Here is a 53,171-nt window from a genome sequence, read left to right as displayed (position 1 = left end):
GTGCAAAATACAAGACCTGACCCCGCTATTTTTTCCGTGCAAAATACAAGACTTGACCCCGGCCTCACTTTGCGCCTTCACCGGAAGCTGGATCAAACGCCCAGCGTGGATCATGCGCACGGTAAACCATTCCTTGGTAATGCGAAAACTTAGGCATAGCCGCCAAGTGCAATGGCTTCTATGTAGTCACGAACAGACTGGGCTTGCCCCATTTTTACCGCACTTTCAGCAGTTATATTGCCAAGCGCCGGAATGGGTTCACTGCGGTACCACGCATAGGCCTGTAATTCGCTCCCTGACCATGGCGTAACGAGCGCAATGATCTCAAGTGCATTTTTGAGTTTAACTTGCGTTTTAACGCTTTTAAACCGGTCTGAGCGCTTCAAGGATGCTTTGGGGATACCCGTCATCCCCGCCACTTCTTCGACGGTGATATGGAACACATTCGCCATCGCAGTAGGCGATATGAGCTTATTACTATCGTACACTTGCTGCATCAACGCTGACATGAAAACACTCCAACTGTCCCTGAATTTGACCTAAATATATGTCATTAAAGCTGTCAAATCAATAAGATTCCCGTTTTTTAAATCAAGAGGGCAGATCAGAATGGTACTTACTTAATCTTTTTGGGGAAGAATAGCAAGATAGGGACTTGTGTTTTTCTCTCCCGTCTAAACTAGATATGAATAAAACAACCATAGTTTAAAAAGGGAGATATGCAAAATTCAAGACCCCAGCCTGTTGACCCCGTCCTGTTTTTATGAGGCGATAAAAAACTTTATCGCCTCATAATTACACTGTATATTGAGGCAATTAAGTCCTTATTCGCCTCAATCCATTATGAAATACAACTGGCAACACCCTAATTGGCCTAATTTTGTTTACCAACCTCAAGCTGGGCAGGCTGCACACTCACAATTTACCCTTAATGCAGGCAAGCTCACGGGCAAAGTTAGCATGTTAGAAAAATCGGACCAATATGATGCGTATCTTGAATTGATGGTATCTGAGGCAATCAGTACATCTGCCATCGAAGGTGAAATACTTGATCGCGCAAGCGTTCGCTCATCATTAAAAAACCACCTTGGCATGACCCTACCACCAGAAAGAATAATTGATCCTAAAGTGCTTGGCATATCAGCACTAATGATGGATGTCAGAAAGAATATAAATCAATCACTTTCAAAAGCGACACTATGCCAGTGGCACAAAATGGTGTTACCTGAGGGTGGTGTATTACATCAACCATTAATAGGCGAATACCGCCAGTCATTAGAGCCAATGCAAATAGTATCAGGCCCAATTGGTTATCAACAGGTTCATTTTGAGGCACCACCAGCAACAGAACTTGATAGTCAAATGGCTATATTTCTTGAATGGTATAACAATACGGCACCGATTATAGGAGAGCCTGAAAAAATGCCCTGTACGCAAAGGGCTGCACTCGCACATTTGTGGTTTGAATCGATTCACCCATTTGATGATGGAAACGGTAGAATTGGAAGGGCAATCGCTGAACATGCAATAGGACAAGGACTAGGCCAACCACCATTACTAAGTATATCGTCTGCAGTTGAATTAGATCGATCTACTTATTATGAGCAACTTCATCAAGCAAGTCTTGCAGATACAAATTTAGACGTAACGCGATGGGTAGAATATTTCAGTACTGTAATATCGCTTGCCCAAGTAAATGCGGGTGAGAACATTGCTTTTGTATTAGGTAAAGCGCAATTTTGGGATACTCACCGCAATACACCTATGAACGACCGACAAAAGAAGCTAATAAAAAAAATGCTTGATGCAGGTAAGGATGGATACGTCACGGGCATTAACGCTAAAAAATACCAGAACATGACACGATGCTCAAGAGCAACCGCTACTAGAGATTTAACCGATTTGTATAAGAAGCGTGTATTAGCAAAGTTGCCAGGTAGCGGCAGGAATACACGATACGGAGTTTTATTACCTAATCCAACTCAAGAGCCGGTTTATGGACAAACACAAAATGACAATGAATTTGATATCTAACTTAAAAGCACTGCACAACGGACTGGGTCAGGTCTTGTATTTTGCAAAAACAACTCAAAATCATCATCCTGAAAATAGATTCGGTTCTTGTCATTACCCCGTGAGGTAATATGATAAAGCGCCCCGGTAAACTCTAATCGTAATGGCCGACTCATATTTTATCCCGTCTAAACTAGATATGAATAAAACAACCATAGTTTAAAAAGGGAGACATGCAAAATTCAAGACCTGACCCCGGCATCCCGCACGGACCGGGGCCAAGTCTTGTATTTTGCAAAAAAACTCAAAATCATAAGTCTGAAAATAAATTAAGTTTCTACCATCACCTTGTGAAGTCATATGCTAGAGAGTACCTACCCTGCAACTTCTAATCGTAATGACCGACTCATATCTTCTCTCGTCTAAACTAGATATGAATAAAATAACCATAGTTTAAAAAAGAAGATATGCAAAATACAAGACCTGACCCCGCTATTCCCCCGGCCATCAATATCGGTCAAAGCGACAAGTATAGAAAAGTGATTACCTAAATTTGAAAAGTCGATCGGGGCATCACCATGTTCAAAGTGGCGATCATGATGCCACTTCACTTCGCCACTGCCATCCGTTTTCTTAAAACTATTGGTTCGCCATAACAGCAGCTCCTTACCAAAACTTTGCTCTACTTGGCTTTTAAGTTCCGGGGCACTTAATAAACGAAGACATGTTGCGCTATTAAGGTGGAAATTTTTGAATTGGTCCTTGGATACGTCCAATTGTCGAATTACTCGGTTTACCATTTCATCTTGATTAAGTTCAAATGGTCCAACATAACCTTCAGTTTGCAATTTACTTTGCATATCAACTCCTTTACTAAGCATTCACATTCGCAATGAATATTTGCTAATCTATGCCACTCGTCGATTTAACATTGCCACTCTTAGTGGCGCTATTAGATGATTGTGTTGTATGAAAATTCACGCTAGGGTGATTCTTAATATCATATTTTTTGCCGTATTGCGGCTGAGTGTCCGCCAACATGGGACCGGGGTCAGCAGGGACCGGGGTCACAGGGACCGGGGTCAGGTCTTGTATTTTGCAAAAAAACTCAAAATCATCATCCTGAAGATAGATCAAATTTATACCATTACCCAGAGAAGTAATATGATAAAGCGCCCCGGTAAACTCTAATCGTAATGGCCGACTCATATTTTATCCCGTCTAAACTAGATATGAATAAAATAACCATAGTTTAAAAAGGGAGACATGCAAAATACAAGACCTGACCCCGGCATTCTTGCTGCTAGATATGAATAAAATAACCATAGTTTAAAAAGGGAGATATGCAAAATACAAGACCTGACCCCGGCCTTTCGGACCGGGGTCAAGTCTTGCACGGACCGGGGTCAGGTCTTGCACGGACCGAGGTCAGGTCTTGCACGGACCGGGGCCAAGTCTTGTATTTTGCAAAAAAACTCAAAATCATAAGTCTGAAAATAAATTAAGTTTCTACCATCACCTTGTGAAGTCATATGCTAGAGAGTACCTACCCTGCAACTTCTAATCGTAATGACCGACTCATATCTTCTCTCGTCTAAACTAGATATGAATAAAATAACCATAGTTTAAAAAAGAAGATATGCAAAATACAAGACCTGACCCCACGATCCTTCAAGACCTGACCCCACGATCCTTTTTAGGAGCATATAAATAATCAGCTGCAAAGGATGGAACAAGCACAACGATTTACTTAGTTGAAATAAAACATAAGGGATGACGCATACCTGCTTGACCGGAGAGGGCTAATGAGTGACCCCACGATCCTTTAACGATCCTTTAATAAAATAACCATAGTTTAAAAAAGAAGATATGCAAAATACAAGACCTGACCCCACGATCCTTCTGACGGGTATATACTCCGAATGCTATTTTACCTATACTCCTCATTTTAGAATAATAAGCAGCACGGATTCTTGCAGTTGCATTTTTTGGTGCGACTGAATAAATGTGCGACACTAGGTGAGAGCGCTTTCAACTTTTAGTGAGAGCGCTTTCAACTTTTATCCTTAAGTAAATTCCATCTCAGGAAGAAAAATGACGAAAAAAGTAATACTGTTCGCACACATCCCTAAGACCGCAGGTAGTAGCTTGCGCGATATTGGAATGAAGAACTGCGAGCGAAGCCTAACCTTGCATGTCGCACATGACAGGAGTGGAAAGGGCATTTCCGAACAGATAAAGCAATTCAATCAGCTATCAGCCGAATCGCCGATTGATGGTCAGACAATTGTGTTGGGGCACTTTGGCTTTTCCATGCATGAGTATCTTGGGCAATCCGATTTTCAATATATAACAATGTTACGAGATCCTGTTGACCGAGTTGTAAGCCACTTCTATCACCTTAAAAGCACAGCCCATCCTGGTGTTTCAGGTTTATCTCTCATAGAATTCGCTCGCTCAAATAGATTTGAGGTAATACTCGACAATATGCAAACCAGATTTCTGTCGAATTACGGCTGGCATTGTTATAACCCCTATTACATGCCTTTGTTCGAATTCAGTGCTAGCAACCAAACAAAAATTACAGCCTGTGATGACGATATGTTCCTATGCGCAAAAAACAACCTCCTCAATAACACGTTGTTCGGTCTACAAGAGGAGATGGCTGATAGCTTGAGCTTATTTTCGAGCTGTTTGGGATGGGAAGCCAACGAAGTAAAACTTAATCAGAGAAAGGTTAACCCTGATGAAGAACCAGAGCTCATGTCGGATGCGATCAACATCATACGCGCAAGAAATAAGTATGATCTGGGTCTGTATGAACTAGCCCAGAAGACATTTCGAAACCAGATCTGAGTTACCCATGGGATATAACTCAGATAGAAAATCCATCATCTAATGTTCAAAAGTGGCAACATCAATCTGCCATTGGGAAGCGGATGGGAGCGCTATCTGTGATGGAGCTGCCGCTGTGAGGAGTCAGTGCAATAGAGGCCTTCACCCTTGACGGCCGAATATCTTCCAATCCTCGAATTTGGCACTTTAAACCGATAAACTATAGCGCAGATATTGATGGTCTAAGGGCTTTGCCTGTTCTCGCAGTAATTCAACCATCTTCCTGGAAAAATTTTCCTAGACGTTTCCTGGGTGTAGACGTTTTCTTTGTCATTTCTGGTTTCGTTGTGACTGACCCCGCTGTCTGTGCTACACGTCTACCATATTTATGATTTAGCCCGTTAACTTTAAAGTGCCGATTGAATAGTTAAATTTATAAAATTATCAAATTCTCAATTCTCTGCTATTTTTTATTGCAAAAAATGCCATCATTTTCGCGCAAAAAGTCGAATAACTTCTGATCTTCTTCAAGTAAATCTGTCAGAAGAGGCCTGAATTTTTCGTATTCTTTTAAGTAGGACTTATTTGGGTTTACGTTTTCATTTGTCGCAATATTAGATTGTTCATTTGTCACGACATCAGATTGTTCGTTCGTGTCTGGTTTGAGCTTGATATTAGAGTTGTCTTTAAACAGTTGTCTAATCGTAGTACCAAGAGAACTCAATTTATTTAGTTCTATGACTAGGAAATTTTTGTTCATTAAAACATCTAAGGATTCGTTAAAACTGCGTTTCCCAGAAATATAACAATTCTGTTCCCAGGTACAATTTGTAAAAAAACGATGCTTGGATTCTAGCGCTTCCTCAAACCCTCCATCAAATTTATAAGGATGCTCATTTTTACGTTGACAAAACTCCCAATAAGAAATCAGTCTCTCAAAAGGATCTCTTATCACTGCTACGTGAAGTGAAAAGTCTTCTTGCTCCAAACCTTTTAACAAATCGACATAATTAGGATAGGTAAAATGACCACCAATGAATTCTTTTTTTGAAATTTCATTTTTAAGCTGCTCTCGCACCTTAGCAGCATCATTCTGAGCCAAGCTTTTCAGATTACTAAGGTTCACTAACGAAACAAAATCGAAAACTTCGATTTCTAACTTAATAGGAGTAGAGTAATGCCAATACGATTGTTTTAACTCAAATAACTCTTCAAAGAAAATCCGCCTCAACGAACTGCCAGCTGTCTTAGGAATGTGATGAAAAACCATTTTATTATACATTAGCTGCCTCGATAATCTCTTGTGCTAGTTGGTATTCGTTTGATAGTTTAACTCCTGCGATTCTTTCCTTAAATCCCTGTGATTGATAATAATTGCAGTAGAAATCATATTTTTTAATAGTATCTTCAATAAAAAATTCATTAGCACTATCAAATAAAAACGGATATACAGTTAATTTGGGGTGTTTAAACTCTTCAACCGTATCATCCCTAAAAACAGCTCCAGGTATTCCGGCCAGTTCCAAAATAGCAGTAGCAAGCTTATCCATTAAAGCATTAGAAGGATGATTAAAAGAACTGAAATTATTTGGTGAAAAGTCTGCTGAATCAAATAAAACTGTCGCTTTGACATCACAAGCGCGATCCCTTTTCTTCAATTCATTGTAACTTTTGTCGAAAAGTTTTTCGATAAGGTTAGCTGGTAAGTTACTATTGACCAAATTTATGAACTCACTGGAGTTAAACCCTTTATTCGCACATATCACCATTAAATAATCGTGATAATCAGAAAACGGTGGTTTTTGTCCCTCCCACAATTTGTCACGGGCTAGGATTCTACTGTTATTTTTATCACTTAGGTAACCAAATGTAGGGAATAAACCGTCAAAATATAAGTTAGGTATGACTATAGATTGTGCATCATTTCGCAAGATGTTTTTTAAGAAATTGGTACCTAACCCAACAGATCCTCGATAATTGTCGCCAATTGGTTGAATTACTAAACAATCACACTCTGTAACTTTTTCATGCAATTCAATAATATCTTCGTCACTGATAAGATGAATGGGCTTGGGAATATAAATTTCTGAATTTTGTTGGAGTCCTTGCCTCAATCTTTCACCTATATATGTTATTTGGCAATTACCCACTATTACTAATTTCAATTTATACTCCCCTTTTTGTAAATAATTAAATAAACCAGCAGAACGATGCCGCTCAAAAACAGCTTTCCAGTGTTTGGTTTTTTATTGAATAACCATAATTACCTCATGTTAATTTACTGTAATAATTATGCTGAAGCTCGCTTAATATTGGTATGTAGAGGTAATTACACGCTTATACTTATAAGTGTGCGTTTTCAACATGGATGCCCTCATAAATATGCTCAACACGTTGTGTATTAAATGAAGAAGCACGACGTTTAATGCCATGCACCTCATATTATTTTTCTAATAATAATTAGGCTAAATAAGAACCATATTGACCGGTCATCCCAGTAATTAACGCTTTTTTTCAGAATATTCACACTTCATATAAATCAACATTTAAATAGGCCAAATTTGTTTTTATAACATAGCTACGATGTAGGTAGATTGCCATACCCAAATCTAGCTAGTCTCACTTGGTGGTCTGCGATAAAGTTGGATATAGTCGCTTTAGAAAAATAATTCACATAATAGAACGATGCCATTTTATTATAAAAAATACCCGTATCACCTTCAGCTTTTTTACTAAGCCCAATATTCCTCTCATTGATGCTATTAACCGAATTAATAATGGTTTGAGCATCAATCTGAAAAATATCTTTTAATTGTATAAATGTATTTGAATCTTCCAACATATCTTCATACTTCAAAACGATATTAGGTATCTGATCTCTGACATTGTAGTAAGACTCGGAGTGCTCAAACCATGTACCACTCATATTATCGACATTTGGTATTTTACCGTTTCCTAAACTAAATTTCTCAAGTGCATGATCTAAATTAAACTGGGGGATATCTTCAAGTTTAGTATCTACCCATTCTTCATATGGTATGATTTGCTCAAATCCCATAAAATCAATAAAGAATCTTGTTGCGCAGGCTTCTCTGTTTCCCCACAATCTATAGTCGATGCGTGAAAAGTTAATGTACGAAAGCAAAACATCCAATGGATTTCTTATCACATGAATAAAAGCAACCGTATTAAGATTGAGTTTTTTGTGCATAGAATCAGCATACGGTGCATGTGTTTTTAGGACTATAGTTGGTTCTTTCGAAATTTCTTTATTTATAATTGGGCAAATTGATGGCAACTTATCGGATCTCATTACATTATATACATCCATTTCTCCTTGAGGGTATCCAGAGTCCTTAGCTGTTTGCAACACATGATTTACCCATGTATTTCCTGATTTAGGGTAAGAGCTAATCCATACAACATTCATAATAAAATCCTATAAGCTAATATTTCTTCATGCCTTGCGGCCAATTTAATCACAAAAATAAATCTGCCACATTTAAATTACACAGTCATTTTTTTAATTATTTCTTTCAGTAAAATTTAATTTCTAGTACGTATTGATAGTGAACTATTCACTCATTAAACGCACAACGTCAGCCATTTTTGTTTTTGCGTTCCAGTTCAATAACTGCTGTGCTTTCGCTGGATTTCCACCACTATATAAAATGTCTGTAGGGCGATAGAACTCTTGGGAAATTTCTACATACTTTTCCCAATTCAAGCCATTAATAGCGAACGCTTCTGCAACAAACTCCTCGAGACTATGGGTTTGTCCAGTGGCTATAACCAGATCTTCAGGCGTTTCTAACTGCAACATACGCCACATAGCATCTATATATTCTGGTGCCCATCCCCAATCACGTTGAATATCAAGTCGACCTAACACTAATTTATCCATTTCACCACTGGCAATTTTCTTTGCGCTATCAATAATTTTTTGCGTAACAAAGCGTTTCGGCCGCAGCGGTGACTCATGATTAAATAAAACCCCCGTACTTGCATGTAATGAATATGACTCTCGATAATTTGCAACCAACCAATGCGCTGATGCCTTCGCGACGGCATATGGACTACGTGGTTTAAAAGGGGTTGATTCGTCCGCTGGTAATCCGTCAGTATCCCCAAAACATTCACTGGAGCCTGCATGATAAAGCCGAGTATCACGATGTCTTAAGCGCAACACTTCAAGTACGTTTAAAGTACCCGACACAATACTTTCTAATGTTTCAGCAGGCTGTTCAAAAGATAAACCAACTGAACTCTGACCTGAAAGGTAATAAACTTCATCTGGTTCGCTCTTATCCATAGCGGTAAAAACACTTCTAAAGTCTCCGGGGGCCATCGATACCAATTTGACTGAGTCTTTTATACCTAAACGTTCAAGGTTATTTAAACTACTGGCTTGAACATCACGGGATGTACCCCAGACTTCATAACCTTTTTTTAGTAAGAATTTCGCTAAATAACTACCATCTTGTCCATTGACACCGCAAATTAGTGCTTTCATTTTATTAACCTCTTATTTTAGCTCATCTACTTCTGCTTGCATCAACCGCAACTGTTTCCAGCCTTGTAAAAAATTATTTGTATCGCCGCCTGAAGATTGCTGAAAAAGAGCCTTAGTTTCCGCAATAAACACTTCCGCCATATGCTCCCAATTAAATATTTCAATATGCTCGAGACCTACTTTTCGCAAATGTCGTTGCGTTGCTGGATCTCGTATATGTTTTAAAGCATCAACCATTTCTTGAACACACGTACCTTTTAACGTTAATGCAGCATTTCCTGCTGCTTCAGCTAATGAGCCGTGACTTGTTGTAATAACAGGGCAACCTGATGCCATAGCTTCAATAACTGGCATACCAAAACCTTCATATAAAGATGGATATACTAATGCTATAGCGCCAGCATAAGCAGTGGATAACTCTTCATCGGTCAACCTTAATTGAATGTAATTTACGCCTTTTGGGAGCTTCGATACTACTGATTCACTAACTTGTTGCTCCCCACCTACAAAAACCACATCAAAGTCTGGAGACAAATATTCCAACGCGTCAAAAAACAAATGACTATTTTTATAATTACCGGCCTCTCCTCTTGAACCTACGAACACATAATAATCTTTTGAAATTCTGTTTTCTTTTTTAAAGCGTTCGATTTCTTTACTATTTCTAGGGTAAAAGGACTGCCTATCAACACCACAATAGGCCATAGCTACATTAGCTTCCGGAATTTCTGGGTATAATGCTAATAAATCATACCTTGTGTTTTCAGAAATACATAAGTAACGCAATGCATAATTAATAGTAACTTCCTTTTCCATCCATGGCCTTGGAGTTAAATCATGATTCAGTAATTCCGGTATCATATCGTATACCATCATTAACATCGGCGTTGAAAGAGGTGTCGTATAATAGCTTGAAGTAAAAATATCTATCTCATATGAGTCACAAATCTTTTGGATCTCTATTGAATCGGTAGCGCATTGTAATTCTGTATATTTAATAAAAGAAATATATGTAATTCCTGAAATTTCAGGGGCGTTCCCTCTATCTAAAAAATAAACTTTAATTTCATCTGAGCTGGCGATCGTAGTAAGAATAGTCGCCCATACTCTGGCAATACCAGTATTATTAAGTTGAAAAAAAACTCCATCTACAAGTAGTTTTATCATTTAGTTCACCTCAGATATATTATTAGAATATTTATTATTTAGTGCATGATTCCGTAGCGCTTTTTGTAACATACTATATGGTGTGAGTATGGTGTGTACTTTTTCTAGAGCAAGTTGATTGGATGTAACTATATATGTGCGCGCTTCCTCACTATTATTCACAGCACTAAAGAAATTTATCGGATTTATAATGTGTTCAGACAAGGTCCCCTTCCAATTACTTATTTCTTCATGCGTTGCTTTTCTACCTAATAGATATATGTATGATTCTTGAATAAGGAGTACATATTTATCATTAAAATCATTTTCGTAGTCAAAAGCCAAATCTAAATAATTTCGCTGAAGTTTTTTAAGGTATCCGCGAATATTAATCGCAACTCGCATGTAAGGGACAGAATCAATAACATATTTTTGATTCATAATTATTTCACTTAGCCTGTGAATATATGTATATAAGGCGCCGGCAGCAACGCTAGTATTTTTTAGAAAGTCTATAGCAATCGCATCGCTTTTAGAAAATCTCGAATTGAAAAGCAGCTCTATATAACTACCTATGGCCGTAATATCGTGCAGGGTTAAATACTTTGAAGATTTACTTAAAAGCGAACCAAAATAGTTAAGGTCAGCATACTTTTTAACACCGTCTATATTTGAAAGCAAAGAATGACTCGTTGCGCCTGTAACACATAGCCCAATATTGTTGTGCTGTATGTTTGTTTGTGGCTGCTCTGCTAGACTCGAACCTACGACAGGCTGACTGTAGGTATCGTACGCTCTTTTAATCTCTAATATGTGTGGCGCATCTTCTGCAGGGCTTTGGCTACTAGCACCGTCGAAATTATATGTAGATACAATAGTCGGCAGATACTGTGATCTTGCCCCTTCCTTCAGCAAAACTCTCATAAACCATTCATAATCACCCGCATACTGGTATGACAAATCGTACAGTCCAAATTTATCAAACAGAGCCTTTTTAATAAATGTTGCTTGATGAGGCAAGCTACTCCCAGCAAAGAAATTTTGGTCATGAGATTGGGTGCCTGTTTTCCATGCGGGGTATGGCATTAACCCTGTTTCCTGAGTTATCACCTCACCATATATTATGTCTTCAAAAAAAGGATTATTAAAAATATTATGCTTACCAAAGGGCACTGAACATGAAAAAATATTTTTAAGAGTATCTGGTTGATATAAGCAGTCACCACCATTTAGAAACAGTAAATACTTGCCGGAACTTTTTTTAATTCCTTTATTCATTGCATCATAACGGCCATTGTCTTTTTCAGAGATAAAAACATTCATTCGAGGCTTATATTTTTCTAATATTGACAACGTGGCATAGTTAGAACCTCCATCAACAACTATCCACTCAAAGCATTGAAATGATTGTTTTAAAATAGATTCGCAAGTCTCTTTTATTTGTTCTTCATTATAACAAATTGTAATGATACTTAAGTAGGGGGCGACCTGTTCATGTGTTTTGTCTAGCTGCTGTATAAATTCTTGACCAAATTTATGCCAAGAAAATAATTTCGCTCTCTCTAAAGATTTAGCTGATAACTTGTTTCTCAAATCTTTAGAGTTAGTAATTGAGTTAAGAGCCACCGAAGCACCAAGAAAATCATTTGCAGCAACTAATATTCCTGCGTCTCCGACAACTTCAGGCAATGATGATGAATTGCTTGAGATAACAGGGATACCGCACGACATTGCCTCGAGTGGCGGCAAACCAAAACCTTCATAATATGACAAATAGATAAATGCTTCCGCACCCGAGTATAATGCGGGTAAATCAAGCTCGTCTACAAAACTAGTAAAAATAACGCGTTCAATAATCTGAGGCCATTTGTTTAACTCATCCTTCAGCCTATCTAACTTCCAACCATTCATCCCTGTAAGTACCAGAATTGAGTCATTATCTGGATTATTATTTACGAAGTCAGCAAACGCCTTAACGGTTGTTTCCAGGTTTTTTCTTATTTCTAATGTTGCAACACTTAAAAAATAGCTTTTATCTGCAGGCAGGTGATATTTTGCTCGAACGGCTTTTTGAGCATCTAATGAAATATCAGACTTATATTTATCATCTGCCCCTAAATACAATACAGTTATGTTCTCAGCATCCAATTCTGGCCGATATTTAAGTAGATCTTGTTTTGTGCATTCTGAAATTGCAAAAACCTGCCAATCATTTTGGATCTCTTGATAAAATTCAGTTATCAACCCTACTATACCTTCTTCACAAAAGTCAGGGCTTATAATCGGGATCAGATCATAGGCAATCAATAATTTTGTAGCTCTTTTCTCATTCGCCCAATTTTCTGGAACACTAAAAAAAGGCGTTAAATAGTAATCCGCATTAACAAATGCAGGATCAAACTCAATGTTTATAAATGGAGCTTCAAAGCCGGTCTCTTCTACATACTGCGCTAACCCGTCTCTTAAGTTAACGTTATGTTGCCGTAAAAATTCCTTTTCTATGGATAATGTAAAAACTAGGTCATAATGTTCATTGTGAATCAAAAAGTTAACTAACTCATGTGCCACTCTATAAACGCCAGTTTTAACTCCTTGCGCTAAAACCGCCATATCAACTACAATTTTTTTGTTCATGTTTGATTTCACTTATTCTTCTTCCGATCTATAAAAAATTTACATCAAAGTATATTTGATTGATATTCACACAAAGCAGCTACACACTGATTTTTATTCAAAAAACCATCAAATACATCAAGTGCTGCCAAGTGATTTTTGGATTTGCTACTTTAAAGTGAAATGTCATCAGTTGCGTACCTTTCCCTTTCGCTACTAGCCGAAGCACTGCACCTAATTAGTCAAATGTCGTGCGCCAATCAAGATGAATTTCTTAAAAATTTATGGAAAATTCTCGTTGATTCAAAAAAACAATTCTAAACAGCACTGTGAAATTTATATTCTTTACATATCAATCTAAAATACTCTGAATCTTCAATTTCATTTTTCAATGCAGCAGAAACTTCTCGTCTTCTTCTTTTAGAAATGTCATTGGTCTTACGACCACTATCGCCTGTCACTTTAAACTGATCATATAAGTCCATAAACGACTCGTCATATTCAACATTCAGAATCGAGCACATTTTCTCCATTATTTTTTGGGGGCGACTAACAAAATCTTCATAATAAATAATGTTTTGTTTTTTGAATTGCACTAAAAATTGACTTAACCGTTCGCAATAAGCATCAAAAGTTTGTGGACTGAAATGCACCCAACCATTCGCAAGCAATGAAAAGTAAGCATCTATGGGATTACGCACAGTCGCAATCGAAATGACATCGAAGTCATCCTTTAGTAATTCTGTAATTAACGTTTTCTGCCTATACTCTGTCCCAACGCAAAAATCGGAATGGCTATGATCACGCAGCACCAAAATCCCACCTCGCAGGTCCACATGTTCATGTACTGACTTTACTGACTGATGGAAAATTTTCCTTGCTAATTTATTTGGATCGGGAACGCCAGCTTGCATAGCAAGGGTTGCAATATCGGAGGGTAAGAATGTTGCCATATCAGGTTGTAGGTGCTGATAAAAATGAGGATGCACTTCACTAAGTATGAAGGTATTGGCCATACTTGATAAGCATTTGGTAAATAATGTACCACCGCTACAAGCAAAATGGTGTATAACTCGCATTATAGGCTTAGCACTTTGGTAACTGTTGATAACTTGTTCGCATTTATCTAACAGAGAGTTGGCATTTGTAAAATCAAGACTATTAGTTGAATACTTAGTAGACTGTTGAAGAAGCAAATCGTCACTTACAAGCTGACTCTGGTCAATCATATCAACCGCATTCGATATAGACTCTTGAAGCGATTGTAACGTTGTCTTCATGACTTACCACGGGTGACAGACTTGGCAGCTTTGCTACGTTTTTTTCTCTTAGCAGGTCGTGTTTTCTTTTCTAGCGCCTCGACATGAGCGGTACCATAATTTTCAATATTAGAAGGTTCAACTTGATTTTGAGTTACTTCATTAAGTTCTGGATGCTTCTCTTGTAATTCATAATAATACTCTGCTGCTTGTTGCAACTTGGCTCGTAACTCACTGATTAATGCTACTAACTTTTGTTCATTGGTATGCTTATGTTGATATTTCTCGCGTAAATCATCGAGATCAATCTGAGCTTTAGTTTGGAGTTTTAGTGCTAAATCAGCGCTTTTCTGTCGTTCAGCACTATAAGTTTTTAGTTCTTCGCATTGCTGGTTGAGCCTTTCTGCCCGCTGCTCATTTGCTTGATGTTCTTGTGCTTGCTGGTCACGCTGTTGAGTCAGTTCGGCTATTTTGTCGTCTTTATTTTTTTGGCCTTCGACTAATTCATATTGCTTAGTTTCAAAAACATTAACTTGAGCTGTCAGCTGTTCAATCACAGTTTGCTGCTGCGCACTTTCAGCAGTGCGCGTTGAGTTCTCGACTTTGAGCGCCTCAGCCAATTGATTAGTTTCTTGTTGCCCCTTGGCTTGCTGGTCACGCTGTGCAGTCAGCTCGGCTATTTTGTCGTCTTTATTTTTTTGAGTTTCTGCCAGTTGATTATGCTTAGCTTGTAGCGCCGTAACTTGCGCTGCTAGCTGTTCATTCTCTGTCAGTCTCTGCGCCCTATCGGCGCTGAGTGTTTCGTTCTGCGCTTTAAGCGACTCAGCCTGCTGCCTTGTTTCTTGATGGCCCTTGGTTTGCTGGTCACGCTGTGCAGTCAGTTCGGTTATTTGCGCATCTTTATTTTTTTGGGTTTCAATTAATTCATTTTGCTTAGTTTCAAAAACATTAACTTGAGCTGTCAGCTTTTCAATCACAGTTTGCTGCTGCCCACTTGCAGCACTTAGCGTTTCGTTCTCGACTTTGAGCACCTCAGCCAATTGCTTAGTTTCTTGATGGCCTTGCGTTTGCTGGTCATGCTGTGCAGTCAGTTCGGCTATTTGCGCACCTTTATTTTTTTGGCCTTCGACTAATTCATTTTGCTTAGCCTGCAACGCGGTGACTTGTGCTGCTATCTGTTGGTTGGCTGTTTGCTTTTCTGCGCTATCAGCACTGAGCTTGTCATTCTGAGCTTTGAGTAACTCAGCCTGCTGCTTAGTTTCTTGATGGCCCTTGGCTTGCTGGTCGCGCTGTGCAGTCAGTTCGGCTATTTTGTCGTCTTTATTTTTTTGGTTTTCGGCTAGTTCGTTCTGTTTAGTCTGCAAAGCAGCAACTTGCGCTAATAGATGTTCGTTCTGGCCTTTCAGTGCCTCAGCCCGCTGCTTAGTTTCTTGTTGCCCTTGCGTTTGCTGGTCACGCTGTGCAGTCAGTTCGGCTATTTGCGCATCTTTATTTTTTTGGCCTTCGACTAATTCATTTTGCTTAGCCTGCAACGCGGTGACTTGTGCTGCTATCTGTTGGTTGGCTGTTTGCTTTTCTGCGCTATCAGCACTGAGCTTGTCATTCTGAGCTTTGAGTAACTCAGCCTGCTGCTTAGTTTCTTGATGGCCCTTGGCTTGCTGGTCGCGCTGTGCAGTCAGTTCGGCTATTTTGTCGTCTTTATTTTTTTGGTTTTCGGCTAGTTCGTTATGCTTAGCTTGTAGCGCCGTAACTTGCGCTGCTAGCTGTTCATTCTCTGTCAGTCTCTGCGCCCTATCATCGCTGAGTGTTTCGTTCTGCGCTTTGAGCGACTCAGCCTGCTGCTTAGTTTCTTGATGGTCCTTTGCTTGTTGGTCACGCTGTGCGGACAGTTCGGCTATTTGCGTGTCTTTATTTTTTTGGCTTTCTGCCAGTTCGTTATGCTTAGCTTGTAGCGCCGTAACTTGCGCTGCTAGCTGTTCATTCTCTGTCAGTCTCTGCGCCCTATCGGCGCTGAGTGTTTCATTCTGCGCTTTGAGCGACTCAGCCCGTTGCTTAGTTTCTTGATGGCCTTGCGTTTGCTGGTCACGCTGTGCAGTCAGTTCGGCTATTTGCGCATCTTTATTCTTATGGCCTTCGACTAATTCATTTTGCTTAGCCTGCAACGCGGTCACTTGTGCTGCTATCTGTTGGTTGGCTGTTTGCTTTTCTGCGCTACCCGCACTGAGCTTGTCGTACTGGGCTTTTGTCTGTGCAAGTGCCGTATCGAGTTGGGTATTTTGTGTGGCGAGTTCAGTGCCTTTGATTTCAAGTGCCGAAACATTCGCTGTCAGTTCTTCATACTCTGCTTTAAGTTTTGAATAATTGGCATTCAGTTCAGTTGCGCTAGATTCAAACTGCGATGAACGAGATTCGGTCTCCGCAAGCTGCTTTGCGACCTCAGCGTTTCGAGATTCAGCTGCTGTCACTTTAGCTTGTAAAGCGTTAATTCTTTCGCCTTGATGATCTCTACCATAGACGAATTGCGTGTACATTGGGTCGTGGCTTAGCTCTTGAAGCACATTAAATTTATTCTCTTGCAACACTGTGCTCAGTGCGTCTTGTTGCTGCTCAGTTTCGTACAAACCCTGTTTTGGCTGGCGCACAATAATCACATCAAAGTAGCTTAAATGATCTGTCTGTATAGCATCGCTGAGTATTGTAGAGGGGCAGTTAACGCCTAATAACAATATATTCCCGGCAGAGGGCAGGATTTTCTGTTGCTCGCAAACACTCTGAACAGTGCTTACATTGATACTAGTCACATTATCGTTGCTATTTTTTCTATATATTTTTAGCAGCTGTTTGGGCTTAAGTAAGGAGCTAAATCGATTGGGTGTAAACACAAAGTACTCGGCTTCGCCGGTTTTGTCTGACAGGGTGGCATTACACACTTCTACGCTTGATTCATCTGCATAGTTAGCTTTTGCCTCTGCATAAAGCGCGTTATCTGGCTCAAACATAATCAATTTCTGCGGTTCACCCGCCAACAAAGTAGCGATAACATCGCTTTCCCAAAAACCTGCAGTGACAACTTTACCGATGGTATTATTTTCTGTTAGCACTGTAAGATTGTCTAGTTTATATCCTGTCACTGTGACTCCGTTTTTTAGCTACTATTTTAGCTATTATATATCCTGAGTAAAATTCCATATTAGTGAGCGCCTAATATAGCACTCAACCACTCTTCAAAATCACCAAACAGCTTAGCGCGGTAATCAGCACCACTTAGCGGGGGAATATTAGCATAATGTGTTTGCCTATTTATATCCCCATGACTCAATTCGTTTAGACATTCAATAATTTTTTTGGGGTCGCACATGTCGCACATAATATATTCACTTTTTAGTCTTGCCGCTTCCCTAGTCAACCAATTATTGCTTAAAAAAAACATTTTTATATTGTAACATGCAGCAAGCCACAACACCCCTGAACTTTGATACATGTAAACACTACTGTCATAATTGAATACCAGAGCATGACAACTTGCCAGTGTTTTATGCAATTGCTCTTCAGACCAAAACGCCTCATAAACATCAATGTTAGGGTGTACCTCGGCGAATTTTTTCAGTGTTTTGTCTACTGCCAGAAACTCTTCACTTTTACTGGTAAGCGAATACTGGATGAGATAGCTCACGTCTTCATGTTGCCCCAGTTTTACAATCTGTTCCAATAGATTTGGTAAGGCTAAAAAGCCTTTGGTAGCTTTGCTATCACCTAAATAAAGGACGAATTTTTTACCCTTGCTGGGCTTACTAGGTCGGTATTTTCTGGCACTAACAAATGGGGTTGGAATAATACTAATGTGCCTGGCCAGTATGTGCTCATAAGCTTTTGATGTTTCATGATCACAAGCAAAAAATGAGACCCCATCACATGATGCAAGCCCTTTAAATGCGGCTCTATAACGTAAATATAATTGACTGTCATATTGCTCACTGGCGGTTTTCCGGTAGGGGCTAAACATCAAAATGACAACGACGCGCAATGTTATACCGCTTTGCTTTTTGAAAAGAAACAGGGCATCTGCCAGCGCAGTCGCATGCTCCCAACCCAGTGCATGGCAAAATAAAATGTTGGCACACCCTTTTACTGTTCCGAGTTGGCAATCATCTTCAACCACCTGCTGCATAACCGCAAGGTATTCTGCTGTCAGGCGACGTATGAAGTGAGGCAACTCAGGGTGGTGGGTACTTTCATAAAAATAACGGTAAAAAGCGGTTTTGAAAAACGCTGTATATTTTACGTTGTTAGTTGCACTGTCAAATACCGCACTGGGGGTAAATTCTGCATTGGCAAAAACTCGCAACTTTGAATTATCACCGGTAAAACAATCAGTAGCTAACAATGCCAGTATAAATGCTGGGTGGTGGCCACCCTGCTCTCGCAGGCCAGGATCTAATACTACAAGCTGTGTAACACTGGGTTTCAAATCAAGGGTTCACTTTTAGCCATTATATTCAACCAACAGTGCAAGCACATTTGATGCTTTGACTGCCCTTATAAAATTGCACTTACTTCTCAATTCATATTCATCAGCGACAGGCTAACTTTGACTCTGTTCAAATCAGTAACATAGCTAATCTCTCGCTTAGGCGAGTAAGTCATTTTTTGATATTGAATATAATAGTGTTCCAATTCCTCCTGCAACTGATTTATTTGCAGCAATGTCAACTCGTTTTCGGCGGTGAGCGCTGAAATATGCGTTTCGAGTGCCATTGCACCCGCAGCCAATTCGCCCTTAAGTTCTTTGGCATTCAGGTACGAAGTTTCCAATTCTTCCTGCAGTTGATTTATTTGCAGTAATCCCCGTTCGTTTTCGACTGTGCGCTCTGCAAGACGAATTTCAAGTGTCGATTTACTCTCAGCCAACTCGCCCGTAAGTTCTTTGGCATTCAAGTAAGTCGCTTCCAACTCTTCTTGCAACTGATTTATTTGCATTAATCCCCGTTCGTTTTCGGCGGTGCGCTCTGCAAGACGAATTTCAAGTGTCGATTTACTCTCAGCCAACTCGCCCGTAAGTTCTTTAGCATTCAAGTAAGTCGCTTCCAACTCTTCTTGCAACTGATTTATTTGCAGTAATGCCAACTCGTTTTCGGCGGTGAGCTCTGCAAGATGGGTTTCGAGTCTCGATGTTTGTGTAGCAAATTCGCCTTTAAGTTCTTTAGCATTCAAGAAAGTCGTTTCTAACTCTTCCTGCAACTGATTTATTTGCAGTAATGCCAACTCGTTTTCGGCGGTGAGATCTGCAAGATGGGTTTCGAGTCTCGATGTTTGTGTAGCAAATTCGCCTTTAAGTTCTTTGGCATTCAAGAAAGTCGTTTCTAACTCTTCCTGCAACTGATTTATTTGCAGTAATGCCAACTCGTTTTCGACTGTGAGCTCTGCAAGATGGGTTTCGAGTCTCGATGTTTGTGTTGCCAATTCGCCCTTAAGTTCTTTGGCATTCAGGTACGAAGTTTCCAATTCTTCCTGCTGTTGATTTATTTGCAGTAACGCCAGTTCGTTTTCGGCTGTGCGCTCTGCAAGACTTGATTCGAGAGCCGATGTACGCGTAGCAAATTCTGCTTTAAGCTTTTCGTTATCACCTATAAGTTCAGAATGGGAGGCGGCAAATGACGCTGACTCAGCTTCTAGTTGCACTTGGCGAGTGCTTATCAAAGCAATTAAGTTTTGGCACTCGAATAGGCGAATATTTGCCCTCTCGCTCGTCTGATAAGTTAACGCGTCATCAGCCAATATCGAGGTCAGTGCCAGATTTTCATACAGTTCATTGAGCTCACTTGATGCTTTTATCGTTTCCAGCTTCATATTTTGTAAAATCAGCAATGACAGCTTTTCAATCGGGTTTGTCATTGCAGTGTTAACGCTGTTAGGCGCTTGATTGTTGTCGATGTCGTCAAGTTCACACCCTAGAAATTCAGCAATCACAGTGACACTTGATACTGGATCCCTTGCTACATCCTCTACATTAATGAGCAGGGTGTTATCCGGATAACGAACGTAAAAATCCCATATTTTGCTCGCATCTTCTAGCCAGTTATCCAGACATTCTTGTTGATCAATATTGATCCCTACATCACTGTCCTTGTCAATTTGTGCTAAATAATATTCTGGTGAACAAAAGAAAAATGCATAACTTTTGTCTTCATTGAGTTTTTGCCAGTTGGCGCCACTGTCTAAAAAAATGGGATCTGACAAGAAACTAATCTGGCTTTTGTCATTTTTAAGCAAACGGGTTAAATAACCTTTGAATTGTGGCTTAAGTTTTTTGTGAGCAGCATTAATTTCTGTTTTTTCGAATACCAAATCATCATATTTGCCTTTTGTATTCAGCATCACATTGTCAAAATGACTAATGTTAGCGTTAGCTGTGCCCAATAAATTGATACTTGCTGGCCAATCGATACCCGCGATACCACTACTCAATACAATGCTATTCATTTTTCTACTCATGATTAACTTACCTTTTTAGATTGACAACATGCGGCCATGTTTTTCAATCAAAATTCCAACCGAGTTCAAATCTTAAATTTGTGTACCGTCAGCGTACTCTTTGCGATGACCATCATATTGAGACAAGATACAAACTGTTTCAATCCATTCTTACTAGGGTATCATTCAACCTTGTTGGAATTTACCACAAACAACAAACCAGTCTTATTATTTCCGGTATGACCCGTCAAGAATGCTATGCCACCATTGATCATTAGTTAAATACCAGTTAACTGTTTTAACAATGCCTGTTTCAAAACTTTCTACTGGCACATAACCCAATTCATTGTTTGTTTTGGTTGCATCTATCGCATAACGACGATCATGGCCTGGCCTGTCGGTTACATAAGTGATCAACTCTTGTGCCTTTGTCTCAATCGCTTTACTTGCCTTTGAATACTTAACAGCAAGTTCATGATCATTTTGAAAGGCTTGATTCATAAGCTGACAAACCACATTAACGATGTCGATATTGGCCCACTCATTGTTACCACCAATATTATAGTTTTCGCCAATACGGCCCTTTTTTAACACCAACTCAATGCCTCGCGCATGATCTTCAACATAAAGCCAATCTCTAATTTGCTGACCGTCACCATAAATAGGTAATGGTTTATCGTTCAAAATATTAGTAATGATCAGAGGTATAAGCTTTTCAGGGAAATGATAAGGGCCATAATTATTGGAGCAGTTGCTGGTGGTTACTGCTAAGCCATAGGTGTGATGGTAGGCCCGCACTAAGTGATCACTTGCTGCTTTACTTGCTGAATACGGCGAATTTGGCGCGTAAGCGGTTTCTTCAGTAAAAGCGGGATCCGTTGCCGAAAGTGTACCGTATACTTCATCCGTAGATACATGATGAAAACGATGTTCTAGTGGATCTCGGCCACTAGCTTTGGGGACATCAATCCAGATTTTTTTCGCCGCTTTTAATAGGCTATAGGTACCTATTATATTGGTTTCGATAAAGGCATCGGGCCCAGTTATAGATCGGTCTACATGGGACTCTGCTGCAAAATGCACTATGGTATCAATGCTTTTTTCGCTAAGTAGGGTTTCGACCAATGGGGTATCGCAGATATCGCCATGGACAAATTCAAAATTGCTGTTGTCGGCAACCGAGTCCAAACTCGCCTTGTTACCGGCATAGGTCAATGCGTCTAACACTATCACCCTATCATGAGTATTTTTTTTCAGCCAATAATGAACAAAATTGGCGCCGATAAATCCGGCTCCGCCGGTGACTAATAGTGTTTTTTTCATACGTTTATCTTCTATGTTCTATGTTCTGAATATATTCAAAACTCGTTAAGTGAGTTCATCTAACATGTCGCTCAGGGCCTTGCGCCAATATTGAGGCACCAGTGCGCTAAATTCGCTGGCCAAGGTACTTTTATCCAACACGCTATAATGGGGTCGTTTGGCTGGGGTGGGATAAGCTGAACTGGGAATAGGCTTAATAGGAATGGCATGCGTTAATAAGCCCTTCTCCAATGCTAGGCTTTGGATCGCCACCGCAAAGTCATACCAACTGGCAACACCATTGTCGGTCCAGTGATGCACGCCGCTTACTTGGTTTTTTATGGCATACATACAGGCTTTGGCTAAGTCTCTTGCCCAGGTCGGCGAACCGATTTGATCGTCAATCACACCTAATTCTTGTTTTTCTGCCATTAAGCGCAGCATGGTTTTAACAAAATTATTGCCATGACTGGCATACACCCATGATGTTCGCAAAATACAGCTGGCCTGGGGATAAATGTCTAATAGGGCTTTTTCACCCGCCGCCTTACTGGCACCATAAACCCCTTGTGGATGATAATTATCATCGACTTGGTAAGGCGAACCCTTGTCGCCACCAAACACATAATCGGTGGACACATGTACTAAATGGCAATGGTTTTGTTTTGAGTAAGTCGCTAAATTTGCCACGGCCGTTTGGTTTAAAGCATAGGCATTTGTTTGATCGCTTTCGGCTTTATCTACGCCAGTATAGGCCGAGGCATTGATTATGCCTTCTGGCTGAAATCGATTGAGCACACTGGCAAGGTTAACTGCATCCAATATATTGATATCATCTCGGCCAAGGCAATGCACACTATCATCACCTGCTAGGCGCATAATTTCATGGGCAAGTTGGCCGCTTTTGCCTATTACTACAATATTCAAAATTTAGGTGCCTGGCTAAAACTTAACCCCTCGGCATCTTTGGCAGACAGTGAGGGGGCTTGGCCATCCACTAACGGCCAGTCGATACCTAAGGCAGGATCGTTGTAACTTAATGATACTTCTGCTTTAGGGTAGTAATAATCAGTGCATTTATACACAAATTCAGCGCTAGTACTGGTGACATAAAAGCCATGAGCAAAACCCGCCGGCACCCACAACTGACGTTTATTTTCTGCCGACAATAACACCCCAACAGCCTGACCAAAGGTTGCGGAGCTGACGCGCATATCCACCGCCACATCAAACACTTCACCCAAGCTCACCCTGACTAATTTACCCTGGGTATGCTCTAACTGATAATGCAGGCCCCGGAGAATGCCCTGACTGGATTTACTATGGTTATCTTGCACAAAGGTCACGTCGGCACAATGTTCCCGAAACCAGTCATCACGAAAGGTTTCCAGAAAAAACCCTCTTTCATCCCCAAATACTTTAGGTTCGATGATTTTTACGTCTGGGATAATGGTCGCTTTAATTTGCATCATTTTGGCTTACTTCACTTTGTCATGTAAAACTTGCATCAGGTAACTACCATACCCGCTTTTTAGTAGTGGTGCTGCTAAGCGTTCTAATTGCTCTGCGTCGATGAATCCCTTACGAAACGCGATCTCTTCCGGGCAACAAATTTTTAAGCCTTGGCGTTTTTCTATCGCAGCGATGAAATTGGCGGCATCTAACAAACTATCGAGGGTCCCCGTATCTAGCCATGCTGATCCACGGCCCATAAGTTCAACTTTTAGATTTTGTTGTTGCAGGTATAGGTTATTTAGATCGGTAATTTCAAGTTCACCCCGCGGCGACATCTTGACTTGTTTGGCTAGCTCAACTACCTCCTTGTCATAAAAATATAAGCCTGTCACCGCATAACGTGATTTGGGTTTTAGTGGTTTCTCTTCTATCGACAGCGCATTCCAATGCTCATCAAATTCAACCACACCGTAACGCTCGGGATCTTGCACATGGTAACCAAATACAGTTGCCCCAGATGTTTGTTGGCTAGCTTTAATCAGCGATTGCTGTAAATCATGGCCATAATACAAATTGTCACCCAAAATTAATGTGCATGGATTATTATCAATAAACGATTCACCCAGCAAAAATGCCTGAGCCAGACCATCCGGAGAAGGTTGAACACAGTAAGTAAAGTTTAGCCCCCAGTCACTACCATCACCTAACAGCGATTCAAAACGCGGCAGTTCTTCCGGCGTAGATATAATCAGAATATCCCTTATACCCGCCAACATGAGTGTCGAAATAGGGTAATAAATCATCGGTTTATCATAAACTGGCATAAGTTGTTTACTGACTACGCGAGTAAGGGGGTGTAGTCTTGTTCCAGTGCCTCCTGCCAGTACAATTCCTTTTCTCATATTTTTTACCTTTTAATTAAACTAATCTCGGCACATTTTAAGTCGAATATGTGATGCTAACAACCGTGCCAAACAATTTGTCGCTACTGGTCAATATTAATTAACGTAACTCTGAGACTGTTGCAATGACTATACGCCCTATGCCAAATATCAGCAGGGTTAGCGCCAAGAACAAGCTAGTGTTGTATAGGACTTCTGGGTATTTTGCATCTTGGGGAACAGTCGGTGATTCCACCGTAACCAGGTACTTTAGTTGACGATAAGCCTCTATTCGCGACTTCTCCAACGATACCTGAGAAGAGGTATAAGCCTGTAAAGCGAGTTCCAGATTGATTTGATAATCGCTAAACCTTGCCATAATCTCGCTAACGCTTAAGTTTTTTTCGTCTTCTGGGAGCATATCTTCACTAGCAGATTGGTCGGTAAGACGGCCACGTTCATTTTCTAGTTGCTGAGTCATACTTTGCAGCTGTGCTGCAACGTTAAGCACCTGAGGTGCATTTTCACTCATACTGCTGCGAAGGGTACGAAGCTCAGTACGTTTAGCAGCAATTTGCGCTTCGATTTGATAGGCAATTTGTTGTAATGCCATTCCTTCTGCTTGTGGATCAAGTAAATCATGACGTCTTTGAAAAGACAGTAATTTAGTTTTAACAGTTTGCAGTCTCTTCTCTACAAGGGCGTGCTCTTGCTGCACAAACTTCAATTGTTCCTTCGCTAAAGTATGGCCAATCTCATTAATAAACCATTCGGCACGGGCAACGATTTTTTTACTAATAAGATACGAAAATTCTGGCGTAAACGCTTGCACGAAGACACTAACAATTTGTGACTTCTCGTCTATCTCAACCAAGACCCTATCCTGGAAATAACGCAATTTATCTTCACTACTTGCATCAGCAGATAAACGGCTAAAAAAATCATAGTCGGTGCTACTAAAATGTTCTGCAATGGATAATTCCTGGTCAATATAAGACAGCATATCCATAGAATAAATAAAGACTTTGACCAACTCAGTGTCAACATTTCCCGAAGAAACGCCAAAACCAGACATAATCGCCATAGCAGGGTCTAAGGTCGCCATGCCGTTAGGCTCTTTTACGATCAACTTTGCATGGCTTTCATATCTTGAGCTGGCTAATATCACTTGATAAAAACTGAAAATGAAAAAGGGCAGTAGCACAAAAATAGCAAAAGGCCGTTTGAACTGGGCCATTTTTGGGTGAGCAATCACCTCTGCAATATGCGTTTTCAAGCTGCTGCTATGACGTATCAAATTCATCCTAATTTTGGATTCTGTCGAGGATGACGTCGCTAACTCAGGCCTCTTTTGCAATGCTCGCGTTTTTAAGTCTGTTAATTTTTGTCGATTTGCATCACTGGGATTAAGGTTTTTGACCCTTTGCATTAACCTAAAGGCCAGCGCGACATCTGCAGGCTCCAGTTCCTCAACTTTTTTTAATAGGAAACGCCCATCAGACCATTGCTCACCTGAAACTGAAGCTTTGAATGCGCTGAATCTATCTTCCAATTTTAATTGGGCTTGTTGTGTCATACTTATAATGCCTGGTATTGTGCGATCCCTTGTTCGAGATCGTTATAAAATGTTAATTCACCTTTGTGTAGCACAATGGCACTATCACAAAATTGTCTGATTTCATCCATCTCATGGCTCACCATGATTACATTGGCTTTTTCGCTGCGCTCGAGTAAGGCTTCTTTGGCCTTTCTTCGGAACTTAGCATCACCCACCGACGTTACCTCGTCTATCAAATAAACATCAAAATCGATGCCAATTGAGCAAGCAAAAGCCAGGCGGGGTTTCATTCCGCTGGAATAAGTGTTCACTGGCAAGTCAAACTTTTTACCTAACTCGGCAAATTTTATTACCCGCCTTTCATATTCGTCGATATCGGCAATACCATTTACTTTGCCAATAAACCGAGTGTTTTCTCTGCCCGTCATTTGCTGATGAATGCCGGTAGTTAAGGCTACAGGCCATGACAAACTTAAATCGGTAATAATTTGGCCTTTATTAGGATACTCACTTCCAGCTAGAAGTCGAAAAAGCGTGGATTTACCCGCACCATTTGAACCCAGGATCCCAATATTGTGTCCCGATGGAATATCAAATGACAAATCCTTAAAAATATACTGCTTACCTATTCGGGAAGGGTAATACTTGGTGATATTTTCAAGCCTTATCATCTACTTATCGCCTGCTTCCAGGAAATGTGGTAAACCGCCAAAGAAAAGAAACTAAAAGCGAGCACTGTGCCGCTAAGATACTCCAAACTCAAACCTTCACTTCCATAGGTTGAATATACGGCGTAGCGAGTCAGTTCGATGGCATGTAAAATAGGATTCCAGTCCAGAAAGTGCCAATATTCTCTTGGGAAATCCTGTAACGAGAAAAACACTCCGGATATAAAGAACAAAGGTCGGGTAAGTAGTTCTCTCACCTTACCGATCTCTTTAACAAATAGCTCAGCGATACCAAACAATAATCCCAAAGAAACTGCGAAAATCCACAAAAGCAAAAAGCAAGCTAAAAACAGTAGAGGGTTAGATATTTGTAAGTCAATACCCATAAAATACATAAGGATAATTATGCCAATGATAACAAATATTTTAACTAAAACTTCAAACAAAGCACCTGCAAGTACTGCACTGATGGGCTGAACTTGCCTAAAAGCAAACAGTGCTTTGTTTTTGCTAATCGCTTTTGCTGAGGCGCCCATAGTTTGCAAAAACCCTTGGATAAACAAGAGACCAATAGCCATAAAGGTAAAGGTTGGTATCGTATGGGTTTCATCCCCGCCTATTCTACCTCGCAAAAAAGACAGTACAAATATAAATATAACCGGTTGGACAACCGCCCAAGCTATTCCAAACTTATCGTTAAACCCCGTACGAATTTCCCGCGCAAGCAAAGCAAAAATAACATCTCGCCAAATCTCCCATTTATTACGCTTGATTACCGTTGTCATAATTTAAATTCGTGTCACACAGACACGTTATTTAACAACGTTCGCGGCAATCGCGATTTGGTAAACAATTTGGGTGATGTCTTTAACTGCTTGTAAAAGCTTAGTATCAATTTTGGGCAAGACCAAAATTTGGTCGCCTGCTTGAAGGCTTTGTTTGTTCTCATCTGCTAACCATGAATTTTGTGAATCTATGAATATCGTCAAACCGTTGGCACGGACCACAGCTATACGTTCATCGTTTGCTCTTTCGCTAAAACCGCCTGCCCAGGCTACGTAATCTCTAATGGTGGCATTGGAGTTGTAAACGATGGCTTGTGGCATTAACACTTCCCCCGACACTTGGATGAGATCGGTTTGTGCGGGGATAACAATTTCATCACCCTGTTCGAGTCTGATATTCGCCACCTTGCCATTTTCAGACACGATCACTTTACCTAGGGGTTCAATAAGTCTGGCTCTGGCCACAAACTGTGAGACAAGTTGTGCTTCTTGTGCGCGTATTCTTGCTTCACCGTCAGAAGAGGCCGGTGCAGTAAAGATGCTGCGCTCCAGTCGATTTAATGACTCGTCGATGAGCATTTTTTGTTGTTGGACCACACTTTCGCGTTTTATATAAATAGCGCCATAGTTCGCTTGATTGGGGTCAACTTCAATGTGACTGAGTATGTCCAATAAACGCGTGTTGGTATCAACTGTATAGAATGACGGTCCTAGGTAACTGCCCGATATTTGTATACTGATAACCTGAGGCCTTAGGTCGTCGTTAAACAGCACCACATCACCGTCCACCATTTTAAAATCGTCAAATTCATCTATGGGTAAATAAACAGAAATAGGACCCGAATTGCGATTACCGGTAATGGCCACGTGGCTCGTTTTTTCTAGAGGGCGCGAGTAATAGATCAAGTCATTGCCCGACGTTTTTTCTTGTAAAAGCTCAAACCTAAAGGGGTAACGGGCCGAGCCTTCGACAGTGACCATTGCTCCTTGTTCCTTAACTAAGATGACATCTTCATCTTTAAAAGAAAACCCAGCTAATTTGCCTTCTTTTAAAAAATCATATAAGTCGTAATCAAGGACCACCTGCTGATTTCTGAGTACTTTAATATTTCGATAACTGCCTCTGTAGGGATCAATGCCCCCGGCACGCTTAAGGTAAAAAAGCACTGAATCAGAAGCCAGACCTGCATATTGTCCAGGGCGAAGAACTGGCCCTGCTACAAACACACTCACGGGTGTGGAGGTTAACAAATTTACATAGATACTGACGTTGTTAGTATAAATAGATTTGATGCTTTGCGTGACTATCGCGTTAATACGATTAGCAGGGACGTCTTTGACTTTTACTGGCCCAACATCAGGAATAAAGATATTACCTTGATTATCCACAGTCATCACGTCAGCGCGGTTAACGGTGCCCCACATTTGAATCGATATTTTATCTCCTGGAGCCACCAGATAAGAGCTATTTAACCCATCGCTACGTTCGGACTCAAATCCACCCTGAAACAAGTTTGCACCATAAGGTGGCGGTAAGTCCTCATCACCGGCGGGCATAGGGCCTGAAGACGATGGCATATTGATGGGTTTATTACGACCAGTACTATTACCACCAGATTGAATATATTGTGATAAATCGACTTTGTCACTGGCTCCGGCGTCTTGGGCTTGTTGCAGTTGCGCTTGAGTCACCGATTGCTGTGCCACTGCAAAACCAGGAATGCACATGAATAAACACACTGCATACATTTGTAACTTCATTTGTCTGCTCATAAACTTGCCCTTGGAATATCACTCTCATTATATTCAGAAATCACATTTTCTACCTGAAACCAACTACCCTGAATATTTAAACAGTAAATATGCTGTCCAGTCTGCTCTGAGGTTAATTTACGACAGGTAAGTCCTGTGGCAGCAAAAAATCGTTCTCCCATCACTGTAGGCTTTTGTTGAATGATCATCTCAGATCCTGCTTTAGCGTTGGATAACGCTGTACTTAGCGAAACATCGATAGAAGCAGAGGGGAAAACAAATTCATGTTCAACCAACGGTAGTGAAGCCGTTGGCTGCGCAATACTAGTGCATCCTTGAATAAGGGTGGATAAAACAGTGAGTAATATAATGTTTTTCATAGAATTATTTGGGTCAACTAGTTAATAAGCGAGTCTAACGCCTGAACACGCAAATGCCAACTTTAGCTTCGGCCAGCTAACTAAAGTTAAGACAATATGTTGTAAGTTAGCGGCGCTGATGAGTGCGTACAAAACGCAGAATTGTCCAGATATTTTGCAGAACCAAAGTATAGGCAATTAAAGATATTATAAATCCCCAAAACATTACATATTCAGGAATGTTGAGTAGTTCGCCGGTAATGCCTACCAGTGCGTAACAACAGCCCATAAGCAAAATAGTGGCTAGCGAACGAGCTGAAGAAAAACCAGCACGCATAAATATATTGTGCAAATGATGCTTGTCTGGTTTTAACATCGACTGGCCCTTTTTAGCCCGTCGAAACATGATAGCAGCCATGTCCATCAGTGGTAAACCGATAATCCATACTGCTGCAACGGGTCTCATTGATGCTTCGGGTCCTTGTGTAAAGTCAACCAGTAACCAAACAATGGTTAATCCCACAAACATGCTACCGCTGTCACCTAAAAATATCTTATTTCCTTTAAAGCCACGCAAACTAAGATTAAATGCCATAAATGGCACGATTGCAGCTATGACCATCATCGGAGCCATAATTGCTTGACTGTTGTTGGACGCAAGTAACAAAAATACGACAGCTAACAATACGATTAAACTCATACCACCGGCTAGGCCATCAATTCCGTCAATCATATTGAAGGCATTAATTACCCCAACCACGCAGATTAATGTAAAAAAATATCCGGATAGGCCGAAATGGAAATCACCAAAACCACTTATATCACCCAAAGAGGTAATGTAATTCTGCGCCGCAAGGGCCATGATTGCCGCCACACCAAATTGACAAAGTAATCGCCCTTTTGCGCTTAAATCAAATCTGTCGTCTAACATACCGAGCAACACAATCAACGTCGCAGCAGTAAAAAATAAAGAACCATTTTTAAACCAGACATCTGTAACAAAACTGGCAATAATTACTGCGCCATAAATAGCGACACCACCAGTGAGAGGAACCATTCCTGAATGGGTTTTGCGTCCGTTTGGCTCGTCAACCAAACCCAATTGATGAGCAAAGGGTGTCATGATGACCAAAAGTACAATGGCCACAAAAAATGCGGTAAATACCGGCAAAAAATCCAATTGACTAAACATCTAACAATCCATTATTTCTTTTCTAAGTTTTTTATTATTTTCATAAAGCAAAAATAAGCAAAATAAATTTACTCTTAATGATGTTTTCAAAATGGAGCCGAATTCTAGAGCTTTTAACCTTAGAAAATCCAAATAAACAGCTTAAGAAATCGACATCCCTGTTTTCACCTAATATCATTTTGGTTTGAATAGTAATAATATTCAATATTCTATGTTAACAAACATGTCCAGCTAATGGCTAGTGAATTAATGTTAAGCTTTATGCTGATATTGTAACCAAAATGTACAATGTTAAGCTTTATGATGATGATGTAATCGAAATGTAACACAACTCATAAATCATGTTAAATCATATGGCTCTTCGCGCGCTTGTGACTTAACCACTGAGGAAACGATCATCGTTATAGTGTGAGCTTGTTTGAAAAAAGGGAGAACTGAATAACGACAGTCAACTGACCAACTTCGCCAAAAATCGCTGTCAGCTATCATAGTCGTATAGCATTTAACAAGAGTCAGCATAACGTCACGGTGACGATCAGTGTACTCTCTCCTAGCCTTACTGCCCAAGTACAATATAAATGCCTATTGACAGCTGAAAAAATTCTACTGTTGCACTATCAGGTCAAATGCTCACGGCCTGCTAAGCTATTCGAGACGCCAAATCCACCACTTTACTACTGGTTTCTTTATCTTTCATTCGCGCTATCCACATTAAGTCGCAAATGCCATCACTTGGATTAAATCCTGTAGGTGCTTTAAGTAAAATATTTCTTACAGTCTGATGGTCGAAATTGTAACAGGCCAGCTCAAGATCATCTAAAATTGGCTCAAGCACTTCCCATGGCAACATCACCTCGTGGGCTGTCATTATGCGCTCATGTGCGGTACCGCTTACATTTTCACCAATTAATAACTCTTCAAATAATTTTTCGCCAGGCCGCAGACCTGAGAATTGAACTGCAATATCGCCGTCAGGATTTTTGTCATCCATAACTTTTAAACCACTCAAATGAATCATTTTATATGCTAAATCCACAATCTTCAACGGAGTCCCCATATCCAGTACAAAAACATCTCCACCTTGTCCCATAGCGCCTGCCTGAATGACCAACTGTGCAGCCTCAGGTATCGTCATAAAAAAGCGCGTAATCTCTGGATGAGTAACAGTAACTGGGCCACCGTTGGCAATTTGCTTTCTAAATAAAGGCACAACAGAACCGGATGAACCTAACACGTTACCAAACCTTACCATGCAAAAACGTGTGCTATGGGATCCTTTGCTGAGGGCCTGAAGTGTGAGTTCAGCCATGCGTTTAGTCGCCCCCATTACGTTGGTAGGGCGTACTGCCTTATCTGTAGAAATTAACACAAATGTTTCGACTTTCGCTGCAATTGCAGCACGAGCCGAGTAAAAAGTCCCAAATATGTTATTCCTAACACCTTCTACGACATTTTGCTCCACTAAAGGTACATGTTTATATGCTGCAGTATGATAAACCGTTTGTACTTTAAAGGACTCCATTACAGCCAAGACTCGGTTTTCTTTTTGAACGCATCCCTGCATTGGTAATATTTCGACTTCAATCCCAAGAAAATCCGCATGAGTACGCAACTCAGTTTCGATGGAATATAGGCCATACTCTGACAACTCATACAGTACTAATCTTTTAGGATTATAATTAAGAATTTGACGGCATAATTCAGAACCTATCGACCCACCAGCCCCCGTAACCATCACGTTTTTACCTTTAATGTTTGCTGCCATTAATGATTCACGGGGGGTAACCGCATTTCTGCCTAACAAATCCTCGATTTCAATTTGTTTTATGTCGGAATATACTTTTTCACCGCTGACCAAATCACACATTGCAGGTATAGTTAATATTTGTTTCGCTAGTGGCTCCAAGGACAAGAGGATTTGCTTTCGTCTATAATGACTAACACCAGGCATGGCCAGTAATATTTTATTCACTCTGTATCGTTCAACTAACTCTCGAATAATCGATGGAGAATGAACATTAACACCCTTGATAACAGTACCATGCAAAGTAGGATCGTCATCAACAAATGCCATTGCCCTATATTCACTACTTTGCGACAAAGCAGTGACGAGTTGACGACCACTTACACCTGCCCCGTAAATAATTACATATTCGCCATCGCGTTTAATTTCGTCGCTAAACACCGTTCTCACTAACGTTCTAGAACCACCCACAAAAATAAAAGCAAATGCGGCATATATTATTGGTACTGAACTCGGCAAACTCACTTCACTAATATAGGCAGTGACCACTACAGTCAAAGTGGATACCAAGACACCGACAGCCACAGCGGTTAATGCCTGTAACTCTATATGACGCAACACAGCCCTATAAAGACCTTGTCTGGCGAAAACATAGATACTAATTGGACATACAATAAGCATAAACAACCAATACTGGGTTTCAAATAAAACAGCTACGTTCTCTAATACCGCCGCAATTGCACCAAAAAAAGCAATAATAATAAAAGCAATATCGATGATAACGCTGACAATTCGTTTTTGAGCACGGGAAATTGAAAATAATGTTCGAATAAACTCCATTTAACTCACCTCAAACTTCTACTTTAAAAACTATGGGCGCTAAAATTGTATCCAAATGCAACCCGACATTGGCACAACTTAATCTCAGCCCTTCAAGAATAAATTCACTTTATTCAACTATAAAACGTCTAACGCCGCTTCATGCTATCACCGGCACCATTCCCTATTACGCTCATAGGAAGGAAGATGGCTCAGCCCTGATAGCAAATAGCATTCACCCGGATACCGTCGGGCGCCAGGAAACTGCCAAGATATTTAGTAAGCTGAATGACGCCTGTTTTCGCTGCGCCATAACTCGGCGGATTTCCGTGCTCTGTACCTCATAAATTCGGTGATCGGGGGCCACATGGCCATACATTGAGGCGATCACCTCGTCTTTTTCTAGATCTCTTGATCCGATGACAATATTGGCTCCGAGCTCAGCAAGGGCTTCACACATGGCTGTTCCTAGATGACCGGCACCCCCGGTTATAAAAACAGTCTTGCCTTGCAGACTAAGGAACTGTTTAAGTATAAACAGTGCTTTGAAATACAGCGTATACCAGTCTGCTTTGAGCTCATTAAGTACTCTCTTATTACTTAATTGCTATTTAATTGTTGTTTAATTGTTAATTGGCAACCCATAATTAAATCACGTGTGCTTAATAGCCATCTATTTGCGACTAGTTGGGCCTGAACTGAGTTGAGTGGACCTTTGAGTACTGTCAACTTGTCAAAGCCACTTGGATTTGTGAAATAATCTGGGCATGCAAAATACCAATATATTGAGGGGAAAGAGTTAGTGGTAAACCTAAAAGAACCACAAAAAATAATCATTGATTGTCTGGGCAGTGAATACCAGCATATTTATTGTTAGAAGTGGTGCGGAAGATCGGGTGTATCGCAGGTTTGTTTTACGTGCTCTAAAAATCGACTTCGCCTCTCGTTTCACTGATCCTATAACTGATGATCTTGCCGGTAAAGACATCAAAAATCGGGATCAGGCTAAGCATTCCATGTCACTTATATTCACATTCTCTTGTTCAACTGAGTCTTGCTAAACTTTAATGCTGGGCCCTGTCACTTAGCGGATGATTATTGATTGTCAGTCTTTACTCTGTCACCTGCACCTTTACCGGTTATGGTCATAATAATGAATTTAAAGTAGTGCGTTAATGACAGCTCAGCAATCATCTTTTGATCGGTTTCAGCAAGCAGTTTAGGCGTAGACATATCAATGGTATTAACCTGTGCCAGCCCAGTAATACCAGGTAGTACCATATATACACCACGGCTATCCCGTTCAGTAATTAACTCTTGCTGATTAAACAAGTTTGGCCGAGGGCCTACAAAGCTCATCTCCCCTTTCAACACGTTAATCAACTGCGGCAGTTCGTCTATTTTAGTTTTACGTAAAAAAAATCCCAACTTAGTGATAGAAGCTGCACTTGCAAGATGGCTGGCTACCGATTTAGTATCAACTGCCATAGTACGGAATTTAATCAGTTTAAAGGGACGTTTATTTTTCCCCATGCGCTTTTGGATAAATACTGGAGATCCCGTATCAAAGTAACCAATGATGATAACAATAAGTAATATGGGAAAAGTGATAAGCAGGCCAAAGAAAGCTAGGAAAAAATCGAGGGGGCGGATTAAAATTAAATTCATCTATTAATTATTTCTTTTATTTGTTCAAACTTAGATTCTCAAGAAAAGCATCTGCTGTTTTTTTCATTGATTCAACCGACCTATAGGGTGGTCGCCAGTTTAACATTTCTTTTGTTTTTGATATATCCACTTGTAAAGATCCACATAAGCGTTGCGATATATCGGTTTTACCAATTAGCTTTGCAGCCACAGTAAACCATGTGCTAGGAATAGGTAATAATCTATTGGGAGCATCTAATGCAGAAGCCATATTGGCTAATAACTGAGAGGTTGAAACATCATTATCGTCTGAAACTAAAAACGTTTGATTCGCTGCATTAGGGTGTTCGATACAAGTGATGATTAAATCAACCAAATTATCGAGCGAAACCAAACTACGTCGATTTTCTTTAATTCCGCCTAAAGGTAATGGTATACCTATATTAATCCACTTCATCATAGATGCAAAATTAGCTTTAACACCCGGTCCATAAACCAAAGGAGGGCGCAAAATCACCACTTCCATCCCAGTCTGCTTCGCTATCTTTTGTAAGCCAACTTCCGCTTCATATTTACTTAAACCGTAAGGATCAATAGGTATAAAATTGTCATCCGGTTTAAACGGAAAACCAAGCTCCGTTGATTCGCCATTTACTTTAATCGTACTGATAAAAATAAAACGTTTTACCCCTGCATCAGCAGCTTGTTGAGCAAGGTTTAGAGTACCGGCAGTGTTAACCTCCCGAAACGCTTCCAAAGGGCTGATAGCAGAGTCATTCATTACATGAACGCGGGCAGCACAGTGAATTAGTACCTCTATATTTATCAACGCTTTTTCATAGCTCGATTTATTATCAATCACCCCATAATGATGAGCTAAACTATTTAATTTTAATTGGTTTCTCCCTAACACGGAAATGCAATGGGGTGATAATTGCTCAATTAAAGAGCTGCCTAAAAAACCAGTCCCACCAGTAACAAGTATATTCATAAAGGTTAAAGACCTGACAATAATTTTGAATAAATTTTCATATGTTTTTGCACAACACTTTTGACGTCAAATTCTCTCTCTGCATACTGACGAGCTTTTTCACCCATAGATACTCGTAATGTAGGGTTTTCAATCAACACGATGAGAGCTTTAGCTAAACTCAGCGAGTCTTTAATAGGTACTAATTTACCTGACACATCAGGGATAACCGAATCTCGGCAACCTGGGTTATCGGTTGTAACAATAGGGCGACCACAAGCTGCGGCTTCTATTAAAACCTTAGGTACGCCTTCGCCATAATAAGATGGCATTGTGATAATATGTGACTCAGAAAAAACCTTCGATATGTTATTACAATGCCCTAATAACTTAATAACACCAGTATTATTCCACTCATCGAGTTCTACTTGAGATATGCTATTTGGATTTTCTTTATCCGGTGTACCAGCAAGTAAAAATTCAACATTATTCAGCTTAGAATGTACTATTTTTGCAGCTTCCACATACTCATAAACTCCCTTTTCTTTAATCAAGCGACAAGCCATAACAATTTTGATTGAATCACTGATTGGCTCTTTACAATACTTATAAATGCCTAAATCAGCGCCAGAACCTTTTATTAGTACCTTTTCATTATCAGGTAAATTAGTAACTGATGAAAGAATTTTTGCATCAGTTGTATTTTGAAAAATCACAACTTTAGTTTTATGGTAAAATGCAAACTTATATAAAACTGAAACTAAGGCCTTAATTAGTTTGGCCCTAAAATTATTGGCCGAAAAAACATAGCCTAGCCCGGATATCGCAGCAACAAAACTTGGTTTATTTTTTAAAAGATGCAGACTTAAGCCAGAGTATATAACGGGTTTGATTGTTACAGCATGTATAATGCTTGGATTAATAATTTTAAATAATCGTCTTAATCCTATTATCGATTGGAGCTCATTAAGTAACTTCCCCCCACTTCTAGAAAAAGGAATATTATGAACATGAATGCCAAGCTCAGACAACTCTTTCGTTTTCCCCGTATCACTGCAAATAAGGTGGACTTCATAGCCCTCTGAAATAGCTTCTAACGCAATAGGTAATCGATGAGAAATAAAAAACCAATCAACATTAACAACAAAAACAAGTCTTTTATTTTGCATACAAATCTCGATACCATCCAATGAATTCAGTAACCCCCTATTGGACTGTTACTTGATGTTTATAGCCAGTGGCTTGAATTAAGCATTTAGATCAGCATAAGTCTGGCAAATATCGCCAAGCTGTATTTTTTGAAAAAAATTTTCTTTGCTTCAATAGCAAGTTCACCTTCAATCCCTATTACAAAATCCATCCGATCAATTAGTGAACATTGAGCAACAATATAAACAGAATAAGGTGCTGAACTGCCTGTCGGCGATACTCATTTCACACTCCCAAAAGAGTTTTTAGTGGAAATAACATCTGTGCTGCATATAACATTTCTACAATATCGTTGGCATGAGTAAAATCAAACCACATGATAGCACCATGTTTAGAATGGAGTGATATGTAATTCAGGATATGTTGATGGTAAAAGTTCACCAGTGCCCTATTGACTCAGTGCGTCAAGCTCTGGAAGGGAAGAATATTCAGTCTTTTCAATTTCACTGCGCATGATAGCTCGCAGCCATTGCAAGGGATTAGCACCGAGTTTACTGCAACATTCTGCTATCGTGAGAATGCGTTGGCGAAATTGCGCGACCCGATGAGATCACACACCATAACAGCCTTTCGCCACAGCACTTAGCTGCTGCCTAGCGAGCGCTCTGCTTCGTTGTTGGTCAGTGGGATAGCCTCATTGCTTAAAAACGTCCGGCACATCTCATCATGATTGAGTTATAAGGCGCAGCGATTTTTGTACCTCGGCATATGGCAATCCCTGGCACCTTGCGTTAATTCTTCACGCCAACTCCGTTGTAGTAGCGACATTCGCCGCCAGTAAATCGGCTCGCTAATATTAACATTTTCATAACGATGCCGGATACGAACAGCGGATGAACCATGCATTCCAGTTGTTTACCTATTAACTGCTTGGTGCCCAACTTAGCGCAATGGCCGCCATATTTTGCGAAAGATACCCGGCATATCGATCTATCACTTCTACATAGTCGGCATTACCCCCAACAATTGTTTGGCGGCCTGTTGGCCCTGAGAGCAATTGCTCATGAAACAGGATAAACTGTCAGTGCTGGCCTGCCACTTCAGCTGCTTTTATTCCACCGTTTATGTCAGGTTTATTCGCCTCACCGCTTCGCGGCCCGCTAAAGCAATTCAAATACTTTCCAGAAGCATTTGTCATCTGCATGCTGCGTTTTCCCTATCCGCACGGGCATAGATTTTGATTGTTGCGATATAAATGCCCTAACAGATCATGAATATAAATCAGATGCTCCTAAGCTGTAACAGAAGCATCGCTTTTGTGTACCGCCTATGACGTGCAAGACATAGGCGGTAAAACCCTGTCACATAGCGTGTGGTGCTGCCACAACTATTGCCAAAACCTAAACGGCTCAATTTATTTCGGAATGTTTATCATGTTGCTTCGGTAAATCTATTAATGTGCAGCAAGTCGCAGGCGCGCACGTGTAAAGAACAGGATTAATGCTCAGCGACCTTATTACTTAGGGAGTGATAAGGATTTCAGCCCAGACAACTGTTTGCGCGGGACCGTCCTCTGTCTGCTGAACTGTCACCCTCGCATATCCGCTTTTCAACACACCAGAGGGAACATAATTATAGATTAACAAATTTAAGTGCATCATTAACATGTGCTCAAATCGTGCAACTGCCAAACTTTATTGATAATAAGAGAATTAGCAGTAATCTATACTGATTTCTTTAAGTCAGGAGGTATTGAGTTTTTAGTAGAACCGAAAGACTCTGTATCTAATTATTGGCTAAATGCAGTTATTTTAGAAGATAGAGTAGTCAATATTCCAAGTAGTGTTAGGGTATAGATCAGGGCAATCGCATTAAAATATTTGTAGCAGTTTCAGCAAGTAATCATTATCCCAACCTGCCATTTGCCGCTTAATCTTAATACCTACCTTATTATCATTATCTGACGTTAATAAATTCAAAGATATGTGGCGTAATATTGCCATGTTTTGATCTGCATATCCTTGACGAATTCGACAATGATCTTCGTCAAATGCCATATCTAATCTCCAGTGAAGATTATTCTCTACACCCCAATGAGCACGTACATAGTGAGCAAATTTCTCTGCATCGTTATGCTTAACGCTACTAATAAAGTATCGCGTTTCTTCTGACCATTCGTTCGCAAGAAATCTTCTTGATTTGACGCTAACAATACTGGCAAGGTGTGGGTGAGTATGATGCTCAGTAAGCCAGTCAATTCGGTTGCAGGAAGTCACTGTTCTTTCTTCAATACGGCCATGCCCTGAATCAATACTCTTATAAGTATTTAACGTGCCCTCATAACTTTTAGGGGTATTTTCAAAGAATAAAATCACATCATCATGTAGGGTGCTTTGATTTCCTTTCAGTGCGGTTAAATAATCAGCGCCTTTACTCACGATCAGTTCAGCCGATTTCTTTTGTGTGTTTAATGCATCGGTTGTGATGATACTGCCTGTGATGTCTAAGTTTTTGAGTAGGGAAGGTAAGGCGGTTATTTCATTCGATTTTTCATCAACTTTCACTTGTCCAAGTGCCAGCTGATTATCATGTGACCATGCGCTAACCATATAAATAGCTGATTTATTAGATGACTTATCATGAGTGCGTCGAAGGCATTTACCGTCAATAGCGATCACATCGCCCGTGACATTTTTTACTATCTCTTTGATCCAGCTAGAAAAACAGGTTTGAAATTGCTCAGGATCAATTAAGGAAAAAATACGTCCCAAAGTATCATGAGACGGAATACCATTTTCTAGGGATAAATATTGTTCAAACCAAGTGCGTTTAATGTTGGCAAATTTTTCAATGGCAACCCAGCCATCACAGCCACAGATAACGGCACATAGGGTAATAAAAAAGATGTCATCTAATTTATGTAATTGTTTTCTTAGAAGACGAGGATCTTCAATGTCTTTGAAATGTTCGATAAGTGTGGGCTTGTATTTGGTCATATTACGTCGCGTAAAGCGAAGTAATAGATCAAATTAGGGGATCTGTGTCAAGCCATTTTTAATGCGATTGCCCTGGGGTATAGATAGTTTATTAACTTAACAATTAAACATCCTGATATGATATAAAGTTGGTTACTCTCTGGTAAAAAAGCAGCAATTTGTTTTACTATAGACGATATTCACCCTGCAAAATCATCTGGACCCTATGAAGCAGGATGAGATTTAGATAGAGGAGCTTTGGGTATGGTCGATTGGTTACTTAAAAGACATCCTAAGCTTAAAGTAGAATTCTTTACCACTGCTGATTGGAGAGAAATAGCACCATTTCCTACACGTTAAGTTATTGACGAAAATTCTCGGACTAAGAGATGAATTTCCTTTATCTGAATGATGGCCGAAAGGGACTATGTAATTAGATAACCATTCTAAATTCATGTATCAAAATGGATGTTAAATATCTAAATTCTGCTAGAGATGTATCTATCCTTTATCCAAAATTCATAAAAGATAATAACATGATTCATTTTCCATCTAACTTTCACGCTACTTCACCAGTGGAGGAGTGGAAGCAATTATAGAAAATGGTTGGTTACTTTTAATTAGAGCTCATATTTTATATTGTAAAAGCTATCTTTGGATATACATCATTTTATGGTGTGGACGAAACGTATATGAATTATTTAGATGTTTTATTGACTCGCCTAGAAGAAAAATATGGAGAATATTTATGGTGGACGAGTATGGATCGATGACTAATAACATAGGAGTTAATAATTAAGGTATGCTTAATATAGATATAAATCCAGCAAATTATGAAAACCAATATTTAGACTCACTGAACGAGTGCTTTAACGGGTGGGGGGTTATGGCTGATTATGATTGGGTTTTTAAAAGGGAGGCTGAAAGTTATTCATCTGATATAATGATATTGAAATCAGAGGAAGATTTATTATTAGCTGGCTCAGGGCTTACTTACAGAAAGATCACATCTAACTTACTGAAAGAGAAGTTGGATGTTGGAATAATGACGGGTTCATGGACGCTACCAACAGCAAGAGGGAAAGGGTGTTTTACAGAAATAATTAATATATCAGTAGATTTAGCAAAGCAAAAGAAATGCGAATATTTGACTGCTTTTGTAACTAAAAGCAATGCAAGTTATAGAAGACTAGAAAGTGCAGGAGCTAAACTGGTAGAGTCAGCATATTTATTTTCATCATCTAAAGTAGATAGTTCCCCTAAAAACTTAGCTGCTATTGAAATAGTTGAGCAATCTGAAATTGAGAAACATATTGAATCGTTATTAAAAAAACGTAACGATATGATGGAAGGAAAATTAGCTTATCATTATAATATAGAAAGTTTTACAAATCAGTATTTCAATAGAAAAGGTGATATCCAGTTACTTAAATTTGGAAGACAATATGCTGTAATAGAAGAAACAAGTGATAAAATTAAACTTCATTTGTTAACTTACTCTAGTTTAGACGAATTTCAATTTTCGATGCAATCTCTTGCACATTGGGCATTATTAAAAAAGAATAAAGGAATAATTTATTTCTCAACCCAAAAGAGAATTATTGACAGTTGTGAAAAAATGAACTTTGAGTCTGTTGAGGGTTTTTATACTGTTATGCAGCCTAATAAAAAAGAGGATAAATTAAATCTATTTGATAAATACTCTATTGATATTCAGATGGGGGATAAAATGTAATATGAAGGCTAAAAATAATTTAATATTAGTTGTTGAAGGGTAAGCGGCTAATCAACCCACGTATCAAACAGTCGTAATACTGCGCTTATAGTTCCACGGCAATAACGCTTCAAAATCTTCCACCGTTTCCGCATAGGGTATCGCTTTGAATATAGTATTGAGATATGCGTATGGCTCAATGCCATGTAACCGAGCGGTTTCAATCAAGCTGTAATGTGCGGCACTGGCGTTTGCGCCAGCAGGTGTGTCGGCGAATAACCATGCACGCCTCCCAACGGCAAAAGGGCGAATGGCGTTTTCAGCCATAATGTTACTGATGCGAAGCTGCCCATCTGTGCAATACACAGTGAGTTTATCCCACTGATTATGCAAGTAGGTCATGGCCTTGCCAGTTAAACTGTCGGTGGCCACGCGCGGTTTGTTTGCCGTGAGCCATGCCTGCAGTGTGTTTAATATCGGCATGCTCTTAGCTTGGCGAACGGCCAGTCTTTTCTCATTGCTAGCATGTTTGATGGTGCGCTCAATCCCATAGAGCTTGTTAATCAGGCTCAAGGCCATGTCGGCTTTGCTGGCTTTTATTTTTTTCCCTTTAGGTTGTGATTGCTGTGCCTCGATGAATTTGCGGCGAGCGTGATCCATACAGCCTAATTGAATGAGCTGGTTTTTGCGGCACACTTCGTTGTAACCTGCATAACCGTCGGTTTGCAGGTAGCCATGAGTAAATCCATGTAGCAAGCGCATAGGCACATGGCGAGCACGCGATGGGTCATAGTCAAACAGCACGCTTTGTTGGTCGGCTTTACCGCCGAGTGTCACCCACATAAATTTATCGCCCGTGGGCGCAAGCCCTGGCTCTTTTAATACCTGAATGCGGGTTTCATCCGCCATAATGAGTGAGCCGGCATGCTGAGTCTCCCTTAATAAGTTAATTAAGGGTTGGATTTGTTTGCCTAGCGCAATGACATAGTTGGCGAGTGTTGTTCTTGATATGCTGCCCCCGTATCGTTCGATAATCCCCTCTAATCGATAAAGCGGCATGCCATCGGCGTATTTAGCAATAATGATGTAGGTCATTAAGTTGATACTGCCCATGGCTTTGGGTACAGGGTGTTTAATGACCTCAGCCGCTTTCATGGTGGTTGTGCCTTGTTCGTCTTTAAACACCGCCTTTTCCTGCATGTACTCTAGTACCTGTACTTTGGCAGGGATAATATCTAGCTCTTCTCTGACTTTCACAAAGAAGGTATTGATTGCGCCTTCTTTTTCAGTATCTGACAAATACGCAAACACTTGGGTGCGTGGTAGGTTTTTAGCAAAGGGTTTGCGACCGGTTTTGGCTTTAGGCTCGCTTGTGGTCGGTAACTCAGGCTCAGTTTGTTCTGGCTCACTGGTCGCTTCGGCTTCGTTGAACAAGTTACCTTGCTCTGGCGGGGTTTGTTCAGAGCTGCTGCCAAAGCGTTTGCTATTAGATAAGCGTAAATACTCTTCGAGTAACTCAACGCGCTTTTTAAGTGAATCGATGACATCAGACTTCTTTTCGATGATGTCACTTTGCTCTGCAATCAGTGTTTCTTTTTCCCCAATCACCCCGTCTTTTTCAGACAGCATAGCTTGCAACCTTGACATGGTATCGGTGTCGCTAAAAGCCTTGTTTTTATGGGTGTTGGGCGGTAATTTCATGCCCGATATTATACTAAACTTGAGGCTAAAAAGCCCTAAAAAACACTGTCGAAATGCAACTTTTTATGGCCCTTCATGGCACTAATATCAAGACCATCAAGTAGCCAGTTTATTTGCTGGCCGTTGAGTGTTATCACCTCCTTTTCACACCTCGGCCAAATGAATCTATCTTCCTCTAGGCTTTTGTAATACAGCACGAAACCATTGTTTTCCCAGAACAGACATTTGATTTTAGTGCGCCGTTTATTGGTGAACACATACAAGTGACCCGAAAAAGGGTTGTGACCCAACTCACATTCGACAATGGCGCTAATGCCTCGAAATGACTTACGGAAGTCAATTGCCTGCGGATATAGATAAATATGCGTAAGCGACATGCACGGGCGCATCGCACTTGTCATGACAATGCCGCCGTTAGCTGTTTCACCACATCGATATTATTGGGCGCAATACCCGATAACGACAGGCCATTGGCGAAGTGCAGCGTTAATAATTCTGGCTTGGGTAAATACTCTGGAATAGGCAATGCAATGAAACCCGTTTTGACCGGTGCTGTTTCTTGCGTTTCTAATCTACGCTTATGGTGACTTAGTCGCTGCGGGTTTAGTTGATGCTTTTTACAATACTGCGTTTGTGTTAATGCTGAATCCTTCCATTGGCTTACGTGTTGCTGCCAAAAGATGATGGGTTGTTTTGACATGTCATTTCCTCACTTGATTTCAGTGACGAAATTATGCACCAGCGGTAATGGTAAAATAAGACCGTGGGTTTATTTGGCGCTTACGTTGAAGGAGGAGGAGGACATTGCAAGTCTACAATTGGTGTTTGACGTGGTCAACCTAATACGACCACCTTAGTTAAGCTACTTTTTGTAATTCATTGTTTTCTCTTTCAAAGTCATTAGGACTTTGGTAATCCAAGTACGAATGAAGTCTATGGCTGTTGTACCACATGGTCATGTAATTCAATATATCTTGTTGGGCGCTAAATCGTGTTGAGTAATTGCGCCAATGCACCCGCTCTTGTTTTAGGCTTCCAAAGAAACTTTCTGCTACAGCATTGTCCCAGCAACATCCTTTTTTACTCATGCTCCCTACAAAACCATATGTCTTTATAAGGCGTCGATAAGCTTTGCTGGCGTACTGTACGCCTTGATCTGAATGCACAATCAATCCTGCTTTCGGTTGTCGTTGCCATATCGCCATGGTTAATGCGTCACAGACTAAACTGGCCTTCATTCTTGAACTCATACTCCAACCCACGACTTTGCGTGAATATAAATCAATCACCACAGCTAAATACAACCAGCCTTCTGATGTCCAAACGTAGGTGATATCTTGCACATAAGCTTGGTCAGGCTTTTGTGCTACAAAGTCTTGCTTAAGTACATTGTCATAAATAGGCTTTTTATGGTCACTGTTGGTGGTGGCTTTATATTTCTTTTTATACCGCACCCACACGCCTGCTTCTTTCATCAATTGGGCTGTTTTCCTGCGACTCACAGGAAAGCTCAGCGCATTCAATACTTTTTGAATGCGTCGTTCGCCATAGGTATTATCGCTGAACTTGGCGATATCCTTTACCCATTCCAGCATCTCTTGATGCGTTAGATCATCAGGTTTATTCGTTTGACGCTTCTGATAACTGTAATAATTGTTACTTTGTACACCGAGCAGCCTGCACATTAAGCGCACAGGCCAGGTCTTCTTATATCGGGTAATAAACGAATACTTCACTTCGTTTCTTTGGCAAAGAAGACCGTCGCTTTTTTTAATATTTCACGCTCCATTTCGAGACGCTTGACTTGCCCCTTCAAGCTGCGGATTTCGGCTTGTTCGGGTGTCAGGGTGCCGTTACCTCGAAAAGCATGACCATCATCGTCTTCGGCCTCTTTGAGCCAACGACCGAGTATCTGAGGACTGAGGCCTAAATTCCTAGCGGCCTCGACTCGACTGTATTTTTGCTCTACCACCAATGCGATGGCATCCAATTTAAATTCTTTTGAGTATTTCTTACGTGCTGTCATTATCTATCTCCAGTTAAGCTTATTATGTCTTAACTGAGGTAGTCGGATCTAGTTAACCACGTCAGTTATTGATTCTGAAAATAAAGTAATATTCAAGGGATTATAGATATAAAGGAAAATGTTGGGAAGTCTGTTTTAGGCTATCCTATTATCAGGGTAAGATAGTGAACGTTTTTTAGACAATTGGTCTTTTACGTTAAGATAATTCTTTGATTTTATTGTTAGCTGTGATCTTATACTCCCTTTTGTGGAGCTTTTTATGTATCTCGAAGCGTTTACTACTCATTGCAGTACCATTACCGACAAACCTCAATTAGCTAAAGTCACTTATCTCTTGTGTGATGTGTGACGTCACACTTTGTGGCGTGATAGCAGTAGCAGAAAGGTGGTCTGAGATATTTGATTATGCCGTAGGTCACCACGACTGGTTCAAGCAACTGCTGTCGAGTACGCCTCGTTTTAGTCATTGATACTTGCTCCTAAAAATGAATATCAATGACGGGTATTTTACGCTTGCAATAGCAAGGGGGAATACGTCCCAAAATGATCGCTTACTTTTTAATTCTGATTACTGACCCGATGTTTTCCAAATAAATAAATGAGTAAGAGTGCTACCCACATAGTATATCCAATGTGATAGAAATAGGGGCGCTGCATGAATAGTAAAGCGATTGATAAGCCAATAATTTTATTTCCAGTCCCTCTAGGAAAAGTAACTAATATAATTAAAAACATATAGTAAGGAAGTGATAATATGACGCCCATAAAGATTAAAGGTGAAATTGGATTTTCTCCCATCGCACCATATTTTCTTACACAATCAGAGTAAGAGGTCATGCACTTTGAGTCTATACCCGCAAATAGAATACTACTGTCAATTTTTGAAAATGCGTTTGATATCAAACCGGACCTTGAATCACCACGTAAACTACCGTCCTCATTTATAGTCATTCGGGATTGAGCGTAACTCCCGATAGAAGTATCTTTTAAAAAAAACAAGCTACTGGATACGACTATAAAGAAGATAAAAAGATATTGAAAAAAAGATTTAATGTTTTTTATTAGTGATAAAAAATACATGAAACTAAAAACTAAATGGGCCAAACTCAAGGTCACAAATCCCATAAAGAGTACAGGCAAATCAAATTTGTTATTTTGGCCAGTCATGCGTCTGAAAGCCAAAATCATACAAAGGTGAAATGATAATGCTCCAGCTTCATCAAAAGAGCCAGATGGTCGGATTAAAAAACCATTATTCGAGTTAGAAAAAGAAAGTAGGTACATATTATTAATGCGGCCATCAGTGTTTAAAATACTAAATAAGGGGCCTCCACCAAGTAAAAAATAAATAGAAGATAATACAGAAAAAAATACGATTAAAAACATGTAAAAAAACATGTATCTTGCAAATAATTTTACTCCTAAAAAAGATAGTGAAGAAAATATGATTAATGACTGAATAAAGTAGATTGGATAAAAACCAAGTTTAAAGTCCCCCCAATAAATAGCAAAGAATATGAAAATAGAAAAAATAACACATGAAAATAAAATATAACGCCGACTAACATCTGCGACATAAAATCCAATAAAGCTCATTGACACCAAAAAAAATAAAACAGTTAAGATGCTTGAAGGAGCTCCGATATAATCAAAAAGAGGACTAGTAGTTACAGCAAACTGAATAAAAAGCAGTCTAGCCAAGTAGACATCTATGGTGCGAGCACAAAAATTGTGATCTATCATTTTAAAAATTTTGATTGGGAGTTGCCCAGACTAATGCAAATATTAGTCTGTAATTCCTCGCATATTTTCGGCCACAAAAATTGTGGCAAGATATTGATAGCAACAGCATCTTTTTGATCGTAATAAAAATGGGCGTCAATTATAAGAGCGGCAATATTTTCACCATTTTTCGGATCAAAATATGAAGCATATTTACCTAGTACTTCATGAAATATAGGAATATTAGAACAAAGCACTTTACAGCCATATGCATAAGCTTCGAGTATTGGCATACCAAATCCTTCATATAATGAAGGGCTTATAAAAATTTTACTATTTCTATATAGCTCAGCTAATTCAGTTTCAGAAACAGAATCTAAAAAAGTAATCTTATGACGTTCTAGTTTCAAAGCTTCTTTTTCCACTTCAGATTTTAACCCCAAATCTTTACCAAGAAAAATAACTGTTAATGGTTGATCTACCAGGCTAAGTGCTTTGACTAAATTAATGTGATTTTTTCTCTCTTCGAATGTAGCTACGTAAAGAAGATCAATCTCTCTATTTTTATTTGAACTTGTATCAAAATCAGAAGGTAATATACCGTTATAACTTACAACAACCGAAGACTCCCTAATTGATAACTCGTTACAAAGGCAGTCTTTAGTGAACTGCGACACAACAATTTTATTCCTTACATATTTCCATTGTAACCTCATCAACATTGAAGACAATTTGCTCCATCTTCCGAAGCCATCAAATATTCTTGCGTCATGTATTAGTTGAAATTGTCGCTTGGAAAAAAAACCTGATACGGGGATCGGATTAAAATCACTGATGAGCACATTTTTACAGAAAGCAAAATAAAGGTATAAAAAATTCAAATAAATAAAAGTCAAAAGTCGTCTTTCTGCGACAAATAGTGGTATTTCATAAACAGAAACCGAGGAACTAATGTCTAACGGCACCTGCCCCTTAGTTACAACAATGCAGACCTCATATTTTCCCTGAAGTTCATAAAGGATCCTTTCAAAACGTTTATTGGCCCCGGTAGCACGATTATTCAGATAATACGGAGAAGAAAAAATATACTTCATTGCCTTACCGTCATTACTTTTATTAACTTAATAGAAAACTCTTTAGTCCTTTTAACTAGGGTTTCTCTTAAACGATTGTGTTTATAATCTATTTTTATCATTTCCACTGTATGCTGCATAGAGTCACTCATGTCCGCACCAAATTTTTCTCTAATTGAAATAATAAAAGGATATTTTTCCGTTTGTAATAGCCCATATTTTTTGTAAACCTTTGAAAAAAAATCATAATCAGAAGCTGATTTATAGAGTAAAGTGTAAAATCCAACAATATCATGCAAACTTTTCTTATATATAAAAGCTTGGTGGGAACACTCTAAATATTTTTTCGATGAAAAATTAGGATTGTCACTTTTAACTTTCCCTGTTTTGTACAAATAGCGAACTCGACCTACCAAATAATATTGGTTGGAAAAATAACTAGATGAAAAAATGGCTTTGATTACATCATTGCTCCCAAAAGTGTCACCAGCATTTAATATCAGTAAATATTCAGATGTACTGAGTTTGACACCTTTATTAATCGCATCATAAACTCCTTTATCAGGCTCACTTAAATACATAAAGTTTTTGCACCTTAGCTGAGCACTCTTAAGCAATTCCACTGTGCCATCGGTTGAACCTCCATCGATGACGACATGCTCTAATTCGAATTCTTGATCTTCAATCGAGTCTATTGTGCGGTTGAGCGCTGAAGCATCATTATAACAAACGGTTATTATTGTTAGTTTCAATTAGTTTCCACTACTATAAAAATAAATTTAATGTTTATAAAAAATTTATATTTTTCGTTTCACTCTAATTAAATTCATTAACTCAGGTCCTAATATTTTATTTGTCGCGTTAAGTAAAATCTGCATAAATAACCCTTTTAAATTAGCATAGAGAAAAACTAAATGAGTGCCGGAAAAAAAGCCGAAATATTTTTTATTTATTTCCATCGCTTCTATTTTTGAAAATATTGAATTAGTATAACTAGCGCCTCCCATTAAGAAATATACTTCATTTGAGCGCTTGGATTTTATAAAATCAACATTGTTTGAATACTTTAATCTGAGAACAAATTCGTAATCTGATGCCAATTTAAAATTTAGAGAATACAAGCCAAATTTCTCATAGATTTTCTTCCCTATAAACATACTTTGATGACAAACCGTCATCCCTGTATCTAATATTAGAGAGGAGGCTCTTACTTCATAAAGATTCAGTTCTCTAAAATATCTTTGATAGTCCGAATATACCACTATACTTTCCAAACTCTCATCGTATTGATCAATAGTTAATTGGATATGATTACTTCCTAGACTGTCACCAGCATTTAAAAGTAATATTGAACTACCGGTAGCCAAGGATATTCCCTTATTCATCGCTGAGTAAATCCCATCATCGGGTTCACTAATCCACTTTAAACTAACGTTCTTTTCTTGCGCCTTTTTTACATGTTTTTTAATTAAGTCAACCGAATTATCTTTTGAGTAGCCATCAATGATAATATATTCAATATTTTTATATGTTTGATTTATTACCGACGCGATCGTAGTTTCTAATTCATTCTCTGCATTATAACAAACTGTTATTACAGATATTAGGGGCGATGTATTCATTGGGCATTTAGCTCTTTTGGATAAAATTTACGTTCATAAAGATATGACATAATTTAAATATTCAGGGCCAAATCAGAAATTAGCCTACCCACAAATAGCGGAAGCAATATAATCACTTACCTTCATCCGTACACCTCTATATTTCTATTCTTTGGCCCATGTTTTCAAACCACAGACCCAGCCCTTGTTACAGTTTTAGATCCTGCCATTATTGCCTTAAGAATAAAGCAGCTCCTCTCACCAACACGTCATCTTCAACAGTATATTCTTAGTACATAAAAAAGTAGAATTGGATATATCTACATTATTTCTAATTATAAAGTCTGCATTTTCTTCAACTATGATATTTTTTCTTAAACTACTTTACCTTTATTTGGTAATTTTAATTATACCTTAATACGTAAATGTCTCTTTTGTTTCATGTAGAAAAAAGCGAAAATTATAAAATAATATGTAATGACGCTGAACACAAAAAAACAACTTTAATGATTCTTTTTAGCATATTCATTTTCTAAGGTCTCAATGTTGTTCATTAACTCCACATTGTCTTGTAACCATTGCAATTCTTTATCCCACCATTTGAATTTCAATAAAAAATCAATTGAATCTTCACGATACCTATAACGTAAAACTTTTGCAGGAACACCACCAGCAATTGCATAAGCAGGAATGTCTTTCGTGACAATAGCACCGGCTAAAACGACGGCACCATCGCCAATTTGAACGCCTCCAATTATCATTGCCCGTTCTCCTATCCAGCAATCATTTCCTATTTTAACGGCATAATTATTACTTTTGTCGAACATACGCTGCTCATCAAACCGTTGTACCTTTGTTAAGTTTGAGCCATTTTGTTTGTCCAATGAGAAAAAAGCCGGACTAGTCGTAACAAAGGGGTATGTATATGGATGAGTGTTTATTATTACTTTTACATTAGGGCCTATCGATGTGTATCGTCCAATAATACCTGCTATTTCAGAGTTAGGCGCAATATATGAGCCGAATCCCAGCTTGCCAGTAAAATTAGTCTTTTTATGCAATTTATTCATTCCTTCAAAAATAGCACCTCGAGCAATATTTACAGAAAAAGGAAAATCTACTACCTTTCTGTATTTTTTTTTTGCATATAAGAACATAAATATTTTATTTAGAGGCCCAAGCATATTAGTATATTTACCTTTTATAGCACTCAATCATCGATGAATGAGTGCAGTTTATTATTTTTACTTGTTAAATATTCAGCATATTTAACAAGTAACCAATGGCTTCGAAGCATAACCATTATTGCATTTGAAAATTCACTTACTTTAACAACACTCCGGACGGTTTTAAGCATTTCCCAATAAAACCAATAAGTGACGAGACTTGGCTGGATTTTTTAACCTGTTGAGAGATAAAAATCATCAAAAAATGCACGAAGTATCGACTTTAAATATTTCATCATTATGTTTATGTTTAATGTTCTTTAGCGCTGGTTGCCTATTAAAGCTAAAAAAGCGTAGCTGTAATAAGAACATACCTTATCACCTTGCACGTTGGCTGACCCCAAAGGGGCAAACAGTAACGGCTTCATTGCCTGAACTGGTCAACGAGAAAGTCGCCTCTAAGGTCCTAATTTATCACTTGCTAGACAGTACCCCCACTAATGCCAAGTTACATAGTCATTAAAGAACAATGATTAGCATGGGAAATATCAGCACCTATGGAGGCCATAGGTTTATAAGAAGTTACAGGTCTTTTGGCTAACATTTTAAATATCTAAAGCCACGATGCACTAAATCAATATTATTTAGAAATTAAAGCATTGCTATTAAGCCAATAGAAAAATACTTTAACCATAAATTAAAGACTCGCTGATAATATTAGAAAAAGAGTCAATAATTTCTATTTCTTATCGAATGAATCGATAAAAGATTTCTTTGTGTAATTCACAATATTGCAACGTAAAAAATCTGAATACGATTTCATTTGGGAATACGCTTCTAACATAAAAGAATAGTATTGAAGGTACTTCCAAAATTCACCTTTAAGTATTTTCCCTTCTTTTGTAAGATTTATCGTATCACTGCCATAAAAATGCTTCTGATTTATCAAGACCTCATTATATTCGTTAATTTCATACATCTGAAACTCACTATGCTCAACACCATGTAACTTTATTTCTTTGAAACCAATATTAATAGATACATACAAGCATGCAATAAGCACATTTTGAAATCTTGGTGACGCTATATTCCTTTGATAAAGATTAAATACAGCCTTACTTTTACCTGGTAAGTAATTAAAATTGATAAACTTTAGTATAATATTAGGATTACAGACAAGAGCTTCTGCCTGTTTTCTATAGGACGTAGGGACGAACAATGTCATACTCCAATCAACTTTCGCTAATTTTTCATATAACAAAATAAATTTATCAGACTTAACTTCAAAATAACTGGGATCAATCAATACATAGAATTCTGGTTTATATTCAAAAAAAACGTCAGTGATAGCTGTAAAATTAACAACCATAATTTTTTCGTTCGTACAAAGATTACGATTAAAGGTATCATGACAACTAGGTCCATTACCTAGAATATTAATTATTCCATCCTTATTTTTTGTATATCTGACGTCTGAGGAATATCTACGCAACAAATAAGCGGAATTGATGAAAAACAACATTATCTCACGAAAGTTGCCGATAAAATATACACACGCAGAATGTAGTACGTTTCTTGAACTACTCATAAAACCTCAAAGAAAAGAAATATAATTTATTATCATATTTTAAATGCATCTTGATCTAACAACCAATAATAGCCCCTTTAAACAGAGCTAAATGACCTAACACCATTCCTATAGAGTTTGATTAATATAATCGGTATTTCCTTTCGCCAGTTTTAGTCCTCATTTAATACTCATTCTAAATTTTAGTTATGAACCTACTAATCTAGTTACAATATAACGTATTATGGCATAGTTTTCAGCTGTATTTTCCCGCCTGATTTCTCCATCACTCAATCCAACTATCAAGGTAACAGTTCATCAGTGTGCGTTTAACTAAGAGCGTCCATTGCTGGAGGAATGATACTCCGAAATTTCAATCTCCACCGCGTACACGATAGCACACAGCTGCGTAACGAGCGCTGTGCTTCGTTTTTGGTCTGCGGGATCACGTAATACCTTAAATACATCTAGGACATCTCATCATACTTAAGTAAT

42 protein-coding genes and 4 pseudogenes are annotated in these 53,171 nt (G+C 39.2%); 4 read left to right on the top strand and 42 right to left on the bottom strand.

The annotated features are described in order from the left end of the window. Positions 1-149 precede the first annotated feature (149 nt). Positions 150-509 carry an antitoxin Xre/MbcA/ParS toxin-binding domain-containing protein gene (locus CXF95_RS14110; RefSeq protein WP_101199266.1) on the bottom strand — a complete coding sequence of 120 codons (360 nt, stop codon included), beginning with the start codon at positions 507-509 and terminating at the stop codon, positions 150-152. 334 nt (positions 510-843) lie between these two features. Here CXF95_RS14110 and CXF95_RS14105 point away from each other — a divergent pair, with 334 nt between their 5' ends. Beyond that, positions 844-2,034 carry a Fic family protein gene (locus tag CXF95_RS14105; RefSeq protein ID WP_101199265.1) on the top strand — a complete coding sequence of 397 codons (1,191 nt, stop codon included), beginning with the start codon at positions 844-846 and terminating at the stop codon, positions 2,032-2,034. Here the strand turns inward: CXF95_RS14105 and CXF95_RS30670 are convergent. The 3 genes from CXF95_RS30670 to CXF95_RS14095 all read right to left on the bottom strand — a co-directional run bounded on the left by CXF95_RS30670 (position 2,031) and on the right by CXF95_RS14095 (position 3,222). Further along, entirely contained in the window at positions 2,031-2,189 is a 159-nt protein-coding gene (locus CXF95_RS30670; RefSeq protein WP_232787845.1) for a hypothetical protein, read from the bottom strand. The two genes, CXF95_RS14105 and CXF95_RS30670, sit on opposite strands and share 4 nt — an antisense overlap. 246 nt (positions 2,190-2,435) lie before the next feature. Next, positions 2,436-2,873 carry a hypothetical protein gene (locus CXF95_RS14100; protein ID WP_101199264.1) on the bottom strand — a complete coding sequence of 146 codons (438 nt, stop codon included), beginning with the start codon at positions 2,871-2,873 and terminating at the stop codon, positions 2,436-2,438. A 43-nt stretch (positions 2,874-2,916) separates the two neighbouring features. Next, positions 2,917-3,222, bottom strand: coding sequence for a hypothetical protein (locus CXF95_RS14095; RefSeq protein ID WP_101199263.1), 306 nt, complete (start codon positions 3,220-3,222; stop codon positions 2,917-2,919). Between the two features lie 885 nt (positions 3,223-4,107). Between CXF95_RS14095 and CXF95_RS14090 the strand changes: the two genes are divergently transcribed. Then, entirely contained in the window at positions 4,108-4,869 is a 762-nt protein-coding gene (locus CXF95_RS14090) for a sulfotransferase family 2 domain-containing protein (protein ID WP_101199262.1), read from the top strand. A gap of 442 nt (positions 4,870-5,311) precedes the next feature. Here CXF95_RS14090 and CXF95_RS14085 read toward each other — a convergent pair whose 3' ends face one another. The 28 genes and pseudogenes from CXF95_RS14085 to CXF95_RS13955 form a co-directional block, all read right to left on the bottom strand. Next, entirely contained in the window at positions 5,312-6,130 is an 819-nt protein-coding gene (locus CXF95_RS14085; protein ID WP_101199261.1) for a sulfotransferase family 2 domain-containing protein, read from the bottom strand. Beyond that, positions 6,123-7,013 (bottom strand): WcbI family polysaccharide biosynthesis putative acetyltransferase, encoded by an 891-nt coding sequence (locus CXF95_RS14080; RefSeq protein ID WP_157828150.1) that lies wholly within the window; start codon positions 7,011-7,013, stop codon positions 6,123-6,125. The genes CXF95_RS14085 and CXF95_RS14080 overlap by 8 nt, the downstream gene beginning before the upstream one ends. 190 nt (positions 7,014-7,203) lie before the next feature. Beyond that, a pseudogene (locus CXF95_RS30665) lies at positions 7,204-7,341 on the bottom strand (GDP-mannose 4,6-dehydratase); the annotation flags it as partial. Between the two features lie 85 nt (positions 7,342-7,426). Then, complete coding sequence (locus tag CXF95_RS14070) at positions 7,427-8,278, bottom strand: sulfotransferase domain-containing protein (protein WP_101199259.1); 852 nt, start codon at positions 8,276-8,278, stop codon at positions 7,427-7,429. A 144-nt stretch (positions 8,279-8,422) separates the two neighbouring features. Beyond that, a complete protein-coding gene (locus CXF95_RS14065) occupies positions 8,423-9,361 on the bottom strand; it encodes a GDP-mannose 4,6-dehydratase (protein ID WP_101199258.1) in 939 nt (312 codons plus the stop codon). 12 nt (positions 9,362-9,373) lie between these two features. Next, on the bottom strand, positions 9,374-10,528 hold the full coding sequence (locus CXF95_RS14060; RefSeq protein ID WP_101199257.1) for a glycosyltransferase family 1 protein: 1,155 nt from the start codon (positions 10,526-10,528) through the stop codon (positions 9,374-9,376). Beyond that, positions 10,529-13,141 carry a glycosyltransferase gene (locus CXF95_RS14055; protein ID WP_101199256.1) on the bottom strand — a complete coding sequence of 871 codons (2,613 nt, stop codon included), beginning with the start codon at positions 13,139-13,141 and terminating at the stop codon, positions 10,529-10,531. A 296-nt stretch (positions 13,142-13,437) separates the two neighbouring features. Beyond that, positions 13,438-14,400 (bottom strand): hypothetical protein, encoded by a 963-nt coding sequence (locus tag CXF95_RS14050; RefSeq protein WP_101199255.1) that lies wholly within the window; start codon positions 14,398-14,400, stop codon positions 13,438-13,440. Further along, complete coding sequence (locus CXF95_RS14045) at positions 14,397-17,510, bottom strand: hypothetical protein (protein ID WP_101199254.1); 3,114 nt, start codon at positions 17,508-17,510, stop codon at positions 14,397-14,399. The genes CXF95_RS14050 and CXF95_RS14045 overlap by 4 nt, the downstream gene beginning before the upstream one ends. Before the next feature lie 59 nt (positions 17,511-17,569). Further along, on the bottom strand, positions 17,570-18,847 hold the full coding sequence (locus tag CXF95_RS14040; protein ID WP_101199253.1) for a hypothetical protein: 1,278 nt from the start codon (positions 18,845-18,847) through the stop codon (positions 17,570-17,572). A gap of 89 nt (positions 18,848-18,936) precedes the next feature. After that, positions 18,937-20,871, bottom strand: coding sequence for a sulfotransferase domain-containing protein (locus tag CXF95_RS14035; RefSeq protein WP_101199252.1), 1,935 nt, complete (start codon positions 20,869-20,871; stop codon positions 18,937-18,939). 207 nt (positions 20,872-21,078) lie between these two features. Then, positions 21,079-22,173: a dTDP-glucose 4,6-dehydratase gene (gene rfbB / locus CXF95_RS14030; RefSeq protein ID WP_101199251.1), complete on the bottom strand. Its 1,095-nt coding sequence runs from the start codon at positions 22,171-22,173 to the stop codon at positions 21,079-21,081. 45 nt (positions 22,174-22,218) lie between these two features. Then, entirely contained in the window at positions 22,219-23,079 is an 861-nt protein-coding gene (rfbD, locus tag CXF95_RS14025; RefSeq protein ID WP_101199250.1) for a dTDP-4-dehydrorhamnose reductase, read from the bottom strand. Further along, the gene (gene rfbC / locus CXF95_RS14020; RefSeq protein WP_101199310.1) at positions 23,076-23,621 is read right to left on the bottom strand and encodes a dTDP-4-dehydrorhamnose 3,5-epimerase; all 546 of its coding nucleotides are present in this window, start codon (positions 23,619-23,621) and stop codon (positions 23,076-23,078) included. The genes rfbD and rfbC overlap by 4 nt, the downstream gene beginning before the upstream one ends. A 9-nt stretch (positions 23,622-23,630) precedes the next feature. Next, a complete protein-coding gene (rfbA, locus tag CXF95_RS14015; RefSeq protein ID WP_101199249.1) occupies positions 23,631-24,509 on the bottom strand; it encodes a glucose-1-phosphate thymidylyltransferase RfbA in 879 nt (292 codons plus the stop codon). A 100-nt stretch (positions 24,510-24,609) separates the two neighbouring features. Further along, positions 24,610-26,064: a lipopolysaccharide biosynthesis protein gene (locus tag CXF95_RS14010; protein WP_101199248.1), complete on the bottom strand. Its 1,455-nt coding sequence runs from the start codon at positions 26,062-26,064 to the stop codon at positions 24,610-24,612. A gap of 2 nt (positions 26,065-26,066) precedes the next feature. Next, a complete protein-coding gene (locus CXF95_RS14005; protein ID WP_101199247.1) occupies positions 26,067-26,717 on the bottom strand; it encodes an ABC transporter ATP-binding protein in 651 nt (216 codons plus the stop codon). Continuing rightward, complete coding sequence (locus tag CXF95_RS14000; protein ID WP_101199246.1) at positions 26,714-27,499, bottom strand: ABC transporter permease; 786 nt, start codon at positions 27,497-27,499, stop codon at positions 26,714-26,716. The genes CXF95_RS14005 and CXF95_RS14000 overlap by 4 nt, the downstream gene beginning before the upstream one ends. Before the next feature lie 27 nt (positions 27,500-27,526). Continuing rightward, positions 27,527-29,272: a polysaccharide biosynthesis/export family protein gene (locus CXF95_RS13995; RefSeq protein ID WP_101199245.1), complete on the bottom strand. Its 1,746-nt coding sequence runs from the start codon at positions 29,270-29,272 to the stop codon at positions 27,527-27,529. After that, positions 29,269-29,631: a hypothetical protein gene (locus CXF95_RS13990; protein WP_101199244.1), complete on the bottom strand. Its 363-nt coding sequence runs from the start codon at positions 29,629-29,631 to the stop codon at positions 29,269-29,271. Before CXF95_RS13990 ends, CXF95_RS13995 begins: the two co-directional genes overlap by 4 nt. Before the next feature lie 106 nt (positions 29,632-29,737). After that, complete coding sequence (wecA, locus tag CXF95_RS13985) at positions 29,738-30,802, bottom strand: UDP-N-acetylglucosamine--undecaprenyl-phosphate N-acetylglucosaminephosphotransferase (RefSeq protein WP_101199243.1); 1,065 nt, start codon at positions 30,800-30,802, stop codon at positions 29,738-29,740. A gap of 640 nt (positions 30,803-31,442) precedes the next feature. Beyond that, complete coding sequence (locus CXF95_RS13980; protein ID WP_101199242.1) at positions 31,443-33,386, bottom strand: nucleoside-diphosphate sugar epimerase/dehydratase; 1,944 nt, start codon at positions 33,384-33,386, stop codon at positions 31,443-31,445. Between the two features lie 191 nt (positions 33,387-33,577). Beyond that, positions 33,578-33,676: pseudogene (locus tag CXF95_RS31470) on the bottom strand (SDR family oxidoreductase); the annotation flags it as partial. Positions 33,677-33,729: 53 nt separating this feature from the next. Further along, positions 33,730-33,858, bottom strand: a pseudogene (locus CXF95_RS31465) (NAD(P)-binding domain-containing protein); the annotation flags it as partial. Between the two features lie 602 nt (positions 33,859-34,460). Continuing rightward, positions 34,461-35,033 carry a sugar transferase gene (locus CXF95_RS13970; RefSeq protein WP_101199241.1) on the bottom strand — a complete coding sequence of 191 codons (573 nt, stop codon included), beginning with the start codon at positions 35,031-35,033 and terminating at the stop codon, positions 34,461-34,463. Positions 35,034-35,049: 16 nt separating this feature from the next. Continuing rightward, entirely contained in the window at positions 35,050-36,003 is a 954-nt protein-coding gene (locus CXF95_RS13965; RefSeq protein WP_101199240.1) for an SDR family oxidoreductase, read from the bottom strand. A gap of 5 nt (positions 36,004-36,008) precedes the next feature. Then, a complete protein-coding gene (locus CXF95_RS13960) occupies positions 36,009-37,151 on the bottom strand; it encodes a glycosyltransferase family 4 protein (RefSeq protein WP_101199239.1) in 1,143 nt (380 codons plus the stop codon). Positions 37,152-39,002: 1,851 nt separating this feature from the next. Further along, positions 39,003-40,127, bottom strand: a complete 1,125-nt coding sequence (locus CXF95_RS13955) for an ISAs1 family transposase (protein ID WP_101197148.1) — start codon at positions 40,125-40,127, stop codon at positions 39,003-39,005. Between the two features lie 781 nt (positions 40,128-40,908). Between CXF95_RS13955 and CXF95_RS13950 the strand changes: the two genes are divergently transcribed. After that, positions 40,909-41,841 carry a hypothetical protein gene (locus CXF95_RS13950; RefSeq protein ID WP_101199238.1) on the top strand — a complete coding sequence of 311 codons (933 nt, stop codon included), beginning with the start codon at positions 40,909-40,911 and terminating at the stop codon, positions 41,839-41,841. A gap of 63 nt (positions 41,842-41,904) precedes the next feature. Here the strand turns inward: CXF95_RS13950 and CXF95_RS13945 are convergent, their stop codons facing one another. The 4 genes from CXF95_RS13945 to CXF95_RS13930 all read right to left on the bottom strand — a co-directional run bounded on the left by CXF95_RS13945 (position 41,905) and on the right by CXF95_RS13930 (position 45,547). Then, positions 41,905-43,521, bottom strand: coding sequence for an IS66 family transposase (locus CXF95_RS13945; protein ID WP_101197785.1), 1,617 nt, complete (start codon positions 43,519-43,521; stop codon positions 41,905-41,907). A gap of 35 nt (positions 43,522-43,556) precedes the next feature. Next, positions 43,557-43,922: an IS66 family insertion sequence element accessory protein TnpB gene (tnpB, locus tag CXF95_RS13940; protein ID WP_101197784.1), complete on the bottom strand. Its 366-nt coding sequence runs from the start codon at positions 43,920-43,922 to the stop codon at positions 43,557-43,559. Then, a complete protein-coding gene (locus tag CXF95_RS13935) occupies positions 43,919-44,221 on the bottom strand; it encodes a hypothetical protein (protein ID WP_101197783.1) in 303 nt (100 codons plus the stop codon). The genes tnpB and CXF95_RS13935 overlap by 4 nt, the downstream gene beginning before the upstream one ends. Positions 44,222-44,378: 157 nt before the next feature. Beyond that, positions 44,379-45,547 (bottom strand): IS3 family transposase gene (locus tag CXF95_RS13930; RefSeq protein ID WP_101198285.1). Its coding sequence is split into 2 segments (ribosomal slippage): positions 44,379-45,301 and positions 45,301-45,547, totalling 1,170 coding nucleotides; the frame shifts between segments, so codons are not numbered across the junction. A 259-nt stretch (positions 45,548-45,806) separates the two neighbouring features. On the opposite strand from CXF95_RS13930, the pseudogene CXF95_RS29980 reads away from it, so the two are divergent. Further along, positions 45,807-45,984, top strand: a pseudogene (locus tag CXF95_RS29980) (ISAs1 family transposase); the annotation flags it as partial. Between the two features lie 121 nt (positions 45,985-46,105). Here the strand turns inward: CXF95_RS29980 and CXF95_RS13920 are convergent. The 6 genes from CXF95_RS13920 to CXF95_RS13895 form a co-directional block, all read right to left on the bottom strand. Continuing rightward, entirely contained in the window at positions 46,106-47,248 is a 1,143-nt protein-coding gene (locus CXF95_RS13920; protein ID WP_157828149.1) for a hypothetical protein, read from the bottom strand. Positions 47,249-47,286: 38 nt separating this feature from the next. Beyond that, a complete protein-coding gene (locus tag CXF95_RS13915) occupies positions 47,287-48,363 on the bottom strand; it encodes a glycosyltransferase family 1 protein (protein WP_101199236.1) in 1,077 nt (358 codons plus the stop codon). After that, a complete protein-coding gene (locus CXF95_RS13910; RefSeq protein WP_101199235.1) occupies positions 48,360-49,094 on the bottom strand; it encodes a glycosyltransferase in 735 nt (244 codons plus the stop codon). The genes CXF95_RS13915 and CXF95_RS13910 overlap by 4 nt, the downstream gene beginning before the upstream one ends. A 45-nt stretch (positions 49,095-49,139) precedes the next feature. Continuing rightward, positions 49,140-49,964 carry a glycosyltransferase family 2 protein gene (locus tag CXF95_RS13905; RefSeq protein WP_101199234.1) on the bottom strand — a complete coding sequence of 275 codons (825 nt, stop codon included), beginning with the start codon at positions 49,962-49,964 and terminating at the stop codon, positions 49,140-49,142. A 482-nt stretch (positions 49,965-50,446) separates the two neighbouring features. Beyond that, on the bottom strand, positions 50,447-51,127 hold the full coding sequence (locus CXF95_RS13900; RefSeq protein ID WP_101199233.1) for a CatB-related O-acetyltransferase: 681 nt from the start codon (positions 51,125-51,127) through the stop codon (positions 50,447-50,449). 721 nt (positions 51,128-51,848) lie between these two features. Further along, complete coding sequence (locus CXF95_RS13895; RefSeq protein ID WP_101199232.1) at positions 51,849-52,478, bottom strand: hypothetical protein; 630 nt, start codon at positions 52,476-52,478, stop codon at positions 51,849-51,851. Positions 52,479-53,171: the final 693 nt, after the last annotated feature.

It is taken from the genome of Paraglaciecola sp. MB-3u-78 (assembly GCF_002835935.1).
Taxonomy (GTDB): Bacteria; Pseudomonadota; Gammaproteobacteria; order Enterobacterales; family Alteromonadaceae; genus Paraglaciecola.
This window is presented reverse-complemented; position numbering and strand designations above follow the sequence as displayed.

What these genes read in the sequence shown, in the direction of transcription:
- CXF95_RS13895 (WP_101199232.1), bottom strand. Translation starts at nt 52,478, where the DNA reads ATGGTTGTTAATTTTACAGCTATCACTGACGTTTTTTTTGAATATAAA.
- CXF95_RS14050 (WP_101199255.1), bottom strand. Translation starts at nt 14,400, where the DNA reads ATGAAGACAACGTTACAATCGCTTCAAGAGTCTATATCGAATGCGGTT.
- CXF95_RS13955 (WP_101197148.1), bottom strand. Translation starts at nt 40,127, where the DNA reads ATGACCAAATACAAGCCCACACTTATCGAACATTTCAAAGACATTGAA.
- CXF95_RS14100 (WP_101199264.1), bottom strand. Translation starts at nt 2,873, where the DNA reads ATGCAAAGTAAATTGCAAACTGAAGGTTATGTTGGACCATTTGAACTT.
- rfbB (WP_101199251.1), bottom strand. Translation starts at nt 22,173, where the DNA reads ATGAAAAAAACACTATTAGTCACCGGCGGAGCCGGATTTATCGGCGCC.
- CXF95_RS14005 (WP_101199247.1), bottom strand. Translation starts at nt 26,717, where the DNA reads ATGATAAGGCTTGAAAATATCACCAAGTATTACCCTTCCCGAATAGGT.
- CXF95_RS13980 (WP_101199242.1), bottom strand. Translation starts at nt 33,386, where the DNA reads ATGGAGTTTATTCGAACATTATTTTCAATTTCCCGTGCTCAAAAACGA.
- CXF95_RS13950 (WP_101199238.1), top strand. Translation starts at nt 40,909, where the DNA reads ATGCTTAATATAGATATAAATCCAGCAAATTATGAAAACCAATATTTA.
- CXF95_RS13905 (WP_101199234.1), bottom strand. Translation starts at nt 49,964, where the DNA reads ATGAATACATCGCCCCTAATATCTGTAATAACAGTTTGTTATAATGCA.
- CXF95_RS13960 (WP_101199239.1), bottom strand. Translation starts at nt 37,151, where the DNA reads ATGCAAAATAAAAGACTTGTTTTTGTTGTTAATGTTGATTGGTTTTTT.
- CXF95_RS14095 (WP_101199263.1), bottom strand. Translation starts at nt 3,222, where the DNA reads ATGAGTCGGCCATTACGATTAGAGTTTACCGGGGCGCTTTATCATATT.
- CXF95_RS14035 (WP_101199252.1), bottom strand. Translation starts at nt 20,871, where the DNA reads ATGAGTAGAAAAATGAATAGCATTGTATTGAGTAGTGGTATCGCGGGT.
- CXF95_RS14065 (WP_101199258.1), bottom strand. Translation starts at nt 9,361, where the DNA reads ATGAAAGCACTAATTTGCGGTGTCAATGGACAAGATGGTAGTTATTTA.
- CXF95_RS14105 (WP_101199265.1), top strand. Translation starts at nt 844, where the DNA reads ATGAAATACAACTGGCAACACCCTAATTGGCCTAATTTTGTTTACCAA.
- CXF95_RS13965 (WP_101199240.1), bottom strand. Translation starts at nt 36,003, where the DNA reads ATGAATATACTTGTTACTGGTGGGACTGGTTTTTTAGGCAGCTCTTTA.
- CXF95_RS13995 (WP_101199245.1), bottom strand. Translation starts at nt 29,272, where the DNA reads ATGAGCAGACAAATGAAGTTACAAATGTATGCAGTGTGTTTATTCATG.
- CXF95_RS14070 (WP_101199259.1), bottom strand. Translation starts at nt 8,278, where the DNA reads ATGAATGTTGTATGGATTAGCTCTTACCCTAAATCAGGAAATACATGG.
- CXF95_RS14010 (WP_101199248.1), bottom strand. Translation starts at nt 26,064, where the DNA reads ATGACACAACAAGCCCAATTAAAATTGGAAGATAGATTCAGCGCATTC.
- CXF95_RS14060 (WP_101199257.1), bottom strand. Translation starts at nt 10,528, where the DNA reads ATGATAAAACTACTTGTAGATGGAGTTTTTTTTCAACTTAATAATACT.
- CXF95_RS13970 (WP_101199241.1), bottom strand. Translation starts at nt 35,033, where the DNA reads ATGAATTTAATTTTAATCCGCCCCCTCGATTTTTTCCTAGCTTTCTTT.
- wecA (WP_101199243.1), bottom strand. Translation starts at nt 30,802, where the DNA reads ATGTTTAGTCAATTGGATTTTTTGCCGGTATTTACCGCATTTTTTGTG.
- CXF95_RS30670 (WP_232787845.1), bottom strand. Translation starts at nt 2,189, where the DNA reads ATGAGTCGGCCATTACGATTAGAGTTTACCGGGGCGCTTTATCATATT.
- CXF95_RS13990 (WP_101199244.1), bottom strand. Translation starts at nt 29,631, where the DNA reads ATGAAAAACATTATATTACTCACTGTTTTATCCACCCTTATTCAAGGA.
- CXF95_RS13935 (WP_101197783.1), bottom strand. Translation starts at nt 44,221, where the DNA reads ATGTCAAAACAACCCATCATCTTTTGGCAGCAACACGTAAGCCAATGG.
- tnpB (WP_101197784.1), bottom strand. Translation starts at nt 43,922, where the DNA reads ATGACAAGTGCGATGCGCCCGTGCATGTCGCTTACGCATATTTATCTA.
- CXF95_RS13915 (WP_101199236.1), bottom strand. Translation starts at nt 48,363, where the DNA reads ATGAAGTATATTTTTTCTTCTCCGTATTATCTGAATAATCGTGCTACC.
- CXF95_RS14085 (WP_101199261.1), bottom strand. Translation starts at nt 6,130, where the DNA reads ATGTATAATAAAATGGTTTTTCATCACATTCCTAAGACAGCTGGCAGT.
- CXF95_RS14000 (WP_101199246.1), bottom strand. Translation starts at nt 27,499, where the DNA reads ATGACAACGGTAATCAAGCGTAATAAATGGGAGATTTGGCGAGATGTT.
- CXF95_RS13900 (WP_101199233.1), bottom strand. Translation starts at nt 51,127, where the DNA reads ATGCTTGGGCCTCTAAATAAAATATTTATGTTCTTATATGCAAAAAAA.
- CXF95_RS13945 (WP_101197785.1), bottom strand. Translation starts at nt 43,521, where the DNA reads ATGAAATTACCGCCCAACACCCATAAAAACAAGGCTTTTAGCGACACC.
- CXF95_RS14055 (WP_101199256.1), bottom strand. Translation starts at nt 13,141, where the DNA reads ATGAACAAAAAAATTGTAGTTGATATGGCGGTTTTAGCGCAAGGAGTT.
- rfbC (WP_101199310.1), bottom strand. Translation starts at nt 23,621, where the DNA reads ATGCAAATTAAAGCGACCATTATCCCAGACGTAAAAATCATCGAACCT.
- rfbA (WP_101199249.1), bottom strand. Translation starts at nt 24,509, where the DNA reads ATGAGAAAAGGAATTGTACTGGCAGGAGGCACTGGAACAAGACTACAC.
- CXF95_RS14110 (WP_101199266.1), bottom strand. Translation starts at nt 509, where the DNA reads ATGTCAGCGTTGATGCAGCAAGTGTACGATAGTAATAAGCTCATATCG.
- CXF95_RS14090 (WP_101199262.1), top strand. Translation starts at nt 4,108, where the DNA reads ATGACGAAAAAAGTAATACTGTTCGCACACATCCCTAAGACCGCAGGT.